Genomic DNA, 57,671 nt, shown 5'->3' with positions numbered 1-57,671 from the left:
TCTCGACCACCCGATCCTTGAAGGTGGAAGAGGCCTATCAGGCGGACAGAAGCAGGCATTGCTATTGGCACGCCTTCTCATTCGTGACCCATCCGTCGTCCTGCTTGATGAGCCCACCGCAGCAATGGATGAAGCGACCGAGCGTGAGTTCATAAAACGCTTGCGATCCTGGAGTGCGGAGCGAACGGTCGTCGTCGCAACGCACCGCATGCGCGTTCTTGAACTTGTTCAGCGCATCGTCGTTGTAGAGAGCGGGCAAATTGTTCTCGATAGTAGCAAGGAGGAGGTTCTCAACACCCTACGTGGTGTCAAAAAAACTGTGGCGCCGAACGGCGTGCGCCGAAAAATGTCGGAAGCGAAGCCCGCAGCGGCGGTCAACAGCTTTCCATTTAAGACGACACAGGAGGTGTAAATGGCGGCATTCAGCGAACGCGATTTCTCCAGGCACGGCGGTTGGGCATTCGGCGACGATGACGGTCGAAACCTCACCCGGTCCACACGCGTCGTGCAACTTTTCGTCGCTCTTCTGGTGGCTATGCTCGTCTGGGCCTATTTCGCAACGCTCGATGAGGTCTCAACCGGCGATGGCCGTGTTATCCCCACCAGCCGCGAACAGGTCATACAATCACTGGAGGGGGGTATTGTCGCAACGCTTCATGTGCGCGAGGACCAGGTGGTCGAGCCCGGCCAGATTCTCGCGCAGCTTGATCCCACAAGAAGCGAATCCGATGTTGAGGAAAGTGCCGCAAAATATCGTGCCACGCTCGCTGCCGCGGCGCGGCTTGAAGCTGAAGTCAATGGCACGCCACTGACTTTCCCCGCGGCGCTGAACGCTTATCCCGAACTGACTGGATCGGAGACTGAACTTTACACGGCGCGACGGCACGCGCTGGAGGAGTCGCTGCGCTGGATCGAGGAATCCCTTTCGCTTGTCGCAAGTGAACTGAAACTCAACGAAGAACTGAGGTCCATCGGGGCGGCCAGCAATGTCGAGGTCATCCGGCTACGAAGGCAGATCGTTGAACTCGAACTCAAGAAGGTCGAGATCAAGTCTGAATATCTCGTGAAGGCGCGCGAGGAACTGACGAAGGCGAATGCGGAGGTGAATTCGCTCTCCCCGGTGGTGACCGGCCGGGCGGATAGTCTTGCTCGCCTGACACACCGTTCACCGGTACGCGGCATCGTCAAGAACATAGAGGTGTCGACAATCGGCGGTGTTGTCCCGCCCAACGGCAAGCTCATGGACATCATCCCGCTGGGTGATGAGCTTCTCATCGAGGCACGCATATCGCCACGCGACATCGCCTATATCCATCCGGGCCAGCGCGCGAGCGTCAAGATCAGCGCTTACGACTACGCCGTCTATGGCAGTCTCGACGGCAAAGTCACGACAATTTCGCCCGACACGATACAGGATGAAGTCGACCGGGAGATTTACTACTATCGCGTATTCATCAAGACCGAGAAGGACGCGCTGGTCAACGCCGCCGGTCGTGAGTTTCCGATAGTGCCGGGCATGGTCGCGAACGTCGATATTCATACGGGTGAAAAGACCGTACTGGAATATCTCGTCAAGCCTTTCAACAAGGCCCGGGAGGCATTGCGTGAACGTTGAGGCAAGAGTGGACCTGGCAAGGAAACCACGGGACATAAAACAGCGGCTTTCGAGTATTCGGACCTTTCTGCGCGGCCGGGTCCGCCCACTGGCACAGCCGCTGCCATCCGTGACGTTGTTCTTTTCGGTATCCGATGGTGACAAGCGCGCCCGTGTCATTAATGCGTCAGGGCCATCGCTTGAGTCGGCATGGCAGCAGGGAGTAACCAGTCTGTTCGCCGCCATGGCCTCCGAAAACATTGAGGGGCGTTGGCTCCGTGTCGATTGGGTAGAGATTGCCGAACAGACGACATGGCCTCAGCTGCGCGCACTGCTCGGCAAAGTGAAGCGTAACTATTTTCGCTTTGGCATCGCGCTGGATCCGGCATTCCGCCATGCCTTCACGGAACAGGAGCTGAACGCAAATGCGATGCTCTATGGCGGCAACACCATCACCAATGCCGTGCTGAACGAGAAGAATTTCAACATTTATGCTCGCGCTCGCTATGAAGATCTGCCAGCTCTCAGCTTTTCGCAAGACAAAGCGATCTTTCTCTTTTCGACAAAAGGTGTCTTCTGCGATGAAGCCGATAGGCTCCACGCAATTGAGGGAATGGGCATTGAAGCCGGACGCCGGACAATCGACAGGCTGGACGGCGGGGTGGTACTGTCACTTATTCGTGACTCCTCTAGGTATCTTGCACGACAGGTCGAAGCAGACGGATTCTTTGTCTACGGTTACCATGCCTGTTTCGACCGACGCATAGAGGCCTATAACGCCTTGCGGCACGCGAGCACGACCTATGCCATGATCGAGGCCTGGGAAGTCACCCATGACGCGCAGCTGAAAAATGCGATCGAACGCGCGCTCGTCGCTCTCGAGGCCAGGCTGATCAAGCCCACCGTCCTTCCGGATGGCACGCAAGCTGCGTTCCTCGTTGAGGCCGACGGTGAAATCAAGCTTGGCGGCAACGCCGTTGCGCTACTCGCCCTGACGAAATACATGGCGGCCACCGGTAAAACAGAATGGAGGGGACTTGCAGACCAGCTCGCTCTCGGCATCCGCCACATGCAGAATCCGCAGACCGGCGCCTTCGTGCATGTCCTTCATTATCCCGGTCTTGCCATCAAACAAAAATATCGCACCATCTATTACGAAGGCGAGGCAGCCTTCGGTCTCATACGACTCTACGACCTGACCGGCGATGAGAGGTGGCTAGAAACCGTTGAGCGGGCATTCAATCACTTCATCGCCCGCGATCACTGGAAACATCACGATCACTGGCTCGGCTATTGCGTCAATGAACTGACGCGTCACAGGCCCGAGGAGCGCTACTTCCGTTTTGCCATCCGCAACATCGCTGACTATCTCGATTTCGTGGAGAACCGGATCACCACCTTCCCGACATTGCTCGAATTGATGATGGCCGCACGCCAGACGCTGTCGCGGATTGCTGCCGAACCCAAATTGCACGGCCTACTGAGTGACATCGATTTGGTGCATTTCGAAAGGGCGCTTGAGAAACGCGCCCACCATCTGCTTAACGGCCATTTCTGGCCGGAAATGGCGATGTATTATCGCAAGCCCGACCGTATCGCCGGCTCATTCTTCATCCGTCACCATGCGTTCCGGGTGCGGATAGACGATGTCGAGCACTACCTTTCCGGCCTCGTTGCTTATCGCAGCTATCTTAGAGAGCGGGCAGCTTTCCGCGAACTTGTACGCCAACATGCCGCATCTGACAGGCTCCGTGTCGCCAGATTATCGAAGTCAAAGGTCATTCCTGGTGGCAGGCAGTGGAATGCGGCGCATATCGCTGCCGCGACGGGCGGCACCTGGGTTCGTCAACCGCCCCACGGCTGGACTGCAAAGGGTCTTTGCACCTACGCACCTGCGATGCAACCTGAAGACATGGTCGTCTTGCGTGGCAATGAGGATGCAACAGGCGTGCCGCTGAATGCACTGATCAATCGGGCAAAACCGGCAGGTTTCATGACAACAGAACCGGATCTTGCCAGTGGCCAGCAGGGGCCGGTGCTGAAGGTTGCGGACAATATGCAAGCCGTTCTGGCGATGGGCGACTATGCGCGCAGCCGGATGACTGGCAGTGTGTTGGCCGTGACCGGTAGTGCCGGTAAGACGACAGTTGTCGCCATGCTTGCCCACGCGCTTTCGGCTTGGGGCAATGTCGCCAAAAGCAACCATAATGCGAACCTGCCCGCCGGCGTGGCGTGGAACCTTGCTTCCATCCCGTGGGAGACTCCACATGTGGTGCTGGAACTCGCCATCGGCAAAATGGCCATAAGTGCCCGTATGGCGCGTCCGAAAGTCGCTATTTTTACCAATGTTCTACCTGCCCACCTAGGCGAAAAAAGCACGGTTACCGACATCGCACGGACCAAAAGCGCAATATTTCTGGGCATGGAGCCGGGCGACACGGCTGTCCTCAACCGCGATATGCTTGAATGGGACACGGTGCATGATGCGGCTTCTCGGCGAAAGCTTGAGATTGTCACCTACGGCACCTCGGAGGAATGCATGTGCCAGCTGCTGCGCTATGACGCGGCAAGCCGGCACGCTCATGCGCGGATCAGGAACCGGGAGGTCAGCTTCTTGATCGGCGCGGCCGGGTCTCACATGGCGCTGAACGGCCTGGCCGTTCTCGCAGCGATCTCCGTACTCGGTCACCCACTCGAACCAGCGATCGCCCAACTGGAAAGTTTCGCGGCTCTGCCGGGACGCGGTGAAGAAATTCACCTCTTGCTTGACGGACGCCGGCTCACCGTGATCGACGATGCCTATAACGCCAATCCGGGTTCGATGCGCGCTGCTCTGGCCCGCCTGGGTGATCACATAGGTGGGCGGCGGATTGCTGTTTTGGGAGAGATGGCGGAACTTGGCCCCGGCGGGGCCGCCTACCATACCGAGCTCGCAGCCTTTATACAGGACCGGTCGATCGATGAGGTGTATGTTACGGGTGACCTTTATAGCGACTTCTGGAAAGCGCTTTCGCCGTCCTCGCGTGGTCTCTATGCCGAATCTCGTCAGGCACTGAAGGAAATTCTTCGTGAGCGTCTGGTAGACGGGGACACGGTTCTTTTCAAGGGCTCGCACAGCACAGGAATGCACGAACTGGTAGAATGGTTGAAGAATAACGCCGACCGCAGCACCCTCACATAGGCCAGTTTGCACGCGGCCAAAGCGAACCGCTATTTGAATTGTTCAAGTTCCATTTCATGCACGGCACGACGGATTTCGACCGGGGACTTGCCTCGAGCGATCAGGGCAGCAGCGAGGCGACCGTGATATGCCAGAATATGGCGTTGGCGGTCCGTCGCCTGAACGTAGACGTGGTGTGGCTCAAAGCCTGCGGCGCGCAGGCGCCTGACATAAAAGAGCTGACTGAAAAATGGTACGGTACGATCTTCCGGATCGGACAGAATATAGATCTCTGGCCGATGATCGGCCGGAATACGGTCGATTTCATCAACGGGATCGTAAAATTCTGATGAATTGTAAAGCAGTTTGCCAGGAACCCGCCGCCGCCGCTCCCAGAAGGCGGATACCTGCTTTACCGAAACCAGACCGGAGGTGATAACGGCTGCCGAGATGTCCCTGCGCCGGTTCATGAGGGCGGCAACAATCTGTCCGCCTGCGGAATGACCCGCAAGGATGAAAGTTGATACCTTATGCCTTTCTCTGATCAGGTCGAGCGCGCGATCCATCAGCGCAATTTCGCGCAGATGGCGACGTTTGTTATGGTCGCCAGAAGAACCATATATGCCCGGGCGGGCAATGAAGATTGCGGGATAGCCGGCTTGTAGCGCCCAATCCGCCATTTCTGCTGCTATCGTGGCAGGTGACTGGCGCAGATAGGAATCTGATATGAAACGCACGCCTTTGGAATTGCGCAACATCACGTCGCCACCGAAATAAACCAGGGTCGTCTGGTTTTGGCCATCTACCAGCGCCTGCGGATAATACCGAATGCAATCGCCCTTGCCGTCGACTTCGATCCACAGACCGTGAGGGACGGCGGAGCATGATCTTGCCGATGCGTAAGACCCGTTCAGAGCCTCAAAGGGGCTGAAGTTCTCGTCGTTCTTGAAAATGGTCAGTTCACGCGGCTTTGGGAGTTCGAAAGGACCAAGTCTTGGTGCATCGGCCAGCGCGGATTGCGATGCCCCGGGAATAGCGAGCGCGAGCAAAACCCAACGCGCGATCCACCAGGAAAGCCTGGGCTCTTGCCTGTTCATGGCTTCACTCCGTACGTCGTCGCGTTCGTATTATTAGGAACAGTCACCAATGTTAGAGCTCCGCCAGCAATCCTTGCATCATTTTGCCAAAAACATGCCGATACGTCACCTCCTTGATTACCGCGCACGCCGAGGCGCGATCGACGATCTGGATCGAGACAAGCTACCCTGCTTCATCTTCACAATGCTCACCATCGCGTGATGTCGATCGCGGCCCAGCAAAAGAAATTCCAACCGCACGAAGCGCCGTAAAATGCCATGCCTACTCGACTCAGCTTGGAGCGCGGATTCCGTGGAAGTCGGCGTGTGGATGACATTGATTGCCGACGCGATTTGAGGTTGCGCAGCGTAACGTTCTTCTCGAGGTGGGATAAGCTGTCTATAAATCCGGAGTAATTCGAAGCACCAGCCTCATGCAACGCTCAGGAAGGACAACCCTAAGGCGAATCCACAAAATATGAAAACTAATCGTTGACGCGACGACTTCTGTCCGTTATACATAAATCATCGATCTTTTGCTTGCCGAGCTTTGTCTACCGCGCGATTGGCACCGCGCTTTAAGCGAACTTCCATTTCAAAAATAGTCGGTTTCCTCGCTGCGCAGCATCAGCTTCGCGGTCCTACACTCTATGCTTTGAAAGGGTTCAACATGACCACTGGCACAGTAAAATGGTTTAATTCCACCAAAGGCTTCGGCTTCATCCAGCCCGACAATGGCGGCGCTGATGCGTTCGTTCATATCTCCGCTGTCGAGCGCGCCGGAATGCGCGAGCTCGTTGAAGGCCAGAAGATCGGCTTCGAACTCGAGCGCGACAACAAGTCGGGCAAGATGTCTGCTACCAATCTGCAGGCCGCATAAATCAAGATTTGCTTCCCTTTGACCACGGATGTACTGGCACTGTCGGAAGCTGCTTCATTAAGGTCAGGCGTTTTGCCTGGCCTTTTTCGTTTCGGTTTCAAGCCGAACCAATTGAGATTGCAAGAGCAGAAAAACAAAGTGGATCCGCCTTGCAGACGACGATCTGCTTCACCGGCATCCAGATGTTATTTTCTGTCAAAAGCAACCTTGCGGTAGTGTCGGAATACGGCGCCCACGCCCCGTAGACCGAATGGCTGCCAGCGGCACGTCTCGCCAAGAAGGCAGGGCACTGCTCCATCAGTCCGGTCATAAAACGCGCCAAAACGCGATGATCTCTCTTCCACTCATTATCAGGATATCCATGAAGAACGCCCGAAACAATGACGTCGCCGACCGTCGCGCCGCATCTACCGAAGCCAAAGCTGCTCTGCTCAATGCGTACCGCGCGGCAAAGACCGCTTTAGAACCTTCCAGGCTGGCAAGACAGGCAGAACGAGCAGCCATTGCCACAGCTCGAGAAGAGCGACGTCTTCAACGCGAGCGCACGAAGCTTGAGGAACAGCAGCGTATCGAGACCGACGCTTTGGAGCGCCAGGCAGCGATTGAGGCGGTCGCAGTCGCAGAAATCGAAGCGCGGGAGAGTGCCGAAAAGGCACGTATAGCCCGGGTCATTGAAGATGAGACGATGCGAAAGGCTGAACGCGACCGGCGCTACGCTAACCGCAAGGCAAGACAAGCCTAACCTTGCCCTTGCACGCCGACCCCACAACATGACGGCGTCATGCTGGTGACACTCTAACGAAAGCGGCCCCATGGCACCGGATAATAACGAGCTCCAGGCAATCAACACGTCGTGGCAAATCGCTATCCAGGAAATCCTGCGCATGGTCATTCGCGACATGTACCATGACGGTGGAGAAGCGAATTTCAAGGCCCATATAAAACGTATTGAAGAAGCTGCGGTCGACAGCATCCACTCCGATCTGCGACTTCGAGGAACCGACGAGTGGACTGAAGTGCTTGTAAAGGAACGGGCGAGCAACTTCGTGACGACATTGCTGACGTCCTTCACTTACGACCGTGCCTGACCCCTGGACATCGGTTTCAACGAGGAACCGAGCCGATTTCCAAGGAGAAGTGCGCAACCTCCGAGTACGATTATCTGATCAGGGTTTGGTTGAGTGATTGGCTTTTTCTCCTTTCTCTGTGCCAGGGTGGCCGAGCTTGCCTTAAAGCTGAAACTGATGTGCCCGGTATTCCATATCAGTGGATCGAGCTCTCGGCTCCGTGAGAGCTAACAGTTTATTCAATCACGGTCTGTTCGATCATTTTGCCCATGCGGATCTGAGCGCGACTGGTGGCCGGCCAACTCGCCGCACTATCAGCGAGCATTGAGGCAACGCAGCGAGCCACTTGCGTCGACCAGTAGACCAAGTGGAAAGACGTTGGCGTCGATTGACGCGTCAACGACCTGTTCAAGGCTACCTGCAAGGGCGCACGGACAAATCGCTGACAGCATGCGGACCTACCGGGTGTTTTAAAAGCAATGCTTGTCCCACGGTCGCGGCATGACGGTTATCTGCTAACCGCATTAGCCGCTATGCGACTAAGAACGCGGTTACTTCATCGGCCAAGCCAGCGAGAAAAGTGTGTCGATCTGGATGAGGTTCCGGGACATTTGGTGGCAATTCGTCCATGTATGTGAAATGGCCGGCATCGGGATCAACTTGGAGCGCCACAGATGCCTGGGCGGTTAGAACATCCATGAGAAAACGAGACTGGGCCGGGGGCGTGATTGTGTCCTTGGCTCCCACCCATATTTTCATCGGCATCTTGATACGGTCAAGCGCACCTGGTCGGCGGAAGAAGTCCGTTGGCGGAGCCAAGACGGCCAGTCGCTCGAGGCGTGGCGTGGAGCCTGTAATCAGTTGCTGCCCATCAAGGGTTTCGCCCTCGGCACCTTGAAGGGCGAGCATGGCCGTAGCTCCAATGGAATGCCCGATACCCACGATGGGGAGATTGCTGGAGGTGCAATCGTCTATAGATGCTTCGAGCCTGCGGATGCGCATGTCCAACTCGGCCTTGGTCGGGGCGATTGAGGTCAGCATTTCAAAGTGTGGTGCGATGACCGTGCAATTCCCGTTAGCTAAGGTCTGCAGCAAATGACGGTGGCGTGACGGATTACCGCCACGACCGACTGCGAACAAAGCAATGAACTTCGGGTTCTTGGCCTCGACCCGAGTAATGGTAAAGGATTCCAACTCATTGGATACGATGTCGATATTGGATTCAATTTCCATATTTTCTCTCAATCATCAGAATAAGTTTATCATCGTCTTCCGCGATAAACGAAACCAACGTATCTCATTCATTGAAGTCCTGACCAGTCAGCGATTCAACGTTGCTTTTTGGAGGCCGTTTGAACCAGAGCGACTTCATCGAAACAGATTGGTGCATTCTGATGGGTCTGTGAACGCTGGTGCCCCAGGAGAAAAAAGAGCGGGCGCGGCCCGCTCCCGTCCAAGGATTTAGACCTGGGCTTGGCCACCATCGGCAAACAGTTCGGCGCCGTTGACGAAGCTCGCATCGTCGGAGGCGAGGAAAAGGGTCGCCTTGGCGATTTCGTCGGGCTCACCGACGCGACCGAGCGGAATACGGGAAGCTAGGTAGTCGATCAGACCCTGCTGCTGCTCCTTGTCATCACCAGCAAGCTCCACGAGTCCGGGCGTGCGCGTTGCTCCGGGGGACACGACGTTGACGCGGATGCCAGTGCCCTTGAGATCGAGAGCCCAGGAGCGGGCGAGGTTGCGGACGGCCGCTTTGGAGGCTGAGTAGACCGAGAATGCGGCCGTGCCTTCTGTGCCGGCGGTCGAACCCGTTAGAACGATCGACGAACCCCGACCCATCAGTGGCAGAGCCTTTTGAACAGTGAAGATGACCGCCTTCACATTGCGAGTGAACGTGTTGTCAACCTGCTCTTCGGTGATTTCGCCGAGGGGAAGCATGCTGCCGCCGCCGGCGTTGACGACCAGGACATCAAGGCGTCCCTGTTGCGACTTCACCTGGGCGAAGACTTCGTCGAGTTCGTCGTTCTTTGCCGAGTCCGCCTGTATGCCGACGGCGCCGTGGCCGATCGCTGCGACGGCCTCGTCCAGAGCGTCCTTGCGGCGACCCGTAATGTAGACCCGGGCTCCTTCGGCTGCGAAAAGTCTGGCGGTCGACAGGCCGATGCCGCTCGTTGCACCGGTCACGATTGCAATCTTATTTGCTAGTCTCTTGGTCATTTTATTCTCCTAAGGCTGGGCGCGCGAAAGGGTCAGTCCGAATTCGCGGCCTGTTGACGGTCTAAAGCTATGCGGGAGGTGGCGCCGGCCTTGGGCCTGTCGTCGCAGTCCGATGTGCAGAACGTAATTCCTCAGCCTGGCAGGGAGAAGCCAGTTCGTATGGAGACATTATCCATCTGTATGGACAGTCTCCATCGCCGCGCCGCGCCTTGCGTCGACGCCTTCAAACACTTTCGCCGCCCAGTCCGAGAATGCCCGCAGCCGCGGGTTTGAAAATCTGTCCGCAGGATAGACCAGGTGCAAAACATGGTTTTCAGGCTTCCATTCAGGAAGCAGTTCGATCAGCAAACCCTTGTCGATATTAGGTCTTGCCAGGAAACCGAAACTTTGGCCGATACCCAACCCGGCTAGCAACGCATTCAAATGCGCCGTGCTTTCGTTGAGGGAAATGCCGCTTGACATCGGCATATACTCGGTCTGCTCGTTGCCGCGCTGGAAGCGCAGCGGGAACCGTTTACCGGATGACGCCGAAAAATAGCTGACGACACGATGCGCCTGAATGTCGTCTGGATGCATCGGCAGTTCTTTTCCGGCGAGATAAACTGGCGCTGCGCAGAGCACATAGTCGAGTTCGCACAGCTTCCTCGCCCTGAGGGATGAATCGCCAAGTGAACCACCACGAATGACGCAATCGATCCCTTCGCCAATAAGGTCGACAGATCGATCACTGACGCCGAGAAGCAGGTCTATCTGCGGATACTGGCGCTGGAAGTCCCAAAGGAACGGGATGAGGATCCGGTTCGCCAGGACAGAACCAATATCAATCCGAAGCCTTCCCTTGGGCGCGCTGCGGGCGCCAGCGACGGTGCCGTCCATGTCGTCCAGATCCGCAAGCAGGCGAAGGGCGCGCTGGTGATAGGCAATACCTTCCGTGGTCATTGTCACCGACCGGGTGGTTCGCTCAATGAGTTTTGTCCCGAGATGTGCTTCAAGATCCTGCACGAGCTTGCTAACTGACGACCGTGGGAGATTCATTGTGTCCGCTGCCTTGGTAAAAGATCCGGCTTCGGCGACGCGAACGAATGTTCGTATGGCGAGTATCTGGTCCATGCAACGCCCTGCAGATTAGGTCTACGATAACCGACTATATCGGAACCGCGACCAAGACCATTGAATTTCTTGCTCTCAATCGGTCGCGTGCCTCCAACAAGACCTCGAATGCTGATTGTCGCTAAAACACAGTCGACGCCATACATGCCGGAGGTTTGGCTTCTCTGTGCAGAGAGATCCGGTAAATGCTCCGTTTTCGGCTGGTTTCGTCGCCCAATCGGTTTGATAGTAAGGCGCGGCATGGCGGCGACACGCAAAATGCCATGCCGGAAAGACCGCACGCAGTCGATGACACCTATCCTTCGCACATGCGCTGACTTGGGCGCTACCAAAGTGTGCATTTTATCGACGTAGATCGCTCGTCAGACATTCATCAATCGATGCGGGGCGGTTCGATGGCTGGCATGCCATTAATACAGTGAAATGAGCCACCCCCTCATATTCAATTCTGGTGAGGGAGAACGCGACTGTTTTTGTATGTCGGTCACGACAAACGAGCGACGTGGCGCCTAAACGCTTCGCTGCTCACTGGCACTGCCTGCTTAGTCCTTTGCGCCAGAGGGCGAATGCACAAGATTGGTTTCCTCAAAACGCCCTCACTTTGGAATTTGCATCTTTGATTATCTATGAAAACTATAGAAATTAAAGGTAACAGGAGTGAGGCGAACGATGAACGTACTTGGAATAAGCGGCAGCGTTAAACAACCGTCACGCACGGCAAGCATTGTCTCGGACATCCTGAACTCGATCGAGAGACGGGCAAGCGTCTCTGTGGACACGGTCGATCTGGCTGTGGTGGCGCCGATCCTGTTCAGGGCTCTTCGCGCAGATCAACTGGATGAGGCCGGCCGCAGGATTATTGATGCTGTGGAAGGTGCCGACGTACTTGTCGTCGGTTCGCCTGTCTACCGCGCATCCTACACCGGCGCGTTAAAGCATCTGTTCGATCTCGTCGATTTCCGTGCGCTTCAAGGCAAGCGCGTGATCCTTGCGGCAACGGGCGGTACAGCACTGCATGGCCTCATGCTGGAGCATCAGTTCAGGCCGCTGTTCGGCTTCTTTGGCGCCGTTACAGTGCCAACGACGGTCTACGCCGTTGAGGCGGATTTCACCGGATACACGCTCTCGAACCCCGTGGTTGAGGCGCGCATCGAGCGTGCCGTTGCCGAATTGATCGATCTACTGCCGGCCAGAAACCTTGTCGCCGACGATCACCGCTCGGCCCTTCGCCTCGTTTCACACGACGCGGTCGCCAACTGACATCAGAAAAGAGGAGATTTCCATGACTGAACACCACGCCGAGCCCGTGAAATTTGCCTATTGGGTGCCGAATGTGTCCGGCGGCCTCGTCATCTCGAACATCGAGCAGCGCACCAGCTGGACAATTGACTACAACCGCAAGCTCGCGCAGATCGCTGAAGCGAGCGGCTTCGATTACGCGCTGAGCCAGATCCGCTTCACCGCCGGCTACGGTGCCGAATTCCAACATGAATCCGTGTCGTTCAGTCACGCTCTGCTGGAATCGACGACGACGCTCAAGGTCATCGCCGCCATTCTGCCTGGTCCGTGGAACCCCGCGCTTGCCGCCAAACAGATTGCCACGATCAATCACCTCACCAACGGTCGCGTTGCCGTTAACATCGTCAGCGGCTGGTTCCGCGGCGAGTTTCACGCCATCGGCGAGCCTTGGCTCGATCACGACGAACGCTACCGCCGTTCGGAAGAGTTCATCCGGGCTCTGCGCGGCATCTGGACGGAAGACAATTTCACCTTCCGCGGCGATTTCTACCGCTTCAACAACTACTCCCTCAAGCCGAAGCCGATTGATCCGCAGCCGGAAATCTTCCAGGGCGGTTCGTCGCGTGCGGCTCGCGATATGGCGGCCCGCGTATCCGACTGGTACTTCACCAACGGCAACACGCCGGAGGAAATCGCCAAACAGGTGAATGACATTCGCGTCAAGGCCAAGGAAAACAACCACGCGGTCAAAGTCGGCGTGAACGCCTTCGCCATCGTGCGTGAGACCGAGGAAGAGGCGAGAGCCGTGCTTGCCGAGATCATCGAAAAGGCCAATCCGGAAGCGGTCAATGCCTTCGGCCATGAGGTAAAAAATGCCGGCAAGTCTTCTCCCGAAGGCGAGGGCAACTGGGCGAAGTCCAGCTTCGAAGATCTCGTTCAGTATAATGACGGCTTCCGCTCAAACCTGATCGGCACGCCGCGGCAGGTTGCCGAACGCGTGGTGAACCTCAAACGCGCCGGTGCTGACCTCATCCTGCTGGGCTTCCTGCATTTTCAGGAAGAAGTCGAGTATTTCGGCAAGCATGTCATCCCGCTCGTGCGCGAACTGGAACAGGCGGAAATCAGCGCAGCAATCGCTGCGGAGTAATGTCGCAAATCGGACGGCAGCGGCCTTTGGCCGCCGCCTGGACCACGGGCGGGACCGCCTCCGTGATTGGAAACCTGTGCCCATTGGGCGGAGCATGGACTGAACGATGTCAGCATCGAGTTTTCTGGTTGCAAGTCTTGGCGCGGAGGTGGCGATCCCAACGGACATTCGCCAACACATTGCCTTGCCCAGCGAGCATGCCGGGCAAGAACGTCGCGCGCTGGACGCCGCCAAAGAACTTGTGCTGGAGCTTCGCGGTATTGACCTCTCCTTTGGAGGCGTCGTCGCTCTGGAGAATATCGACCTGGCCGTGCAGCAGGGTGAAATCCTGGGTATTATCGGGCCGAACGGCGCCGGCAAGAGTTCGCTGATTAATGTTATCTCAGGCGTCTACCGGCCGGATCGTGGCCATGTAGCGATTAATGGCAAAGCCTATCGTCCAGTGCCGACTGAGAAGCTTGCCAGTCTCGGCGTGGCGCGGACGTTCCAGAACCTCGCCTTGTTCAAGGGTCTCAGTGTTCTCGATAATGTTGCTACGGGGCGGGCTTACGCCGAGCGGGCAAATTTCCTGAGCCAGATAGCCGGTCTACCGAGCGCTCGTCGCGAGAAGGCCGATGCCCGCGAGCGGGCAGGGCGGATCATCGATTTTCTGCATCTGACGCCCCATGTTGACCGGCTTGCCGGCACGCTGCCCTATGGATTGCAGAAGCGGGTGGAACTCGCTCGTGCGCTTGCCGCCGAGCCACGCATTCTGCTGCTTGACGAGCCCATGGCTGGCATGACGGCGACGGAGAAGAACGAACTTGCCGATTATGTGCGTCTCGCGCGTGACGAATATGCGGTCACCGTCGTTCTGATCGAGCATGACATTGGCGTGGTGATGGGTCTTTCAGATCGCATCGCGGTGCTCGACTACGGGCGCAAGATCGCCGATGGCACGCCTGCGGAAATTGCCAGCGATCATCGTGTCACCGATGCCTATCTCGGCGCTGCGCCGGAAAACGAAGACGGGGAGGGTATCTGATGGCTGCGTTTGATTGGTTGTTCTTTACCGAGGTGCTGGTCGGCGGGTTGCTCTCCGGGGTCATGTATTCCCTCGTCGCCATCGGGTTCGTGCTGATCTACAAGACATCGGGTGTCCTAAACTTTTCGCAGGGCGCGCTTCTCCTGTTCGCGGCGCTGACCTTTGTCAGCCTTGTCGAGCGTGGCGTGCCTTTTGTGGCTGCCTTTGCCATTACCTTTGCCATCATGGTCGTCATCGGTGTTGCGATCGAGCGTACGGTGCTTCGACCGCTCACCAACAAGCCACCGATCACGCTGTTCATGGCGACGCTTGGCCTCTCCTACATCATCGAGGGAGCGGCCCAACTCCTCTGGGGTACGCAGGTTCATGGGCTTGATCTCGGTATCGAGGACATTCCCTTTGATGTTGGTGGCGTTTTCATCAGCCAGTTCGACATCTTTGCCGCAGTCGTCGCGGCTGGCATGGTGGCGGCTCTCTCGGCCTTCTTCCGCTACACCCGCATCGGCCTCGGCTTCCGCGCCGTCGCGGATGACCAGTTCGCGGCGCTTGCCGTCGGTCTCAAGCTGCCCTGGATATGGGCGAGCGTTTGGGCGGCGGCAGGCCTCGTTGCCCTGGTCGCCGGGCTGCTCTGGGGTGCGCGGCTCGGGGTGCAGTTCTCGCTGTCGCTGGTAGTGCTGAAGGCTCTGCCGGTGCTCGTTCTCGGCGGCTTCGATTCCATTCTAGGCGCGATCATCGGTGGTCTGATTGTCGGCGCGTCGGAAAAGCTCGCCGAGGTCTATATCGGTGAGTACTTCGGCGGCGGCATCGAGGGGTGGTTCGCCTATGTCGTGGCCCTTGCCTTCCTGCTGATCCGCCCGTCCGGGCTCTTCGGTCAAAAGCTTGTGGAAAGGGTCTAATATGTCCGCCGTTACAGCCGATCTTTCATCGTCGTTCTCCCTGCCGCGCCATGCCGGCACGGTCGCAGTGCTCGGCGTTGCTTATCTCGTCGTGCCGTTCGTCGGCACCAGTTACCTCTTCGAGGCAATCCTGCTGCCGTTTCTTGCGCTCAGCCTTGCCGGGGTTGGTCTCAACCTTTTGACTGGCTATGCGGGTCAGGTCTCGCTTGGTTCGGCCGCATTCATGGCCGTCGGTGCCTTTGCGGCATACAATTTCAATCTGCGTATCGATGCGCTGCCGCTTATTGTTTCGATTGTACTTGCCGGTCTTTCCGCCGCAGCAATCGGCTTAGTTTTTGGCCTGCCGAGCCTGCGCCTGCGCGGTTTCTACCTCGCCGTTTCAACTCTTGCGGCGCAGTTCTTCGTGCAATGGGCGTTGACGAAATTCAGCTGGTTCTCGAACGAATCCGCATCCGGCGTGATCGATGCGCCAGCACTGTCGCTTGCCGGGATTTCTTTCGAAGGGCCGATCGGGCGTTATCTCTTCGCGCTGACCATTGTCGCCGTCCTCACGTTCCTCGCCTACCGCCTGGTGTCGTCGCAGACCGGCCGCAACTTTATCGCCGTGCGCGACAACGAGGCCGCCGCACGCATCATCGGCATTCCGGTGCTTCGCACCAAGCTGCTCGCCTTTGCAATCTCGTCCTTCATCGTCGGGGTTGCCGGGGTAATCTGGGCTTTTGCCTATCTTCGCACGGTGGAGCCGGCCGGCTTCAATCTCGACCGCTCGTTCCAAATACTCTTCATCGTCATCATTGGCGGGCTTGCCTCGATCCGGGGTGCCTTCTTGGGCGCGGCTTTGATCGTCGTCTTTCCGCTCGTCCTCTCGCGGCTTGGCTCTTTGCTATTAGGCGATGTCTTTAATTCCGGAGTGCTCGATATGACGCAGCGCATCGTTCTCGGCGCCTTGATCATACTGTTTCTGATCCTGGAACCTGACGGCCTCGTGTCATTGTGGGATCGCTTGAAGTTACGCATTACGGCTGCCGTCATGCGGGCGTGGATTACTCGAAGCTGGCCCTGACAGGCAAAGGCTTCCAACAAGAAAAGCTCACCAGCAATGAATTCCTGAAACCAACACGGATGGCCGAGCGCCAGCCGACAGACGGAGTGTGTCCAGATATGGCCTTCTACACGAAAATCAAAGCAGCAGCCTTTGCTGCCGGCATCAGCCTCGCCGCCATCGCCTCCCCGGCCATGGCCGATGAACAGTACTTCCCCCTGCAGAGCTACCGCGTCGGGCCTTATGCAGCCGGTGGCACGGGCTTTTTCGGCGGATTCATCGATTATCTCAATCTCGTCAACATCAGGGACGGCGGTATCAACGGCGTCAAGCTGACATGGTCCGAAGCCGAAACCCAGTACGAAGTTGAGCGAGGGGTCGAAGCTTATGAACGCCTGAAGAGCAACCCCGGCGTTGCGGCCTGGAACCCGCTGTCGGTCGGCATAGCCTATGCCATGATCGACCGCATCACCCAGGACAAGGTGCCGCTCATTACCATCAACCACGGCCGCACGGATTCGACCGATGGCCGTGTTTTTCCCTATGTTTTCCCGCTGCTGCTCAATCCGTACAGCGAAACCTCCGGCATCGTGAACTACATTGCGTCCAAGGAAGGCGGGGTTGGAGGACTGAAGGGCAAGAAGATCGTCGTGCTCTACCACGGCTCTCCCTATGGCAAGGAAACGATCCCGATCTATGACCTGCTGGCCAAGAAGTATGGCTTCGACCTCCAGCAGATCGAAGTCCCGCATCCGGGCAACGAGCAGCAGTCGCAGTGGCTGACGATCCGCCGTGCCAAGCCGGATTATGTCGTGCTGCGCGGCTGGGGCGTCATGAACCCGGTGGCGTTGAAGACCGCGGCGAAGACCGGTTTCCCGGTGGATCACATCATCGGCAATGTCTGGTCCAACTCGGAAGAGGACGTTATTCCCGCCGGCGACGCTGCCAAAGGCTATACCGCCATCACCACCCAGGCATCCGGTGCCGAATATCCGGTGGTCAAGGAAATAGTGAAAACCGTCTACGACGCCGGCAAGGGCAACCTTGATGACACGAGCCGCATCGGCTCCGTCTATCACAATCTCGGTATCGTCAACGGTATCCTTAATGTCGAGGCGGTGCGGATCGCCCAGGAGAAATTCGGCAAGCGCACCCTGACCGGCGACGAAGTTCGCTGGGGCTTCGAGCATCTGCAGCTTGATCCAGCCCGTGTCGAGGCATTGGGTGCCAAGGATCTCTTCCACTCGATCAATGTCACCTGGGATAACCATGAGGGTAACGGCTACGTGACGTTCCAGCAGTGGGACGGCAAGAAGTGGAACGTGGTTTCCGATTGGATCGCACCGGACTGGGCCCTGCTGCGCCCGATCATCGAGAAGTCGTCCGAGGCCTATGCGGCTGAAAAGGGCATCAAGCTTCGCACGTCGGAAGATGCGAATTCCGTGACGAACTGATGTTTGCGTGGTCGGGCAAGGGTCTCCCCGTGTCCGGCCACAATATCCCGAAAAGCGCCAAGGAGATCGTGATGACCGATGGGAACAGGCTGCTTGCCGTGGAGGGGCTCCACGCAACCTACAATCATGCCATCACCGCATTGCATGGGGTCACTTTTTCGCTCGGACGGGGGGAGATCCTTGCCGTTCTCGGTGCGAACGGCGCTGGCAAGACGACGACGCTGAAGGCGGTTTCCAACCTCCTTCCGACCGAACGGGGGCAGGTGCTCGCCGGTCATGTCCTGTTTGACGGTCGTGATGTCACGCGCGAAACCCCGGCAAGCCTTGTCCGTCTCGGTCTCGTGCAGGTGCTCGAAGGTCGCCATTGCTTCAAGACACTGACGGTCGAGGAAAACCTGGTCTCCGGGGGCCTTGGCCGATCCGCCACGCGCACTGAAATCGCGACCGACCTTGAGAAAATTTACACGCATTTCCCAAGACTTAAGGAAAAGCGCCGGGTGCTTTCCGGCCTCACTTCGGGCGGCGAGCAGCAGATGACGGCCATCGGCCGGGCACTGATGTCGCGGCCGCGGCTGCTTGTCCTCGACGAACCGTCAATGGGGCTGGCGCCTCTCATCGTGCAGGATATTTTCCGCACGCTGAAGCGCCTTAATCGCGAAGAAGGGCTTTCGATCCTGGTCACTGAACAAAACTCAGCAGTCGCGCTGACCTATGCCGACCGGGCCATCATTCTGGAAAACGGCGTGAGCGTGCTGTCAGGCACGGCCGCCGAACTCAAGGCGCGCGATGACGTGAAAGCCTTCTATCTGGGCCAGAAGCCAGCCGCGCTCGTCACGCATATTCACTGAAAATCAAAGGAAAGAGGAGACATGGCATGACCATTTCCAACGTGAAGACGAAAGATGCGGCTCAAGGCGTTCCCGCCGTGCCGCGGCCGAGTGAGCCGGCACACATCATCAAGAGCGATGCCGAAGCGATCGAAGTCGCGAAGAAACTCGCCGCCGAAATTGCCCCCGGCGCAGCCATTCGCGATCGCGATCGCATCTGGCCGGTAAAGGAACTCGATGCCTTCTCGCAAAGCGGGCTCTGGTCGATCAACGTGCCGAAGAAGTTCGGCGGTCCTGAAGTCTCCTATGCGACGCTCGCCAAGGTGATCGAGATCGTCTCCGCGGCCGATTCCTCGATTGGCCAGATCGCGCAAAACCATCTCGGCGTCGTTGCCGCGATCCGGACGGTGTCCGATGAGGCTCAGCAGACGCTGCTTTTCGCAGAAGTGCTGCGCGGCACACGCTTCGGCAATGCCTTCTCCGAATTCGGTTCCAAGCGGGCGGCGGACTTCGAAACGAAGTTCGTCGATGCGGGCGACCATGTGATCGTCAACGGCCAGAAATTCTACTCCTCCGGCGCACTTCTCGCCCATCTCGTGCCCATCGTTGCGCTCGATGATGAAGGCCGCGCCTGGTATGCGATCGCCGAGCGGGATGCACCCGGATTGACCGTCATCGACGACTGGTCATCCTTCGGGCAGCGCACGACGCTGTCCGGTACGGTGATCCTGAACAATGTCAAAGTGCCGAAAACCCATCTGGTTCCCGGCTACAAGGGTTATGCGGAACCCACTGCGGATGGTGCGATTTTCCAGATTATCCAGGTCGCGGTGGATACGGGTATAGCGCAGGCGGCAATCGATGAAACCATCTCCTTCGTGCGCACCAAGAGCCGTGCATGGGTGGATAGCGGCGTTGAGCATGCCTGGGATGACCCCTACACGATCCAGGCTGTCGGCGATCTGACGCTGCGACTGCATGCGGCCCAGGCGCTGCTTGAAAAAGCCGGTTATGCCATCGATCGCGCCATCCGGAACCCGAATGCTGACACGGTCGCCGAAGCACAGATCGTGACGGCCGAGGCGAAAATTCTCTCGACAGAGATAGCCATTACGGCGACCAACAAGCTGTTCGAACTTGCAGGCACCCGCTCCACGCTTGCAGAGCATCACCTCGATCGCCATTGGCGCAATGCCCGTACCCACACGCTGCACGATCCGGTCCGGTGGAAATATTCCATCCTAGGGAAGTACTTCCTCAATGGCGAGAAGCCGCCACTTCACGCCTGGAGCTGAGTAAACTCTGGAGCCCGGGGCGCGCAAGGCGCCCCGGTTGGCAATTGATCTTGCTACATCCGCCAGCAGTAATGAGATATAGTGACGTGATGAGACGGTGCCCCTCAAGCGCGTTTCCAATCAAGCGCCCCGTAACGAGGAGCTTTGCCGGAAACCTCGGGAATATAGAATAGTGGTGACGATGAGCCTTAAGCGCAGGAAGCGGAAAACGCTTTTTAGGGCCTTCCAATCGTGCAGGGCACAGATCTCCTTGGGGAGAACGTAGAGGCAATGAATTCTCTTGTTCCCATAGCTTCTGCCCGCCTGACCGTGGCAGTTGTCGGCGGTGGCTTCACCGGCGCGGCAATGGCAATACATCTGGTAGCGGGTATCGGATACCCGACTGATACATCCGTTGTCGTCATCGAACCTCGATCGGAGTTGGGCCGTGGCTTGGCCTATAGCGCAACCGATCCGGCGCATCGGGTCAACGTTCCCGCTGCAAGAATGACGTTGTTTCCAGATATTCCCGATGATTTCGAGCGTTATGTTGGCGGTATTCCGACCCGTGACGATGCCGAGCTCATAGGACACGATGGCTTGCCTTATCCCAAGCGTTCTGTCTTCGGCGAATACGTCTCGGCACGGATTCAACCGTTTTTGGATGACGGCCGTATCAGACACTGGCGGACCAAAGCGATCTCGGTGTCACAAAAAGGAAACCGCTATGAGATTGCGGGGTCTGACGGTACAGCGCTCATTGCGGATATAGTCGTGCTGGCCGTCAGCCATCCACCACCTTCTTTGCCTCGGGTGCTTCAGCCCTTCAAAGATGATCCTAAGCTGATTGCGGATGTCACCGTGACCGATGCGATCGACGCCGTCGAGACTGGAGATCGTGTTCTCATCGTCGGAAATGGCTTGACCTCCGCCGATGTGGTTGCCTCGCTCAAGAGACGGGGCCATGTCGGCCAGATAACGTCGTTCTCTCGCAGGGGCTTGCGGTCTCGCGGCCATGGCCCCGTCGGGCAGGAGCCTTTCGGCGATTTCCTGTCTGAACCGTTCACCTCTGCAAGCAAGTTGCTCCATAAGGTTCGCCAAACGCTGCGAGAAGCAGAGGAACGGGGAATGACGTGGCATAGCGTCGCGGATGCGCTGAGGGCGCAGGGGAGGGACATATGGGGAAATCTGCCTGTCATTGAGAGACGGCGCGTTGCCCGACACTTGCGGCCGGTCTGGGATGTGCATCGCTTTCGCATCGCGCCGCAAGTCGAGGCTGCTGTGGAGCAGGCGATCGCGAGCGGCCAAATGGATGTCCGGGCTGCCTCGCTTTCTTCCGTGACACGGATAGACGCCGGCTACAGGGTGACGTTGCGACCCCAGCGCGCCAAGTCTCTCGAAACGCTTGACGTCGATGCGATCGTCGTCACCACGGGCCCGGCGCATGGCGGCATTCTTCAAAGCCAAGCCATGCTTCGAGAACTTGAGCAGGCGGGCCTGTTGCAACCCTGCCCGACCGGGCTTGGCATCTTGGTTGATGCCAAGTCTAATCCCGTATCGGCTTCAGGCGAAAGCACGCCTTCACTGTTTATTGCCGGGCCGCTTGCACGCGGCACTTTCGGAGAACTGATGGGGCTGCCGCAGGTTACCGAGCATGCAATCTTCGTCGCGCAGCGTATTCGCGACCTGATCGATGAATGTAGGATTTCGCATTGCACGGGCCAGGCGGTGGAAGGCTGACGGCCCGCTGTTTCTTGAATAGATTTCTTCCACTCTTTGAGAAAGCATTGGGACGATAATTCCATCAAATTCGCCACGCTTTGCGAGGCTCTCGGGACGGTATACGGTGAAAGCATACAAACGAGCTCCTGGCTCAGGGGGAGCTCGCCCCCTGCTGCCAGCGCGCTGCGTTACGGGAGATGAGACCATGTTCACGCACATCATGATCGGAAGTAATGATCTGGAGCGGTCAAGAAACTTCTACGACGCCACGTTCGCTGCATTGGGCGGCAGGCCCGGCGAGATGGATGCGAGAGGCAGACTGATTTACGTCCACGAAGGCGGACGACTGATGATCACGAAACCGATCGACGGCAAGGCGGCGACCGTTGCCAATGGCGGGACAATCGGAATCGCCGCCCTGAGCCGCGAGCATGTTCTGGCGTGGCACGACGCCGGTGTTATACACGGCGGCACATCGATCGAGAGCCCACCGAATGAGCGCCCGAACGGGGCCTTCGTCGCTTATCTTCGTGATCCGGACGGACATAAACTGAGCGCACGATCTCAGCCGACAACGTAACGCATCGCCAATAGCTGCTGGTATTCTCACAGCTGTTGTGGGTTGGTCTTTCTGCATGACTTTTGCGGCCGGATCTGCCACCACATTAATCGCAATATTACGCTCAACATCCACGCATCTTGGAACCTACCATCGGCGGATTAAGACGGGCAAAGCCCTCCTGACGATGATAGGGGAAATGCGGATATGGCGGCGTCAAGACGCTCGCATTGTCCAGGAGAGCAATCTGATCATCGGTGAGATGCCAGCCGACCGCTCCGAGGTTCTGCCGGAGCTGCTCTTCGTTTCGCGCTCCCATGATAATGGAAGACACCGTGGGCCGGCCTGTTAGCCAGTTGAGCGCCACCTGCGCAACTGTTTTGTCGAGTTGTCTTGCAACGTCTTCAAGGGCATCAACGACGCGGTAGAGATGCTCCTCATCGACCGGAGGACCAAAGCTTGCGGTTTCGTGAAGACGGCTGCTCTCCGGCAGGGGAGAGCCGCGCCTGATCTTTCCCGTCAGCCGCCCCCAGCCAAGCGGACTCCAGACGAGTGCTCCAAGGCCTTGATCCCTACCCAGTGGCATCAGATCCCACTCGTAGTCTCGGCCGAGAAGGGAATAGTACACCTGATTGGCAATGTAGCGAGGCCATCCGTACGCGTCGGCAATCGCCAGCGACTTCATGATTTCCCATCCCGAAAAGTTCGAAATGCCGACGTAGCGGACCTTTCCCGCCCGAACGAGCGTATCAAGGGTCGACAAGACTTCTTCGACGGGCGTCCGGGCGTCGTAGGCATGAAGTTGCAGGATGTCTATATAGTCCGTCCGAAGCCGGCGTAGTGCGTCTTCGACCGATCTGATCAAGCGAAACCTGGAGGAACCCGCATCGTTCGGCCCTTCTCCCATAGGCAGGCTGGTCTTCGTCGATATCAGCACGGTCTCGCGACGACCTTCCAGCGCTGCACCCAGCACCTCCTCCGATGCACCGTTCGAGTAGACATCTGCGGTATCGAACAGATTAACGCCTGCTTCAACGCAGATATCGATAAGTCGCCTTGCCTCGGAGACATCGGTCGTGCCCCAAGCACTAAAAAGGGGACCTGCCCCTCCAAACGTGCCTGCACCAAAGCTCAGGACCGAGACTTTGAGGCCTGATCGGCCAAGAGAACGATATTCCATCTGGTCTTCCTTTCTTGAGAAATGGAAGCGACTTGCGCCACCTGATGGGGAAGAGATAGGAGATCCGGCTTTCGTGATATAGATTGCGGGCGGGAACAACATTTGTGAAATCAGGGACCAGATGGCTCGAGCGGAAGTAAATCGATCCGGAGAAATGGAAGTCTTCGTGCAGGTTGTCGAGCGTGGTGGCTTCTCGTCAGCTGCTCGCAGCGTCGGAATGACGCCGTCGGCTGTGAGCAAACTGGTCGCGAGACTGGAGGCGCGGCTGGGTACCCGTCTCATCAATCGCTCGACGCGCGTGTTCAAGTTGACTTCGGAAGGCTGCGTCTTTTTCGAGCGCGCCACGCGTATCCTGACAGACATCGAAGATGCCGAGCGGATCGCCAGTGCGGGTGAGGTGCCCAGTGGCCGCCTCCGCCTGAGTACCAGCGCCTCCTATGCCACCCATGTCCTCGCCGGCATACTCCCGGAATTCCTGGAGCGATATCCTGCGATTACCGTCGATATCGTACAAAGCGACCTTGTTGTCGATCTGCTTGAGGAGCGAGTGGACGTTGCAGTTCGAGCAGGCCCGCTTAAAAGTTCGAGCCTCGTCGCGCGTAGGCTTGGCGATACTGCAATGACGATCGTCGCTGCTCCCTCCTATGTCGACCGGCGTGGCCTTCCCCGAACTATCGAGGAGCTTGAAAGGCATGACAGGCTGGGCCTTGGTTACACCCGCTCGATGGATGGCTGGCCGTTAATATCGGAAGGCGCGACGATTTTTGCCCCAGTCGTCGCCCGTGTCCAGGCCAATGACGGCGAGGCGCTGCGCCAGCTGGTACTCGCTGGAAATGGAATTGCCCGTCTCGCCAACTTCACGATACGCGATGATTTGAAGGCCGGCCGGCTGGTGCCGTTGCTCGACGAGTACAATCCTGGGGACCGGGAGGAGTTTCATGCCATTCATATCGGGCAGGGTGGCCCGCTGCCTTCCAGAGTGCGCGCTCTTCTTGATTTCCTGGCCAAGCAAGGCAAAGTTACATAGCAGAGAAAACCGCCAATCGGGGAGGATACCCTCACCCAAACTCGAGTCGACGTCTCGCGTTAGGTTTTAGGCACCGGCATGTCTGTCCCGCGCCATTGAGTTGTTCCTGCCGGGGATGGAAAGCTCCCTTGGCGTTCGCCGTGCAGTCTAGTAGAGCAAGTATCACGATATTGACGAGCCACACCGGGTCAAACATATACGCCAGAACTGGCGGATCGACCTCCAAAAGAAGGCGATTTAAACCGTATGAAACACAAGTCGCTCTATATTTGGCTGCTGATGCTAGCTGTCCCCGTGTCGGTTCTGATAGCAGCTCAAGTCGATACAAGTTCTGCACCATCAATTGGTGGGGGAGGCTACGACCTTGGTCCGTTTGTGTATTCCTGGTTATTGATTATTTTCACGGCACTCTGGTCTCTGTGCGCTTTTGTGGCAGCGCTGCTTAAGAAAGGCCGAGCTTCCTCTTTTCGCGCTTTCGGCCTGGCAGGCTTTGGTGTTCTCGTCTTCACTGTAATGATGCTTTTTTACGGAGAGAACCTTTCATAACTGCTCGTCCTGAAAGCGCTTCGATGGTCCGGATCGGAAGAATGCCCTAGGTGACGACTTATAGAACCACTCACCGGTTGCACCTGCGCGTATCGCTACCGTCCAATCAGGATTGAAAGAACATCGTCTTTTCGACAAATTAAGTTCCATAATATATGTTATGCGATTACCGCATGTGGCCGCAAAGTTAAAGTGTCCTGTTTCTGCAAAGTTGGAATGTCACACTCCCCGGGTCTGATTGGCATCTGGGAGATTGCGGATGGGATTGATTACGATGAGCGAGCGCGACCTGCAAAGAATCGAGGTGCTGTCCAAAGTCGTGGATGGCCGCATGAGCATTGTTGCAGCGGCCCATGTACTGGCGATCAGCACGCGCCACGTCCAAAGGTTGGTCGATCGAATTGAGCATACCGGCGCTGGCTCGATCAGACATAAAGCGATCGGTCGACCGTCCAACAATAAAATAGCCAGCGGCGTCCGTGATTACGTTTTGATGCTGGTGCGTGAACGCTACCTTGATTTCGGACCTACGTTCGCGGCCGAGAAGCTTCAGGAAGAGCATGGCGTCACAGTCTCGCGTGAGACGCTGCGCAAATGGATGCAGGATGCCGACATATGGCTTTCGAGAAAGCAGCGGCGAACGTTTCATCAGCCGCGGTTGCGGCGTGAGGCCTATGGCGAGTTGGTGCAGATCGACGGGTCGGAGCATCGCTGGTTCGAGGATCGTGGTCCGGCCTGCTCTCTACTGGTATTCGTTGACGACGCGACCGGTAAGCTGATGCAGCTCCGGTTTGTTCGATCTGAGAGCGCCTTTACCTACTTCGAGGCATTGGCGCTTTACCTCAAAGAGCATGGCGCACCGATTGCCTTCTATTCCGACAAGCATTCGGTCTTTCGGGTGGCAAAGAAAGACCCCAAGGGCGGCCAAGGCATGACGCAGTTCGGCCGAGCGTTATCAGAGCTGCACATCGAGATCCTCTGCGCCAATTCCAGCCAGGCCAAGGGCCGCGTCGAGCGCATGAACCGAACGCTTCAAGATCGACTCGTCAAAGAATTACGGCTGGCCAAGATCAGCGGCATGGAAGCCGGGAATGCCTTCCTGCCGACATTCATCTCCCAATATAATGATCGTTTTGCGGTGGCCCCTGCCCGTTCCGACAACCTTCATCGACCTGTCAACATGACAGCAAGCAGGTTGAAGGATGTTCTCTGCAAACGTGAGGAGAGATATGTCGGCGCGCAGCTGACATTCTCTTACGAACGTAAACGCATCATACTCGAAGATAACGACGTCACGCGCGGCTTAGTCGGAAAGTATGTCGAGACGTATGCCTACGCCGATGGTCGCCTGGATATCAGATGGAAAGGTCACTCATTACTTTACAGGACCTTCGACAAGGACCAGAGCGTGACGCATGCGGCGGTCGTAGAGAACAAGCGTCTCGGTGATGTGCTGGCGTACATAAAAGAGCAGCAGGATAGACACCACGTCGGGAAGCCGAAGACCAACAGCACCAAGAATAACTATAAGCCAACAGGTCGCAAACCCGGTCGGCGGACGGATTTCATGAACGATCCCGAAGTCATAGCGAGACGGCAAAACGCTCTCGCCAGAATGGACGCGGCTGAATAAGGGCCGCTATTGGCCCAAACCGGTCTTCGAGAGCACTAGATCATCTGAAAAACGCGGGTACGTTCAAATTCCTGAAAGGCCTCAATACTTCGACGCATGTTGGGAAGCATGACAGGCAAGTTGCTAGGGTCTATCCACTCTACCGCTTTGGATTCGTCGTCCGCTACGATAGGTGTGCCCTCATAGTGAGATGTGTAGAACATCATGGCAAAGAACTGGCAGACGTCGCCGTTAGGGAAGGTGACTGTCTCGAACGCAGGATCGCTACCAAAGCCGAAAGGAAGCAGATTCCAAATCCGAATGCCTGTTTCCTCTAACGTTTCTCTAATAGCGATAGACTCAAGGTCTTCGCCTTCTTCAGCGTTTCCACCTGGAATTCCCCAAACGTCAAAGTCACTTCTGTGCTGCATAAGCACGTGCCCGTCTTCACGTGTTACGACCACACGCGCTCCCGGAACAAGAATTGTCCCTGACCCAACCTTTGCTCGCAGTTTCCCTAGATAACTTTCCGAAAAAGTCACTGTCCAGCCTCCTCACGCTCATCGACCTCGTGATGGCGAGGACCAGCACAACGTTATCCTAAATCTTTCCAATGGAATACAATGTCCACTGTTGGCGCGAAGCAGCCGTGATGCTGAGAAAGCTAAAGCCGAAGGGGAGTATCATCACCCGCCCCCTCCCTGACCTTACAACCCGGCCCAGCCGGTCCGGTCGGGGGCTGACCGTCAGAGCAAGAACGCGGTCAGTGTCGCATTTCTAACGGGCTGCGAGAGCCGGCAGACGACATTTTAACTTTGCGCAATGCGCGACATTCCAACCTTGCTGCCACACCGCATGTAGCGGGGTACACTCTATTTTCAAGTGCGACATGCCAATGATTTCAATGGCTTCACTTTGGAGATTTTGGCATGTCCCGATGCTATACGCAGATCACCCTTGCCGATCGCCGCCGTCTTCATCATCTGGTGGCGGCAAAGGTTCCGGTCAACGAGATGGCGCGTTAGCTTGGATATCAGATCAACCGCGCAAATGCCTTGAATACAGGACGCCGGCCGAGGTGTTCATGACTCATTTGCAAGAAGGAGGGTGATCCCCTGCCCTAAAGCGCAGGCATGGTGCCCTTGGGTTAGCTTTTCCAGGGTAGATGCCAAATACCTGCGCGACATCCTCGATGCAGAAGAGGCGGAACCCAATGGGCGGAGACGGTTTGCGAATGAGAGCCATACCACATGCTCTTCTCTCATGTCAGCCATTGATCCGCATCAATGTGTTCCTTTGATCAATTTCACTACTTTAGAAACATCTTGAAAAATGGGATAGCTTTTTATGTCCAGAGCCTTCGACAAGCTCATCAAGAAGCTCGAAAAGCTAGAGGCACAAATGAGTATTGTGTGCGATCTGGAGATCCCTTCAGAAGCTCGACAGAAAATATTAAGTGACCTGCTCGAGCAGCACCGCTTGATTGGAAATGAGCTCATGGAAAATGGCTTTCAAGAAAAGCTGGACGGTAGCGAAGAACTTACTGCACGGATCTTTGGCAACGGCTCAGCCCTATCCAAGGGTGATCAGTGACCCTTACCGAAGCCGCACCGCCGGTGCTCTGCGCATCCCCGCTGGTCGGAATGACGTCTACGGCCGTCAAGGTTGTGCACTCGATTTCGCTGCCATTACTGCCAATGTGCTTCGGCGCCTGGCTCTCGCTTGCGACTGGACCCGTCCGCTTCTGGGCAACCTTGCTGCTGGCCACGGCTGGTACGAGCATATAGGGTGGTTTGCCAATCTTGCCGATTTCTTGCCTTGATCAGACCAATACGCGCCGCACCGTCCAACCTTGGAAACGAATGAAGCGGCTTAACGCTTCGGTCCCCCGCCTTTTCAGAACCGATCCTCATCCTGATCGAGGAGTTCGCGCAGGCTCACTGCCAGTTCGCGGGCAGTGTAGGGTTTTTTAAGCCAGCTTCCCTTCGCGGCCAAATGTCGCCCGGCAATGGCCGGCTCCGCATAACCCGACGTAAACAAGACCTTGATGTCCGGCCGCAAAGCACGGGCAAGTTCCGCAAGCTCGTCGCCCGCCATGCCACCTGGCATCACGATGTCTGAAAAAAGAAGTGCAATATCGGAATGATGCTCAAGCAGCTCGAGCGCCTCAACACCGTTGGCCGCTTCCACAACGCCGTAGCCCAGAGCGGCGAGCCTCATGACCGCGACGCGTCGGACGCGAGCATCGTCCTCCACAACGAGAATCCTCTCTCTGTCCCCGGATTCAATTGTGGCTGGGAAGTCCGTGATATCGTTCTCCGGCGGATTGGCGGTATCCAGAGCTGCTGGAAGAAAGATCCGGACAGTCGTCCCCTGCCCCGCCTCGCTGTAAATCTGAACGTTGCCACCCGACTGTTTGGCGAAGCCATAAACCATGCTCAATCCCAAACCTGTGCCGGCTCCAACTTCCTTGGTGGTAAAAAAAGGTTCGAATGCCTTCTGTTTAACCTCCGGCGTCATACCCGCTCCCGTATCTGTGACGGATATCTGCACGTAGTTGCCAGGTTTTATACTTGGGTACATCTCTGCATAGTCTATATCAAGTTTGACGCGCGCAACCTCTATTATCAGCATTCCACCCTTTGGCATGGCATCGCGCGCATTGATAGCGAGGTTTAAAAGAGCGCTCTGCAGCTGCGAACTGTCCACCAGAGCCTCGGTCTCTGAACCCGCTATAATCGTTTTGAATTCGATCGCCTCACCAAGTGTTCTCCGCATCAAATCGGAAAACGCGCCTATGAGTTCGGCAATGTCAGACTGTCGCGGGTTGAGCGGCTGCCGACGGCCAAAGGCCAGAAGCTGGCTCGTCAGTCTTGCACCGTCTTCAGCAGCACCCTGCGCTTCCCGAAGGAAATGCCGGATAGTTTTGTCGGTGAGCCTGCTTTCAGCCATTTCGAGGTTACCGCTTATGACGGTGAGAAGGTTGTTAAAGTCATGTGCCAGGCCGCCCGTCAGTTGACCGACCGCTTCCATTTTTTGCGCCTGGCGCAATTCCTCCTCGATTTTCTGTCGGCTGGTCAGATCGCGTATAAAGCCCGTAAAAATACGATCGCCGTTGGCGATTGCCTCCCCCACTGAAAGCTCCATGGGAAAACGTGAGCCATCCTTTCTTTGTCCGGTCACTACACGTCCATAGCCGATGACGCGTCTTTCCCCGGTCGACAAATAGCGTGCGATATATCCGTCATGCGCTGCCCGGTCAGGGTCCGGCATGAGCATCCTGACATTGTGGCCGACAACCTCATTTGTATCATAGCCGAAGAGCCGCTCAGCCGCAGCGCTGAAGGACGAAATGATACCTCCTTCGTCGATGACAACCATCGCGTCGGGAACAGTTTCCAAAATGGAAAGAAGGTGCGCCTCGCGCCGGGCCAGTTCGTCCTGCATTCTTTTCAAATCCGTCACATCATTGTTGGTCTGCACAATGACCGGTGGCTGCTCGCCACCAAACTCTACGAATACCCATCTCGTCGCGATCAGGAGCTTGTGACCGTCCTTATGGTAATGAACGACTTCGCCACTCCATGATCCCTGGTGGGAAACGCGTTGCCGAAGTTCAGGCAGCGGCAAAGGGAACTGGGTGGAAAGAAGATCGTGGACGATCTTCCCAATCGCCTCCATTCTATTCCATCCGTAAAGATGCTCGCAGCCTGTGGTCCAGCCCGTGATCTTTCCGTCCATTCCATGAACTACGATGCTGGCACCATCCAGCAGGGTGATAACGGACTGAAGCTGCAGCTTTCCTCCCTCTTCCGGTCGCAAAATTTCAGGCATCGTTATCTCGTTGAGCGACGCTTGCTAGTGGCGGTGCCGTCCACCATGAACGACCAGTTTCTGCCGCACGTCGGAATAATCATCACCGTCACCGGCTAATTGTGCAAGGAGAAGCGGCTTGTCGATCATGATTGTTTGACGCGCGCCAGCATTTTCAATCCGAAGGACGCCCCTGTTGATAAGCTTCGTGAAGGTGCGTGAAACGGTTTCGATCGTAAGCCCGAGATAATCGGCAACATCCTGACGACACATGGGGAGTTCGATCGTTTTTTCCCACTCTCCCCGCCGCGCTTTACGTTCCAGAAACGTCATAAGAAACGTGCACAGTCTTTCTTCAGCACTTTTGCATGACAGCAGCACCATCTGTTGTTGGGCGACAGCCATTTCGTCTGAAACCAGCGCAAACATTTCCAGTCGCAGGATTTGATTGTTGCCGACGGCTTTTTCGAAATGCCTGCAGGTAACCCTGCGCAGCGTTGCAGAGGACACTGCTTCCGCGCTGTAGATGTAACGGTTTCGGATAGATATGCCGAGAATATTGCCGGCAAAGAGAAAACCGGTGATGATACGGCGACCATCTGCTATAATTTTGAATATTCGCAATACGCCGTCCGTGACTTCGAAGACATGTTCGGCTTCGTCCCCTTCAATGAATAGCGACCGTCCGGCCGCCAGATGCTCTACAGGCTGATTGCGAAAAATATCCCGCAGGCAATGCACCTCATCTGCTGGTGTCAAAATCTGACGGGTAAGAGTGCGATATTCGCCTGTACTGTACATGATGACCTCCATCTCTTTGCGATGGAGTTAAACCAAGTAAAATAACTGGTTGATGCCGCAAGGATGACAAACAGTGTTAATTTGTGACAAATTGTAACGCGAGATCAGAGGATGGCACAGAAGAACGGCCATTTGCTTGTTGTCGATGATGATGCGCGGGTGCGCCAACTGCTTACGCGTTTTTTCGACGGAGAAGGATATCACGTCAGCGCAGCGGCTGACGGTGTCCAGATGAGGGCACATCTGAAACACAATGAAATCGATGCTATCCTCCTTGACCTCAATCTCCCGGGTGCTCAGGATGGTCTTGATCTCGCTCGAGAAGTCCGGCTGAATTCGGATGTGCCAATCATCATGCTCTCCGGCCGAGACGACGTGGTGGACCGCATCGTCGGTATTGAGATCGGCGCTGACGACTATATTGCCAAACCGTTCCATCTTCGCGAAGTGCATGCGAGGCTGAAGTCAATCCTGCGGCGCCGTCTGCCGCGCGGTTCGCCGCGCCGCAATGAAATTTTTTACTTCGATGGCTGGACGCTTGACGTGCCCTGCCGAAATCTCCTGTCGCGGGAAGGAACACAAATTGACCTGACGACAGGTGAATTTGACATGCTTGTCACCTTTGCCAAGAATCCTGGGCGTGTTCTGACCCGCGATTTTCTGTTGGAGGAGACGCGAGCACGCCGTCGGGAAGCATTCGACCGGTCCATCGACGCGCAGGTCGCGCGTCTGCGCCGGAAAATAGAAACAAACAGTAAGCATCCAAGCATCATCAAGTCTGTTCGCGGCGTCGGTTACGTCTTTTCCGCGTCGATGGAAGAGGCACCCTCATCGGCAGTACGAAGATCATAAATCAAGCCGTCACCCGAACCTGGTCGTTTGGATGGGTCGCTGACGAGCGACCAGCCTTTAGGTCCGGCAGGCCAGAAATGAATGCGCTGACATTTCAGCTCTCTGGCTTTTTCCTTGACCTCATCAAACAGCAGCCGCGAAACACCTTGTTCGTCAAACAGGCTGAAGGAAGCAAAGACCGGAACCTCCATTTGTGGGGATTGCCGGCGATCGGTGACAAATACAAAGCAGACGCCGCGTATCACTCCCGCCCTGTCGGTTACAGTGAGCCAATTGCGCCGTTTCTGATCAGTGTCGGTTTCAGCCTGCCATTCCTGAAACGAAACCGACGAGAAGAGATGCTGGATAACGGCATAAGCGCGAGCGACGTTGGAAAGGGTGAGCAAACCGACCTCGTAGTCTCCTGACATTTCTGATCTCCCAAGTAATCGTTCCGATCTTCCGGTACCGGGGATTTTTCACATTGATGGTGATCAACAGCCTTCGACGCATGCATGCATTTACTGGAACAACCACTTGGCGAAACCACCGTGGATTGCGCTATGTCAAGGCAAAGTGTGTGCGATCACCGATAGATTGGAATGGCTGAAGGATAACCGAGGAAGGCGCCTCGCCATTTTGACAATGCAATGGCTGGCAGAGCTGGCGATATGCCCACGGAGAGTCCGCATGAATGACCCCCTCCTTCTTACCTTCAATACCGGCTCCTCAACAGTGAAGATCGGTATTTTCAAACTGGAGCAGCAAACACCGAAACGTATCGGCAAGGCAGTGGTTGATATTTCCGATCGACCATTGACGCTCGATCTGGCGAAAGGACCGGCGCGTCTTAATCTACCCTTGAAGACCGGCGCTGATGACGATCTTGCCGCGATGATGAAGGAGGTGTTTTGCACGCTGGCAGCCCACTTCGATCTCGACAATGTGGTTGCCGCCGGTCACCGTATCGTGCACGGCGGCAACCTTTTCGACGGTCCGGCCCGGATCAACGATCAAACCATGGAACGGATGCGATCACTCGTGGACATGGCGCCGCTGCATCAGCCGCAGGCGTTGCGACTGGTTCGGGCAGTGACGCACCTGCGACCGAAACTCTTGCAGACGGCCTCCTTCGACACGACTTTTCATTCAACGCAGACCGACCTTGTACGACGCTTCGCCATTCCCCGCGCCTTTCACGACCAGGGCATAAAGCGCTACGGCTTTCACGGGCTTTCCTTCCGTTACGTGGCGCGAGCTCTGACCGAAAGGGCGCCCGAGATCGCCGACGGAAAGGTAATAATCGCCCATCTCGGGAGCGGCGCAAGTCTTTGCGCCATCGAGCGCGGCAAAAGCTGTGATACGAGTATGGGCTTTTCCACCCTCGACGGCATTCCCATGGCGAAGCGTCCCGGTGCAATCGATCCAGGGGTGCTGCTTCATTTAATCGGGCCGCTGGGGAAAACGCGAGCAGAACTCGAAGATATACTTTACCACAGGTCCGGTCTTCTCGGCGTTTCGGGCCTTAGCGGCGACACCCGTGAGCTTCTCAAGGACAATAGTAGGCAAGCTCGCGAAGCGATCGAGCTTTTCATACTCAGGGTCGCCGGCGAGATCGGTCGTCTGACTTCAACACTTGGCGGGCTGAACGGGCTGGTCTTCACCGCCGGCATTGGCGAGAACCAGCCGGATATCCGCGCCGGGATCGCAAGCCGGCTGCTCTGGCTGGGCGCCGAGCTTGACGAGCACGCCAATCGGCGCAACGCGCTGGCGATCAGCACTCAGGCAAGCCGCATTGCCATCCATGTCATCCCCACAGACGAAGAGCAGATGATTGCCGAGGAGTGCCTGTCCATTTTCTCACCGGGCGGATGACGTCCTCCGCACGTCGCAAACTGAACTGAATTTCAAGGAGCAGTACCATGCAGCCCGAAAATGTTTCGCTGACAACTTGCGAGATCACCTCTCAGGAACTCGCGCTTGTGGATCGCTACTGGCGCGCTGCCAATTACCTCTCAATCGGCCAGATATACCTGCTCGACAATCCGCTTCTGCGCGAACCGCTGCGGGCAGAGCACATCAAGCCGCGCCTGCTCGGCCACTGGGGCACGACGCCTGGTCTAAATTTCATTTACACCCATCTCAACCGTGTCATCCGCAACCGCGATCTCGATATGATCTATGTCTGCGGTCCCGGTCATGGGGGCCCTGGCATGGTGGCAAGCACCTATCTCGAAGGAAGCTACAGCGAAATCTACCCGCAGATTTCCGAGGACGCTGCGGGCATGAGGAAACTTTTCAGGCAGTTCTCGTTTCCAGGCGGCATACCAAGCCATGCCGCTCCGGAAACACCCGGCTCCATTCACGAGGGCGGCGAGCTCGGTTATGCTATGGTGCATGCCTATGGCGCGGCCTTTGACAATCCGGAGCTGATCGTCACCTGTGTTGTGGGTGATGGAGAGGCCGAGACCGGAGCGCTCGCGGCAAGCTGGCATTCCAGCAAATTCCTGAACCCCTCGCGCGACGGGGCGGTGCTGCCCATTCTGCATCTTAACGGCTACAAGATCGCCAGTCCAACCCTGCTCGCCCGCATGAGCGATACGGAACTCGACCATCTCTTCCGGGGTTACGGCTATGAGCCATTCTTTGTCGAAGGACATGAACCGGAAAAGATGCACCGGCAAATGGCGGCCGCTCTCGATCAGGCCATCGACCGCATCCGCGCCATTCAGGCTGATGCCCGTGGCGGGGGACTGGATGACCTGCCGCGCTGGCCGATGATCTTATTGCGCAGTCCCAAGGGCTGGACAGGACCCAAGGAAGTAGACGGTAAGAAGGTCGAAGACTTCTGGCGTGCCCATCAGGTGCCGGTCGCCAATTGCCGCGAGAATGAAGGCCACCGCAGGATCCTCGAAGATTGGATGCGCAGTTACCATCCCGATGATCTTTTCGACGCGAACGGCCGGCTGAAAGAGGAGCTGCGCGCCCTTTCTCCGGTGGGCACACGGCGCATGGGTGCCAATCCGCATGCAAATGGTGGCATTTTGCGCAAGGAGCTTCGCGTACCGGATATCCGCGATTATGCGGTCCCGGTGGAAAAACGTGGCGCGCTTATGATCCAGACGACAGAAATCCTCGGCAGATATCTGCGCGATATTCTCAAGCTTAACCGTACTGACGCCAACTTCCGCATCTTCGGACCGGATGAAACGGAATCGAACCGCCTCGGAGCTGTCTTCGACGCCACAAGCCGGGTCTGGATGCAGGAAATCAAGCCTTACGATGTCCACCTGTCACGCGACGGACGGGTGATGGAGGTGCTTTCCGAACATCTGTGCCAGGGCTGGCTGGAAGGTTATCTCCTCACCGGCCGGCATGGCTTCTTTTCCTGTTACGAAGCCTTTATCCACATTGTCGATTCAATGTTCAACCAGCATGCCAAGTGGCTGAAGGTCGCTCGTGAACTGCCTTGGCGCAAGCCGATCTCCTCTCTAAACTATCTGCTCACCTCGCATGTCTGGCGGCAGGACCACAATGGCTTTTCCCATCAAGACCCTGGCTTCATCGACCTCGTCGCCAACAAGAAAGCCGATATCGTCCGCATCTATTTGCCGCCGGACGCCAACACCCTGCTCTGGGTCGGCGACCATTGTCTGAGGACATGGAACCGCATCAACGTCATCGTAGCCGGCAAGCAACCGGAACCACAATGGCTGACCATCGATGAGGCGGTGAAGCATTGCGAGGCCGGTATCGGCATATGGGACTGGGCTGGTAATGAGGATGGTGTCATAGCACCCGACGTCGTGATGGCCTGCGCCGGCGACGTGCCGACGATGGAAACGCTGGCCGCCGTGACCCTGCTACGACAGGCGATACCCGAACTGAAGATCCGCGTGGTCAATGTCGTTGACCTGATGACGCTTCAATCGCAGGAACAACACCCGCACGGGCTGTCGGATGAGGAATTTGACCGCCTTTTCACCACAGATCGGCCGGTCATCTTCGCCTATCACGGCTATCCATATCTGATCCATCGGCTCACGTACAAGCGTACCAACCACCAAAATATCCATGTCCGCGGTTTCATCGAAGAGGGGACAACCACGACGCCCTTCGATATGACGGTTCTGAACGAACTCGACCGGTTCCACCTCGCCCTTTCGGCAATCGATCGTGTGCCAGGCCTCAGGAATAAGGCTGCAGGCGTTGTGGGAATGCTCGAGGCAAAACTTGCGGAACATACACGTTACGTCCGGGAATATGGCGAAGACATGCCAGAAATCCGCAACTGGACCTGGCAAGGCTGAGGTTGCGGGCAAGACAACGCCGCCCGCGCGACAGTCGGTATCATAGACAATTCCGTGACATCCATCGTGGAGGGCCATAATGCGCAATCACTCCCTTGCCGATATATTGAAGCGACTACGTCCAGCGCTAGTCGTCACCTCGCTCGGGGGACTTGCAACTGCCCTCATCGGGATGCTTGGTGGTTTCAATGTTGTCTACGATACCGCGCTGATAGCTACGACCATTCTTGTGATCCTTGCGCTTACGGGACAGATTTTCGTCAGCCTTCGGCGAAAGGAATTCGGACTCGATACGATCGCGCTGTTATCAATGAGCTCGGCATTGATTTTCGGCGAACATCTGGCTGCCGCCGTCGTCGCTCTGATGTATTCCGGCGGCCAATATCTGGAAAGCGTTGCCGAAGGTCGTGCGCGGCGGGAGATGACTGCGCTTCTCCAGCGGGCACCGCGATTGGCAACACGGCGTCGGGGCGAAAATCTGGATGAAGTCACCATCGAGGCGGTCGAAACCGGCGATCGGCTTGTGGTGCGACAGGGTGACATTGTGCCTGCTGACGGCACGCTTGCAGAAGATGCCGTCCTGGACGAGGCGGCACTCACCGGCGAAGCATTACCCGTCAACAGAAAACGCGGACAGCCTGTCATGAGCGGGTCTGCCAATGCCGGCAACCTATTCGAAATGATTGTCACCAAACCGGCAAGCGAAAGCACCTACGCCGGAATCATCCGGCTGGTCGAGGCTGCTCACAACAGCAAGGCACATATGTCGCGTCTGGCTGACCGCTACGCCCTTGCCTTTCTCCTGACGACGCTTTCGATAGCGGGTCTTGCATGGCTACTGACTGGTGATCCGGTTCGTGCGGTCGCCGTGCTGGTCGTGGCGACCCCATGCCCTCTCATCCTGGCCGTACCTATTGCCTGGACGGCAGGCATGTCGCGCTCAGCGAGTGTTGGGCTCATCGTAAAAGGGGCCGATATTCTTGAAAAGCTTGGGCAAGTGCGAACACTCATTCTTGACAAGACTGGAACTCTGACCGACGGTCGGCCGCATCTTGCAGTCATTAATGCATTAGCGGATGAAAACGATCTGCTCCGGCTGACTGCCTCTCTCGATCAGGGCTCCAACCATGCGGCGGCGCGCGCGGTGGTTGCGGTCGCCCTTGACCGCGGCCTTGCATTGACGCCGCCCACGCACGTGTCGGAAAAACCGGGCGAAGGGATTTCAGGCACGATTGGATGCACGCAGGTTTCCATAGGAGGGCTGAACTATATTGCTTCGAAGGTAGCCGATGTGCCAACTCTCGGTCAGGCCGAAGTGATGACCGCCGCGATTGCTGTCGATGGAAAATTTGCCGGCACACTGCTTTTTAGCGACGCGCTACGCGAGGGCGCTGGAGAAGCCCTGGTCGAACTTAAGCGGCTCGGGGTGAACCGAATGATTCTTGCGACCGGCGATCGTGCCGATGTGGCGCGCAGCGTAGCCAAGGATTTACCACTCGATGAAATCCGGGCCGAACTTACGCCACTGCAAAAGATCGAGCTGGTGCAAAAGGAAGTCCGCCAAGCGCCTACCATGATGGTTGGCGACGGGGTAAACGATGCGCCGGCACTCGCTGCGGCGGATATCGGACTGGCCATGGGCCTCCACGGCTCGGCAGCAGCAGTGGAAGCAGCCGATGCGGTTCTGCTTGCCGAACGGCTGGAACCCATCGGTGACGGCGTAAGGATCGCCAGGGAATGCCGGCGCATAGCGATGCAGAGCGTCGTGGCCGGAATCGGACTATCCGTAGTCGCCATGATCGTTGCATCGTTCGGGTATCTCAGACCAGTCGAGGGCGCGCTTGTTCAGGAAGCGATTGACGTTGCGGTCGTCCTTAATGCGTTGCGCGCCCTTCGAATAAAAAGCTGGTTAACCCGAGCAAGGGCGCCCGTAGTCGCTTTATAGTATTACCTGAAAGCGCAACTCTCCGGCAGATACGATAGTTCTATCGGGCGAAAAAGACCGGCAAGTGGCACTCTTCCAATATCGATGCCGTGACGCCCCCGAAAATCCGCTCCCGCAGTCGTGAATGGCCATATGACCCCATGACGATGACGTCGCAACCGATCTCACGTGCGCGCTGCTGTATAACTGCTTCGGTACTTCTGTCAGCACTCGCCAGTTGTTCGATGACGGTCTTGACATTGTGGCGAGAAAGAAAGGTCGCGATATCTGCTCCCGGTTCTCCGCCATTGAAGAGATAGGATGCGTCCGGATCAACAAGAACGATATGAACCGCATCCGCACGCACCAGCATCGGCAAAGCCTCCTTGGCCGCGCGTGCTGCCTCGGGCCGGGAATTCCAGGCCAGGAGCACTCTTTTCGGCTTCAGGCTTGTTCTGCCTTGGGCTGCCAAAAACACTAGCGGGCTGCGAGCGGCGAATATCGTTGCCGCCATGACCGTTTTGCGAAGCTCGATATCTCTACGTATACCATTCCCGGCGATGACGATATCGGCACACATGGCCCGCATGCAGAGATTGCTTTCAAGGATAAAACGGTCTTCATAAAGTTGATTGACGTCGTAGGTGACACCATTTTTATTACAAAGATTCTCCGCTTCCTTCCTGATCTTCATCAGTTCGTCAATTTCGTTTTGCCGCTCCTCCAGCCAGACCGTTGTAACGGGATAGTCGGCGGTAACAGGCGAGAGCGCCGCGCCGAGGGCCAGAATGGAAAGATGGCTGTCTAGCTCGCGGGCAAGTTCGATCGCCTGACTGATATCTGCCGCGGCATCATGTGCACCGATGACAGAAAGTATTGTTTTGACGGACATGGACATGGCTCCTTCCCATTGATGATCAACTCAATGAGCAGAGTGTGTGTAAAGCATTGCAGACCCGCGATGATCTTCGTCAATCACGAGTGAGAAATTCCAAATCCCCTATCGATCTTCACAACGTGCCTACCGTAACGATCTAGAGCCTGGAGAGGGTGAATAGTTCCGTTGATCCCTGTCAATGCGGATCTGATTGCAGTGCGGTTCAATCGAGACGCTCAATGAAGCGCCGCAAAATGTTGAAACGACGTCACGTCGCCGTTTCAACCGTCACTTTCTTCAACTTGAGGAGAAATATCATGGCTGTGGCCCAAACCAAACTTCCGGCGAAGACCGACGAAGCGCCGGTGAAACCGGCGGGAACTTTCTGGCCCCCGCTCGAAACGCTTCGCTCCGAGATCGATCGCCTTTTCGACGGTTTCGTACCCACATCAAGGCATGCGCCCGACAGCTCCTTATTCGGCGGGGTTTTTCCAAGCCTGAAAGGATGGAGCGCCTCGCCGGCGGTCGACCTCGTCGAAAAAGATGAGGCCTACGAGGTCATTGCCGAATGCCCCGGCCTCGATCCAAAGAACATTGAGGTCAAGCTTTCAAACGGACTGTTGACGATCCGTGGTGAAAAGCAGGAAGAAAAAGAAGACAAACAAAAAGAATATCATCTTTCAGAACGTCGCTACGGCTCCTTCCAGCGAAGCTTTTCCGTGCCGGTAAACGTCGATGTCGACAAGGTGGCGGCGACGTTTGAAAACGGCCTTCTCAAGATCAAGCTGCCGAAAAGTGCAGAAGTAAAGAAGAACGAAAAGACGATCGAGATCAAGGCTGCCTGATTTCGACAAGGACAGCAAGATGACTAAAGGCGCGTACCGAGCGCGCCATTTTTCCAGTTCCGATTGTCCGTCACGACAAGAGGCTTTTCTCAATCTAGCTAATCGGGATTGAGGATATCTTTGTCGTGCGCGGCAGAGACGAGCTTTCTAAGCGTCTCCCGGCATCGCGCGCCGCCAAGGAACCGTTGGCTTCGATGCGGCGAGCAATTGCTACGTCGACCCGCTGTAGGAGGCATTGTCGATCCGACCAAGGTCGTGGAGGTCGCACTGGAAAGTGGGGTATAGGTCACCAGTATCCTTTTGCTGACCAATGCACAATGACGGAAACTCCCGAAGCGCTGGCGCCACAACTGCCCGCCCCGGTCGTTTAGGCGCGAGTGTTTGTGAGGTGGTCACATGTCATACAGTCCCCGAATTACCTTCCATGGCGCAGCTGGCACGGTAACAGGCTCCTGCTTTCTTCTTGAAAGCGGCGACGAACGTGTGCTGATCGATTGCGGGCTGTTTCAGGGATCCAAAACGGAAAAAGAACTCAACTACCGACCCTTCCCGTTCGCGCCTGTGGAATTAACGGCCGTCATTCTCACCCACGCCCACATAGACCATACAGGGCTCGTGCCGAAGCTCGTGAAGGAAGGGTACGGTGGTCCAATCTATAGTACCGCTGCGACACTTGATCTGTGTGCGGTTATGCTGCTGGATTCAGGCCATATCCAGGAAATGGAAGTCGATCAGCTCAATCGGCGGAACGAACGCCGTGGTCGAAAACCGGTTGAGCCGATCTATACAGCAACGGACGCGGCCGCTGCCCTCATCCAGATGCGTGCACACCCAATGGAACAGTGGATGGTGCTTTCGCCAGGATGTCGGTTCCGTTTCTGGAAGGCCGGACATCTTCTCGGCTCCGCCTCTGTTGAAATCGAAGTCGGAGACGGTCAGGATCGTCAGCGCATCCTATTCTCCGGCGATATCGGGCCGCAGCACAAACTTTTCCATACCGCTCCAGAGGGTCCGTCAGGGCTGGACTATCTGGTGTGCGAGAGCACTTATGGCGATGTTGACAGACATGATCCCTCCATAGCGCAAAGGCGGATAATGCTGCGCGACGAAGTTTGCCTTGCCGCGCGTCATCACAATGGCGCACTTCTCATTCCTTCGTTTGCCGTCGAACGCACGCAGGAGCTCCTGGCAGATCTTGTCAGTCTGCTGGACAGGGGCGCTATCGCCAAATGCCCGATAATTATAGATTCACCACTGGCAACGCGCGCTACCGAAGTGTTTATTCGTCATGCCCGTGAGCTTGAAAATGGCGATCTTCTCGTGCGTGCGCTCAGCTCGCGGCAAATTCACTTCACGGAAACCGCAGAGCAATCCAAATCCATAGACAACTTGAAAGGTTTCCACATCGTGATTGCTGCAAGCGGCATGTGCGAGGCAGGGCGCATTCGCCATCGTCTGAAGAACTGGTTGTGGCGTGAGGAAGCGACGGTTCTGCTGGTCGGCTATCAGGCGTCAGGCACGTTGGGCCGGATTTTGGAGGAAAGAGCACCCAGGGTCCGTATCCAGGGTGAGGAGATCGTCGTGCGAGCGAGCATACGCAAACTCGACGTCTATAGCGGTCACGCTGACGGGCCGGAGCTGGCGGCTTGGGTGGCTGCCCGGTTGCCTGTGAAACAGGGCGTTTTCCTCGTCCACGGCGAGCGCCCTGCCATTGCCGGTCTCAATACGCGTCTCGCGACAATGGACCCGTCGCTCAAAATCATCGAACCCGAGCTGAACGCAACCTACCACCTCACATCCGATGGCACCCTTGCCACCTACACGCGGCAAGGATTGCCGCGGATTAAACCGGTACGGGTTGGATGCCGGGACTGGCGCAATGAGTTTCAATCTCTGATTCTGGACCTGCAGGACCAGCTGGAAAAGGCAGCCGACGAAAAACGAAGGGGCGTCATCCTCCGCAAGATAAGACGCACTCTTGATGAAGCTGGCCCGCAGAGTGCATCGGACTAAAAGGAAATCGTCCAGCGCGATCTATTCTGGTTTCTGACTTAATTCCAGAGGCACGCCACTCACCATTTTACCGGAAATGCGCCACAAAAAGAGCTTCCCGATAGGTGCGTTACGTGAGATTCGTTTCGATCAAAACCAGCGTTGCATCTCCTTCAAAAGGTTTGGCCACAAACCCTGCTCCTGCTCAAGCCGAACCGCATCATGATGCTCGCGACGTTCGATTGACTGCAATGTGCGGACGCCTTTTGCTCTGGCCTCATCGGCAACATACCGAAGCAACGCCCCCTGTTCTTGTATTGCGCATTCACTGCGATGGCGACCTCCGCTTTCAACCACGACGCATCACAGGCCATCATCGCCGACGCAATGAGGATATTTGTATCGCCAGCGAAAACCAGATAATTCTCTGTCGAACGATGGTCGAAGCGGGTCGTCGCGACAAGACGTTCGTGACTTACTTTACCGATGCCGCCGAAAAAGCGGAAGCGCAAATCCTGCGGTGTTACAAGGGAGAACAATTCCCGCAGACGCTCCTCATCATTATGTGGCACAGAGCGATATGAAGGGACAGACCCGTCCAGGTGACCAGATCAACACCGTCCTCGACCAGGCCTTCTGCGCTGGACTGGCCAGATCTGCGTACATTTTCCTCTTCCGTTTGCATCTCGATAATGACCTTGAGCGCGTGGGTGCTGGCCGCACGGCTGAACGTGTCATAGGCACCAAGAATATCGTCAAGCCTGAAATGATGAGTAATCAATTTCTTCGCGTCGACCTTTCCGGACGCCAAGGTCCACAGCAGCATTGGGGTGGCAACGGTAACGACCAGCCGCGTGGTGCGGTGATCTCCTGGCAAAACTCGAATGTGGCGGGCACGCCAACGGCCTCGATCACAGGATCGACGCCCTTGCCGTCGGTCAGGTCAAGAATACGTGCTGCTGCGTCGGGATCATCGGCACTGATGGTCCGGGTCGCACCGACTTGTCTGGCCGTCTCAAGCCGGTGATCGTCCAGATCAAAATAACAATCTCGGCAGGTGTATAGAATTGTGCCGTCAAGAGCGCTGCCAATCCGATCGGCCCAACGCCGACGATCGCCATCGTATTGTCGGGTTGAACCTTGCCGTTGAGGACGCCGCATTCAAATTCCGTTGGCAGGATGTCACTTAACATGACAAGGGCGTCTTCATCTGCACCTGGTGAGTTGGGATAAAGACCGCTCTCGGCATGCGGAATACGCACGTATTCTGCCTGCGTGCCATCGATCGTATTGCCCAATATCCAGCCGCCGGTGGCACAATGCGAATACGTTCCCCGCCGGCAACAGTTCACACTTGCCACACTACAAAATGCAGGAAATAAGCACCCTGTCGCACTTTTTGAATTGCGATACAGCAGAGCCCACATCCACGATGATACCGACACCCTCATGCTCAGGGATGTGGCCCAGTGCACACCTTGGAACGTCACCTTTGAGGATATGCAGGTCCGTGCCGCAATCGTCGTTGTAGTCATTCTCACCAGCGCATCGGTTGCGGCGCGAACGGCGGGAATCGGCCTTTCGATGAGCGCCTTCTGACCTGGTCCTTGAGAAACGAGCGCTTTCATCTTCTTTTCCTCTTGATAAGAAGCTGCGCTGGTCGTCTGTCGGCCCCCGAATGCGCCAAGTCCCTTTTTTTAGGTATTATCGCGCCAGAAAGAGGGGCCGCCTGGTGTTTTCGATCATAGTGCGCGTGACGCCGCCGAAAATACGTTCGCGCAGCCGGGAGTGGCCGTATGCGCCCATGACGATGAGACTTGACTGCAAGCGCTCCGCATAGGTTTCGATCGTCTCGGCTATCGTCCGGCCTTCGCTCTTTATGCTTTCAATCGAAGCACTAATCTGCTGATGAGATAGATACGATCGCAATCCTGGCGCCAGCTCCCGATCGTCGTCAGGATCGACAACAATGATCTCGACAGACCGCGCCCTTTTCAAAAAGGGAGCGCTCGCCCTAACGGCCGCAGCTGTTTCCGGCGCATCAGACCAGGCAATCAGAACGGAGTTCTTGTCCCAAGAAAGGCTGCGCAAGGGATCGACCAAAATCGGTACACCGGCGTGAAAAAGAGCTCCGTCAAGGATGGCATCACGCACGCCAGGATCGTTTAGAATATCCGGGCCGATCGCAACAGCGTCGGCGAATTGCGCTCGATACCCGACAACATTGTCCAAATTGAATATTTCGGTATAGGCTTCCTCAATATCAAACGAAGAAATCTTGCCTTTCAGATAATTTTCGAGAGCAAATACTTGCCGTGCCAGCCTGTCTTGGTCGGCCTGCCGCTCGTCTAACCACGCTGCTGACACGCTCTCCATATGGGCACCGACGGGGGGTGGTGGAGCAATGCCGATCAACAGCACGGAAAGATGGCTTTCCATCGCATCGGCCAAATTTAAATCCATGTTTGACTCGGGCGAGGCAGGCTCACCTGTCGTGATCTGCAATAGCGTAGCGAAGCTCATTTTGTTCCTCCTGAACTTTCACTTCAGGATGAAGCAGTTGCGGTGAGATAGCCTTGATCCTCGTCAATGGACCATTCGATGAAATTCCGGTGGGAAAGGGTAACATTTGAGCGACACCGCTAGCCAGCACGCGAAAATTCTGCCGTGCCCGCAGTCCTGCGGTGCAGGTGTGGCCTAGTGCAAGTCACCCGTACATTTTGGAAACGGTGCGACATGGAAAAGAAGCGCCGAAGTGCACACGGGTTAAAAAGTCACGCAATCATTCGCGATAAAATAAACGCCTGACGCCGCCAAAGCTGGACTTCCTGCAGCCTAAACCCTGTTCAGGCATCGACGTATCACTACAGCATTACCTGCCGATCGGATACACCACGCAAGGCTTGCACTCGATCGACAGCCGCTTCTTTTTTATCTTTCCATTTGATCTCATGCCTGAGATTATCCAGCCCTTCTCGACGTGGACTTCCGCCGCATCTTGAGAAATATCTGTGTTCCAGTTGATCGTGATGAACTTAAGCTTGGCAGGCTCATCATCAGCCGTCAGCTTCGCACTGACCCTCGTTTCGGCAAAGGCCGCTAAGTATCAGCGGTCGCTTTACGCATTCTGCTTTAACTACCCAAATCGATCCGGCACGTTGATGTTTGTCTCACGATGGAATGGTCTAGTTCGTCTATTGGTTCACTGAGCCTTCAACGTCCCTTACCGCATCGGCAAAGCATTTTTGCATTTTGTGCCGTATCAAATTACGTGTATCCGAAAGCCCGAGGATCGCCAGATCGCTTTCCAGTTTTTTCAAGACACCCTCGTCGCCCCGTGCAAAATCAGCTTCAATAATGTCCTCAAGACAACGCGCAATATCGCGACCGAGCAGCGTGGCCACCCAACTCGCCAGCATTTTGTCACGCCTGGCGCGAATTCTGAACGGTTTCTCAGCCATCAGGACATATTGCCTCTCTGCAGCTCTCTCGCGTTCATCGTAGATCGTCATGGTACGCTTCTCCCCAAATCGCGGCCTTCGGGATCACCCGAATCTGGCCGATTGCGTAGAAAGTGCGGCAGAAATCTCGACCCGTCGGCGCCCAAAGCAACAAACGCCCCATGTACACGCCGACAAAACTGCTGCGGACAGGTCAGTGCACAAGAGTCCAGCGCCGCCTATTGCGACAAAACACGCTCCGGCTGGCCCTCTCTCGCCTCTCTACCACTCAAAGTCACGATATCCAGTGCGAAAAAGACGTGTGGAGAGGTCCCTCGACGAGGTTCAGATCGAGGTTTCAGGGCGCCGGGTTCCCACCAGTCAAAGTGTTCCGCAAGCAGCTCCCAAGCATGTAAGCGTTCCCGAACTGGAGGGTCTTCGTCTGGCAACTCCCGAAAAGAAGAGTCGATTATGACGCTCGCCCATTGATGCGCACCTTCCGGAGTGTCGATCTGCAAACAGGCACGAGGGTTTGACCGAAGGAATTCAAGTTTCTTTCCCGGCATTGTAAACGCGTAAAGGCTGTTTCCCGAATATGCGTAATATATTGGAACAACATAAGGGATATTATCCCTCGCGCACGCCATTCGCGCCAGCCTCTGGACTGCGATGACGGCGAGACACTCGTTGTGCGTCATTTCTCGGACCAGCACCGCTTACCTCCCGTACTCAGAAATGGAGCTTGCATCTGGAGATGTACAAACGTCGCTCCGCCACGCGGGAAATCCCGCGTCCGAAGTACTTTTTCCGTTTCTACATTTTCATCTCGGTGCAGCGTATCCATTAGTAAATAGAAATATCAGCCATCCGCCATTGACCTTTATCAATCGCAGAACCTTATGACGACGCAGAGCCCGTAAATCAGCACGGAACATTGACCCCTTTTTCTATCCGATTTTCGCCTCCTGTGGGCGATGAGGTTTGATCGCCGAGCGCTGGACGGGTTCCATAGTTGTGCCAGGTGCGTGCTGGCCACCCCAATCCAGCAGGATCAATTTGCGATATCGATTTGAGTTGTCCTTTGGCCACGATTGACCGGAGGAAGAACGCGCCACGCTCAGGTTAAACAGGGAGCCGAGTCTGCTGCCCTTTGGAGAAGCAACACTATTCACCGTGAAGCAGACCATCTGTTCAGCAAACAATTCCGAAATGCGTCGCGAATAACTGGGGTTTTATCGCAAACGCGGGTTCAGTTGATGTCGTCAGGAATAAATCCACCCGTCTGCCGCTGCCACAGCCGCGCGAAAAGACCATTGGTTTCAATTAACTCCCCCGGCGGGCCTTCCTCTATTATGCGGCCGTTTTCGAGCACGACGATGCGGTCCATGCTGGAGATGGTCGATAGGCGGTGGGCAATGGCGATAACCGTCTTGCCTTGCATCACAAGATCAAGTTTCTCCTGAATCGCGGCTTCGGATTCACTGTCGAGGGCCGAAGTTGCTTCATCGAGGATCAGGATCGGAGCGTTTTTCAGGAGAACGCGGGCGATCGCGACACGCTGGCGTTGGCCGCCGGACAGCTTGATGCCGCGGTCACCGACGTAGGCGTCGTAGCCCTTGCGGCCATCGCTATCGGAGAGTTCTGTTATGAAGGTGTCGGCAGCAGCCATTCTGGCGACATCTTCCACCTCCTGCGCGCTCGCCTCCGGCCGCCCATAGCGGATATTATCGCCGACCGAACGATGCAGCAGCGACACATCCTGGGCTATAACGCCAATCACGCGGCGCAGACTTGATTGGGTGACCGAGCGAATATCCTTGTCGTCGATCAGGATCGCGCCGTCCTGGATATCGTAGAAGCGCAGCAGGAGATTGGCGAGTGTGGTCTTGCCAGCCCCCGATAGCCCGACGAGTCCAACCTTTTCACCGGGACGGATCGTCAGCGAGAGATCATCGATAACCGGCTTGCCAGTCTTGTAGGCGAAACGGACGTTCTCGAAACGGATTTCGCCATGGCGAATGGTAAGATCCGCTGCGTCTGGACGATCGGTGATGGTGGGCGGTGTCGTCATGACGGGCATGGCGTCCTTGATCGTACCGACTGCCTGGAAGATCTGTTGGCCCATCTGTAGGAACGTGAAGGTGTGAGCAGACAGCCGGCTGAGGACGTAAACGGCAGCCGTGAATTCGCCGATCGTGACGAAACCATCGACAAGCCCGGTAAATCCGATCGAGAGTATCGCCAGCCAGTGCATCATGTTGAGGACAACGACAATGACCTCCGAGGTGCGGTAGATCCGCTGTTCACTTTGTTGGGCACTGATGGCCTTGGCAATAATGCCGCGGATAGCGCCCGCCTCGCTGTCTTCGGCGGCAAACTGCTTCACCATCTGCATATTGCCGTAGAGATCGGTGATCGCGCCAGAAATCAGGCTGCGCCGCTTGGCGGAACGGCGCGAGCGCTCGGTAAATACAGGTGCCAGCCTGATAGCGAGCAGAACGTTAAGCGTGATCCAGACGATGGTCGGCAAGGCGAGCTGCCAGGAGAGAGCGCTCAAGAGAATGACCGACCCAGCCATTTGCATCACGAAGCGCGGGATGGACTGGAAGGCCGATATGATCTGCTGCTGCACGGCAGAGGCCACCTGCTGCAGACGTGAGGCGACCTGACCAGCATAGAGATCATGGAAAAAGGCCAGATCCTGCCGCTCCACCGCCTTGTGGCCCTGCCACTGAATGGCGGCAGGCATATCAATGCCAAGCGTATGCGAGTTCAGCGTGTTGACGAAAAAGGAGCCAATCGGGATTGCGGGAAAGAGCATCAGGCCAAGCAAGGTCAGAAGCAACCATTCATTGTGCAGGAAGGCGCTTGCGCCCTGTTTCGTCACGCCATCAACGATGACCGATAGTCCCCAAATAATCGTCAGATTCATGGCCTCGATTGCCATTGTGGAAAGGGCGAGCACGAGCAGGATGCCGCGGAACATCCGGATGAAGTGCAGGAGAACAGCCACCGGGCCTTTCGCGGGCAACGGCTGATAGGGGATGTCGAGGGGTTGGATCAGCGTTTCAAAGGGTCGATAGATCGTATCGGAAATCGACATCAGAGCTCGAACTCCAATTGAGGAAAGATCAGAGGGTCTCGGCATAATTTAGCATTTCTGCGACGGCATCAATCGTGACCTCGTTCCCTAAGCCGACACCCGGCACGAGCCAACGCCACGAATCCAACACATCTCGGCCAGCAACTCCATCATACTGAAACATAAGTGACCGCTTTGGGATGCACCTCTGCCGGATCGAATGGGCAACCCGACGGTCCAAAACGGAAGTTATTTTCGCCTTGGGCCGGGACCGGACTGTCTGATTTATGGCGGCGAGAGTGAAATAGCTGCCGTCAAACGCGGTTAACACTTTGATTACTTCTGAACTTAAGTCCAATCGTTTAGGCGTGCCGCACTCTGCGTTTAGGCGCGCGATGACAACCTCTACGACCAAGATAACGGCGCTTTGCCGGCTTGCAATATCCGACCATTTCAGACGTTGTAGCCCTCCAAAAGATCGCCAATGGCAGACAGTACCTTTCCGTTTTAAGCGCCCTTCGGCGGCGTATCGACAGCGACTTGATTTCAACATAGCAATGACGCCTGATCCAATTTCGAGATAGCTTGTTCAATGCGTGACAGCGACAAAACACTACGGCGGCGTCTCGTTGATGCCCTTCGCCCGCTGGCCGAGCGCGACACGCGCTTGATGCTCGAAAACGAAGATCCACCCTTCATCTCGGCCTTCGTCGCCCGTCACAGGGAAACCATTTCCGAGCTCCGCATGCCCGCAGCCGGCCTCGTCATCGTCATCGAAGGCCGCAAAGAAGTGCTGTGGGGCGCGAAACGCGATATCTACCACGCCGGCGACGCCTTCGTGCTGCCGGCCGGTGCGGAGGTTGATGTTGTCAATGAACCAGATGCCGACACTGGCGTCTATCGCGCCCTCTTCGTCCGCTTCTCTCGCACCCTGGTCATTGAGGCGGCACGCCTTTGGCCGCAACTCACCAAGCGCGACATACCCCTCGGCTCGCCCATCACGATCAGTCCAACGCTCTGCTCGGCAATCATCCATAGTGGCGAGGCGCTGGCGGGTGCGCTCGACCTTTCCCGGCGCGTCGTAGATCACCGTGTTCTCGAGGTTCTCCTTATCCTGGCCGAACAGGGTGCGCTGCCATTGATGCCCAAATATGTCGACCGCTCAGTCACAGAGGCAGTGCGCCTCCTGATCCGCCACCGGCTCGATCACGCGTGGTCAACCGCCGCGGTCGCCGCTTCCCTGTCGATGTCAGAGGCCACCCTGCGGCGGCGACTACGGGACGAAAACCACTCACTACGCGCGCTGCTGCTCACCGAAAGAATGCATGCCGCTTACCTCATACTCTCGGATCGGGATGCCGATGTCGCCGACGCAATAGCCGCTACCGGCTACGCATCGCGTTCACACTTCTCGCGGCACTTCCAGGATGCCTTCGGACAGGCTCCTTCGACCGTTCGCAGGACACGTAAAAAACCATTAGCCTGACCGCTTCAGGCTCATTGCTGATCAGATCGGGCCCACCCGCACTGGCATCGTTCCCTATGCTCGACTGAAATCAACCAGGCGAGACGAGATGAACAGGAATAAAAGAAGCATATGCGCTGCCATTGTGGCCGCCGCATTTTCGGCGACAGCGCCCATGGCCGCGGACTCCACGCTGTCCGTAAAGATCGAAGGGCTTGACGGTTCTGGCCGGTTTTCAGATTCCGCCGCCTTCTGCCCGCCCGGAAAAGGGGCGAAGGACGTGAGCCCGGGGGTCTCATGGTCGGCAGGCCCAGAGGGCACCAGATCTTATGTGTTACTGATGACCGATCCGGACGTACCACTCGATTTTAGCCTCATCAATAAACCTGGCACCACGATTCCAGACGACGCGCCGCGGATCAACGTTTTCCACTGGGTTTTGGCCGATATTCCCGCCGGCATCATATCCATCGGCGAAGGTACGGAAAGCGATGGTCTCGTGCTGGGCGGCAAGCCGGTCGGATTGACACCACACGGACTGCGCGGCGCCAATGTCTATACGAGTTTTCTGGCCAAAACTGATGGCATGGCAGGCACCTATGGTGGTTACGACGGCCCCTGCCCGCCCATAAACGATCAGCGCGTTCACCGCTACATCCTTGAAGTGGTCGCGCTCGACGTTGTGACACTGGGCCTTTCCGGGCCGTTCACTGGCGAAGACGTGGAAAAAGCCATGGCTGGCCACATCCTTGCAAGCGGCAAGGCGACAGCGACATATTCATTGAACCCGAGCCTGATCCCCGCCGCCACGGCGAAGTAGATTACAATCCCAAAAGGTTCAGACACACCATGGCACCGATAAATGTTTCGTCCTTACCCGTCTTCAATCGGGATGCATCCGGCTACGACGCCCTTCGGCGCGGCCTTATTCCCTGTTTCGATACGTTTTACGGGACAGCGCTCGACTTGATCGACGACTGGCGGGACGCCGAGAGACTGCGTGTGCTCGATCTTGGCGCTGGCACTGGCCTTTTCACGGCAATGCTGCTGGCCCGCCACCCCGATGCCCAGATCCACCTCGTCGATGCCTCCGAAAAGATGCTCGAGCAGGCCCGGCAACGCTTCGATGGCAATCCGGCCATTACCTATGCCGTGGCCGACATGTCCGATACCGAACTCGGCGGTCCGTGGGATCTCATCATCTCAGCGCTGGCGATCCATCATCTGGAAGACGCCGCGAAAAAGCATCTCTTCGGTGAAATTCGGAGCGCCTTGTCGGAGGGTGGCCTGTTCGTCAACGCCGAGCAGGTCCTCGGCCATGATTGCGAGGTAGAGGCCCGTTACGCCCGTATCTGGCTGCAACAGGTCAGGAGGCTGGGCGTACCCGAAGAGGAAATCACCAAAGCGCTCGAGCGGATGTCCCACGATCGTTGCTCCCCTATCGAGAACCAGTTGCAATGGATGCACGATACGGGATTTTCCGAGGTGGATTGCAGCTTCAAAGCATGGCGTTTCGCGGTGCTCAGTGGCCGACGTCAGGGCGAGCCGCCAGCCACTACGAACCTTTGAGATAGCAGCAAGACCTGGCATCAGCGGTTTATGAAATCTGCAGGGGTTCTATAACGGGCCCCTGGCAGTTTACAGTTCCAATGATGACTTATGGTGGGCTCTGCAGTGCAGTTGCATCTTCCAGAGGGTAAAGCGGCACTGAAGGGGCTGTGCCGGGCGCAATTGGCGCTGTCATGATGCATCATCTGAGAAAACGCAGTCACACTCATTGATAACCTGCGCACCATCGGCAACCACCGATCGTCCTCTTCGGCCGAGTGTTGGCAAGGCAGCCAAAGGCCGCCTTGCAAAGGCTTGTCAATTACCGGATCTCATCGCAAGGGCAAATAACCTGGCCTGCCGATCGGCGAACGCGCGCGGGTTGGCTGGTTTGTCCCCGTCAAGGATGCGGGCTTCGTCAAGCAAAAGCCACGCAGCATCCTCGCGAAACGCCTGATCGTCCATTGAAGCAATGTTTTTCACAAGTTCGCTCTGCCCATTGATCTCCAGGATCGGCTTCGACGTTGTTTGCAACCGCCCGGCGCCTTTCAGGAGTTTTTCGAGTTGGCGGTCGGGGCCATAATCCGACGCTACAAGGCAGACCGCACTTTCGGTCAACCGATCAGAAATACGCACGTCAGCAACCTCCTCACCGAGGGCGCTTCGCGCGAAATCGATGAAGGCTCCAACCTCGGGAGAAGCTTGCCGACCAGCCTCATCAGCGCCTCCCTCCCCGGCAACAGTGTTCAGATCGGCAAGACCTTGGGTGACAGATTTAAATGGCTTGCCTTCAAAATCTGGCACATTGGTCGGCCAAAAGTTATCGACGCCATCTGTAAGCAGGAGGACTTCGATCCCTTTGGCCCGGAAACCCTCAAGGTGCGGCGACGATTTCAGCTGGTCCAAAGTGGAGCCGCTAATATAATAGATCGCCGATTGTCCTTCCCTCATCGTGGCCAGGTAGTCAGCCAGGCTGCGTGTCGCCTCGCCCGATGCGGTGCTGCGGAAGCGTGCCAGCTTCAGCAACTGTGAGCGCCGTTCGAAGTCCTCGTAGATGCCTTCCTTGAGAATAGCCCCGAACATATCCCAGAACTTGGCAAAGGTCTCGCCGTCGTGCTCGGCCATCTTCTCCAGCGCGGAAAGGATCCGGCTCGTCACGCCCTTTTTGATGGCCGCGAGGACCGGACTTTCCTGGATCATCTCGCGGGAGATGTTGAGCGGCAGATCCGAAGTATCAACGATGCCACGGACGAAGCGCAGATAGCGCGGTAGCAGTTCGGCATCATCGGTTATGAAGACGCGCTTCACATAGAGCTTCATCCGACCGTGTCGGTCCGGATCAAACACATCGAATGGCTGAGAACCGGGTATGAAGGCAAGAGTCGTATATTCGTGTCGGCCCTCAGCGCGGAAATGGACGTTACTCAGCGGCTCGTCGTACTGGCCTGAAACGCTCCGATAGAAATCGACATAATCCTGCTTGGATATTTCGTTCTTCTGCTTGATCCATAGCGCTGCCCCATCTGATACCTGTGAGGGCTCGGCACCCTCCTTCTCGACCAGACGGATAGGTACGGGGACGTGGCCGGACTGGTTTCGAATGATCTCCTCCACCGTCCATTTGCTCGTATATTTCTTTGCATCTTCCAAGAGATGTAACACGACGCGAGTACCGCGTGTCGGTGCTTGTCCCGGATCGACCGCAGCAATGTCATAGCTTCCTTTGCCGTCGGATGACCATTTCCAGGCCTCGTCCTTGCCGGCGCGGCGCGAGATTACTTCGACCCGGTGAGCGACCATGAACGATGAATAGAAGCCGACGCCGAACTGGCCGATCAGTTGCGCTTTCTCTCCAGCTTTGGCCGCCTCAAGCCGATCCATGAATGCTTTTGTCCCCGAGCGCGCGATCGTACCGAGCGCGTCGATCATCTCGTCGCGGTCCATGCCGATGCCGCTGTCTTCGACAACGAGTGTCTGCGCCTCTTCATTGAGCGTCACGAGAATTCCCGGCTGGATCCCATCGGCCGAGAGTTGCGGCTTGGAAATCGACTCATACCGCAGCTTTTCGCAGGCATCCGCCGCGTTCGAGATCAATTCGCGCAGGAATACATCTTTGTCCGAGTAGACCGAATGCACCATCATGTGCAGAAGTCGGCTGACATCGGCTTCGAATACGTGTTGCTCGGGCTGGCGCTCTTGTACGGTCGTCATTGATACCTCCATTGCACATAAATCGCCGGTCAAATGGTTTTTCCAGAGTCATATTTCAAGCGCTATCTACCGCTTGCGCCAGCGTTCCTGGATCGTCTTTCGACTAGATTGTTTCCGATTGTCAGTTTTCGTGAGCCTTTAAGATTGCGCCAACAACCTCCGCGCAAATAGTGCTGCGAAAAAGATGACATTCGGTAGCTTTTTACCGGTAAGTCAGCAGAGATATAACCGTTACCGACCGAAACTCCGGCGCAATGATGACTGGACACTCACGCGGTCCATAAATTCCCCCCTCAACTTCTGAGGTCTTGACCGCTTCATCGCCCAGCAACTCGATACAACGTTGTTTGCTGTTGTCCTCGTTGAAATGGCGAACAGCACCGATAACCTCGCCGTCCCGGAGAACGGGCGTCTGCCCCATCCTATCGTTCCACATTGCAGATGGGGTAAAGTTGGGCCGCAAATTCGTTTTTAAGCCCTGCCCGGCCATTGTCCGACAGGGTCAGAAATCGAAGCGCGGGAGATGTGCAAGACAGACATTCACACACGGCGGCTTCCAGACACTCGATGCCTGACGCATTGCCGACATGTCACCAACCGCGATCTTTCCACCACTGCGAGCCTTAGAAATATCGAAACTGCCGCTGCTCCTTCAGCGCCCGCGCCCAGAACGCGCGCGCCCTCCCGATAAGCCCGCTGTTCCGCAGCCATGGAGATTGAAGGCACCATAGCAGGTCAGACCGGTCATTGCGCTGACCTGGCGGCACGTGGCGGGAGTAAATATCCCCGCCACATGCCGCCCTGATGATCCATCAGAAAACTTTCGTCAATGAAACGGCGAATGTGCGTCCGCGTCCCTTGTAGTCAAACACGGCTTCATTGGCCAAAGCACCATAAAGCGCGTTGGCGCGCGCGCCCCATATGGTTGTGTAATCCTTGTCGAACAGGTTCATCACGCCGAAGCGAAGCGTTGTGTCCTGCGCTTCGAAGCGATAGGCACCCGTTAGATCGAACAGGGTGTAACCATCAATCTTCCGGCTGTCGTCGTCGCTGAGATTGAAGGCATGTTGCCCGGCCAGCTTGATGTTGAAGTTATCTTTCGTCCAGCCAATATAACTGCCGAGCTTGGAAACACTGGCGGTACCGATGCTTTCCTTCTCCCAGTTACCGTCAGACTTGATTTCCGACTTCACCCAGTGACCGGATGCGCCAACATCAAACCCGTAATCCAGTGTCGCGCTGGCGCTGGCCTCCAGACCATAGACACGTCGCTCACGATCAACGACATCAACAGCCAGGGTCGTGCGGTTCAACTCGATGGATCGGTTGGAGAGCGAGTAATATGCCGCGGTCTGGAAGCTGAAGCTATCGTCATTGAAACGATAACCGACTTCAAAAGAGTTGGTCTTGATCGCCTGGAGTGCGGAGTCGGCAACATTGACGCTGTCCAGGAGGACGTAACGGCCCCCGACAAGCCTATAGCTACCGATCCCGTAGTATTTTGCCGGGTCAGGAAGCTCGAAACCCTGGCCGAAATTGGCATAGATTTGCTGCGTATCGGTCAGCTCATAGGTCGCGCCGGCGTTAAACAGAGCCGCATCGTAGCTGACTTCCCCGCCGGGAATGGGATCCACAGAGGAGCCGACCCGGTTGAGAACGGCGACCTGCTGTGCCGCGCCGGCGAAGCTCGATACGTCGGTGGTGACATATTGATAACGCACACCACCGTTGACCGTCAGCCGGTCCGTCGCCTCATAAGATCCCTGGATGAAACCGGCCAGGGTCGAGACATCGATATCGGGATAAAGCCCGGTAATGCCGCGTGTCCTGAAGTCCATCGCACCGGTCGTCGCGACTGTCAGGAAATCGAAGACGTTCTGTTTGGAACTCAGCGAATCCCGGTCGGCGTCGATGCCATATGTCACCTTAAGCCCGTCCAGCGGCTCCGAGATCATCGCTGCCTTCAGGCTATAGTAATCGGTATCCTGCGAGCTACCGCCGAAATAGACGAAGGGGGAGAAAATCGCACTACCGGGAAACGGGTGGAACCGGATTTCTTCCCGCCGGAAACTGCCCTGCAGAAGCAGTTCCTGCCCCAGGAAATCATTGTCGGTGTAAGTCGCGTTTACCATGGTACGGCGCGTGCGGGGGTCGAAATCCGATCGGTATCCGTCCCGCGTTTCAACCAGGTTGGAATTGCGGATCCCGGCAAGGCCTGCGCCAAGATAAAGCCCGAATGGCGAATCCTGGGCGCTGTCATAAAACTGGCCGGACACCTCGAGGCGCCTGTCGTCATCGATCTGCAAACCGACACTACCCATGAAATCGATGCGCTTGTTGAATGCTGTGGAAGTCTGGGTAATATCGGGGGTGAGCATCGTGCCGGAGCCGTCGTAAAAGCCTCCCGTCTGGTTGCCGGCGATGGAGAAACGCGCATCCCAGTTTTCGCTGTTATAGGTCACGGCACCTGCACCGTTGCGGTCAAGGTCACGGGTACGGCCAAAGCCACTGCCAAGGCCCGCCGTCACTTCACCGCGCAAACCGTCCGGCGCATCTTTCCCCTTCTTCGTGATGATGTTGATGACACCACCTGTTGCATTGCCGCCGTAGATTGCCGTCGCGCCAGACAGAACCTCGACACGCTCGACATTGAAAGGATCGATTGAATCGAATTGGCGGCTCAGGGAGCGCGCCGAGTTCATCGAAACACCATCGATGAGAATGAGGGCCGTGCGTCCCCGCAGGTTCTGGCCATAGGCTGTGCGCGCACCTTCGCTGGCGGGGTCGAAACTTGGAACTCTCTCAGCAAGAATCTGCTGAAGCGACTTGCCTGAACGGGCTTCGGCCTCGATGGCCTGTGCATCAACGACATAAATCGTTCGCGCCGTCCGCGAGACTTGCTGGGGTATACGGTTGCCACTTACAACGATCGCCTCCAGCACCGTAGAACCATTGTCTGATTGCGCGTTCTGAGACGTATCCTGCGCCTGAACGGCGTTGTTGCCGCCCCCGATTGCGACGACGATAGCCACAAGACTAACGCCGACATTCCACTTTCCGATCATGTCGCCCCCAATGCGCAAAAAATATCTTCCAAGTCGTGCCCCGGAAAATACAAGACTGTTTTGATCATGTTTTATGCGCTATGAAACCGCCGGGCTTGGATGGGAACGAACCCGATTTGGATAGATGCGAACATCAACAGCAAAGACAGGTTTGATTTTTCATGGAAGTTGTCCGCCCCCTGAAACTTGGAACCTTCTCGCTACCTGATCCAGAAAGCAGACTGGTCTGCCGCACAATCCTTCTGGACATGTTGGGAGAAGCAACAATCACCGTTGAAGACGGTGATCTGGCGGGCGTCACCGGCCTTGTCTGGAAACACGAAAACCTTTCTCTCGCAACCGTTTACCTGCCCAAAACACCCTTGCGGCTGACAGCTCATGGGATCGGCAGGCCCGATATCGCGATGTTGCGTGCAACTGACGGAACCTTGATTGTCCATCATCGCAAGCACACTTTCGAACTGGAACCCCGTGATGTCATCATCCTTCCTACGGATATGGCATCGGAAATTATTTTGCCGGAAGGCGGGCGACTCGACTGCGCCCATCTTCCCCATGCCGCCCTCACCCTTGCACGAAAGTCGATCGACCGGATCTTGTTGCGGCCCTTTTCAGCAGAATGCCTGCCATTGCAGTTGTTGACCCACTATGCAGGATATCTTCTTCAACAGGACCATCAGGACAAAGAGCATGCCACCATGATGGTGGCGCACTTCTACTCCCTGCTTCCCGTTCTCGCCCGATATGGGAACGAGGTTGCGCCTTCGGCAGTTCCGCAAAACCGCATTGAAGCGATCAAGGCGATGGTTGAGGA

General features: G+C 56.5%; 52 protein-coding genes (2 of these 52 only partly in view). 31 read left to right on the top strand and 21 right to left on the bottom strand.

From position 1 onward, the window contains the following. From QE432_RS26050 to QE432_RS26040, 3 genes are all read left to right on the top strand, one after another. Positions 1-412 carry the 3' portion of a type I secretion system permease/ATPase gene (locus QE432_RS26050; protein ID WP_306627411.1) on the top strand. Its footprint begins 1,841 nt before the window's first position, so 412 of the gene's 2,253 nt are visible here — the last part of the coding sequence; its start codon lies off the left edge, out of view; the stop codon is at positions 410-412. Then, positions 413-1,615, top strand: coding sequence for an HlyD family efflux transporter periplasmic adaptor subunit (locus tag QE432_RS26045; RefSeq protein WP_080802228.1), 1,203 nt, complete (start codon positions 413-415; stop codon positions 1,613-1,615). A gap of 223 nt (positions 1,616-1,838) precedes the next feature. Further along, positions 1,839-4,775, top strand: a complete 2,937-nt coding sequence (locus QE432_RS26040) for a Mur ligase family protein (protein ID WP_306627409.1) — start codon at positions 1,839-1,841, stop codon at positions 4,773-4,775. A 29-nt stretch (positions 4,776-4,804) separates the two neighbouring features. Here QE432_RS26040 and QE432_RS26035 read toward each other — a convergent pair whose 3' ends face one another. After that, positions 4,805-5,851: an alpha/beta hydrolase family protein gene (locus QE432_RS26035; protein ID WP_306627407.1), complete on the bottom strand. Its 1,047-nt coding sequence runs from the start codon at positions 5,849-5,851 to the stop codon at positions 4,805-4,807. 649 nt (positions 5,852-6,500) lie between these two features. On the opposite strand from QE432_RS26035, the gene QE432_RS26030 reads away from it, so the two are divergent. The 3 genes from QE432_RS26030 to QE432_RS26020 all read left to right on the top strand — a co-directional run bounded on the left by QE432_RS26030 (position 6,501) and on the right by QE432_RS26020 (position 7,798). Next, positions 6,501-6,710, top strand: coding sequence for a cold-shock protein (locus QE432_RS26030; protein ID WP_003519318.1), 210 nt, complete (start codon positions 6,501-6,503; stop codon positions 6,708-6,710). A gap of 361 nt (positions 6,711-7,071) precedes the next feature. Continuing rightward, positions 7,072-7,452 carry a DUF6481 family protein gene (locus tag QE432_RS26025; RefSeq protein WP_003519316.1) on the top strand — a complete coding sequence of 127 codons (381 nt, stop codon included), beginning with the start codon at positions 7,072-7,074 and terminating at the stop codon, positions 7,450-7,452. A 70-nt stretch (positions 7,453-7,522) separates the two neighbouring features. After that, positions 7,523-7,798 carry a hypothetical protein gene (locus tag QE432_RS26020; protein WP_003519315.1) on the top strand — a complete coding sequence of 92 codons (276 nt, stop codon included), beginning with the start codon at positions 7,523-7,525 and terminating at the stop codon, positions 7,796-7,798. A 510-nt stretch (positions 7,799-8,308) separates the two neighbouring features. On the opposite strand, the gene QE432_RS26015 is transcribed toward QE432_RS26020, so the two are convergent. The 3 genes from QE432_RS26015 to QE432_RS26005 form a co-directional block, all read right to left on the bottom strand. Continuing rightward, positions 8,309-9,010 carry an alpha/beta hydrolase gene (locus QE432_RS26015; RefSeq protein WP_112154682.1) on the bottom strand — a complete coding sequence of 234 codons (702 nt, stop codon included), beginning with the start codon at positions 9,008-9,010 and terminating at the stop codon, positions 8,309-8,311. A gap of 228 nt (positions 9,011-9,238) precedes the next feature. Continuing rightward, positions 9,239-9,994 carry an SDR family NAD(P)-dependent oxidoreductase gene (locus QE432_RS26010; RefSeq protein ID WP_306627404.1) on the bottom strand — a complete coding sequence of 252 codons (756 nt, stop codon included), beginning with the start codon at positions 9,992-9,994 and terminating at the stop codon, positions 9,239-9,241. Between the two features lie 168 nt (positions 9,995-10,162). Further along, positions 10,163-11,104 (bottom strand): LysR family transcriptional regulator, encoded by a 942-nt coding sequence (locus tag QE432_RS26005; RefSeq protein ID WP_112154684.1) that lies wholly within the window; start codon positions 11,102-11,104, stop codon positions 10,163-10,165. A gap of 669 nt (positions 11,105-11,773) precedes the next feature. On the opposite strand from QE432_RS26005, the gene msuE reads away from it, so the two are divergent. From msuE to QE432_RS25955, 10 genes are all read left to right on the top strand, one after another. Further along, on the top strand, positions 11,774-12,364 hold the full coding sequence (gene msuE, locus QE432_RS26000) for an FMN reductase (RefSeq protein ID WP_162647855.1): 591 nt from the start codon (positions 11,774-11,776) through the stop codon (positions 12,362-12,364). A 22-nt stretch (positions 12,365-12,386) separates the two neighbouring features. Next, the gene (sfnG, locus tag QE432_RS25995; protein WP_019567191.1) at positions 12,387-13,490 is read left to right on the top strand and encodes a dimethylsulfone monooxygenase SfnG; all 1,104 of its coding nucleotides are present in this window, start codon (positions 12,387-12,389) and stop codon (positions 13,488-13,490) included. Positions 13,491-13,596: 106 nt separating this feature from the next. Beyond that, positions 13,597-14,514 (top strand): ABC transporter ATP-binding protein, encoded by a 918-nt coding sequence (locus tag QE432_RS25990; RefSeq protein WP_112154686.1) that lies wholly within the window; start codon positions 13,597-13,599, stop codon positions 14,512-14,514. Further along, entirely contained in the window at positions 14,514-15,410 is an 897-nt protein-coding gene (locus QE432_RS25985; protein WP_065662859.1) for a branched-chain amino acid ABC transporter permease, read from the top strand. The genes QE432_RS25990 and QE432_RS25985 overlap by 1 nt, the downstream gene beginning before the upstream one ends. Before the next feature lies 1 nt (position 15,411). After that, positions 15,412-16,473, top strand: a complete 1,062-nt coding sequence (locus tag QE432_RS25980) for a branched-chain amino acid ABC transporter permease (protein ID WP_112154687.1) — start codon at positions 15,412-15,414, stop codon at positions 16,471-16,473. A gap of 98 nt (positions 16,474-16,571) precedes the next feature. Further along, complete coding sequence (locus QE432_RS25975) at positions 16,572-17,906, top strand: ABC transporter substrate-binding protein (protein WP_162647856.1); 1,335 nt, start codon at positions 16,572-16,574, stop codon at positions 17,904-17,906. A gap of 71 nt (positions 17,907-17,977) precedes the next feature. Then, on the top strand, positions 17,978-18,754 hold the full coding sequence (locus QE432_RS25970; RefSeq protein WP_112154731.1) for an ABC transporter ATP-binding protein: 777 nt from the start codon (positions 17,978-17,980) through the stop codon (positions 18,752-18,754). A 26-nt stretch (positions 18,755-18,780) separates the two neighbouring features. Further along, complete coding sequence (locus QE432_RS25965; RefSeq protein ID WP_112154688.1) at positions 18,781-20,028, top strand: SfnB family sulfur acquisition oxidoreductase; 1,248 nt, start codon at positions 18,781-18,783, stop codon at positions 20,026-20,028. 270 nt (positions 20,029-20,298) lie between these two features. Continuing rightward, positions 20,299-21,747, top strand: a complete 1,449-nt coding sequence (locus QE432_RS25960) for an FAD/NAD(P)-binding protein (RefSeq protein ID WP_112154689.1) — start codon at positions 20,299-20,301, stop codon at positions 21,745-21,747. A gap of 187 nt (positions 21,748-21,934) precedes the next feature. Beyond that, positions 21,935-22,309, top strand: coding sequence for a VOC family protein (locus QE432_RS25955; RefSeq protein WP_112154690.1), 375 nt, complete (start codon positions 21,935-21,937; stop codon positions 22,307-22,309). Positions 22,310-22,412: 103 nt separating this feature from the next. On the opposite strand, the gene QE432_RS25950 is transcribed toward QE432_RS25955, so the two are convergent. Further along, positions 22,413-23,468, bottom strand: a complete 1,056-nt coding sequence (locus QE432_RS25950) for an aldo/keto reductase (protein WP_112154691.1) — start codon at positions 23,466-23,468, stop codon at positions 22,413-22,415. A 121-nt stretch (positions 23,469-23,589) separates the two neighbouring features. On the opposite strand from QE432_RS25950, the gene QE432_RS25945 reads away from it, so the two are divergent. The 3 genes from QE432_RS25945 to QE432_RS25935 all read left to right on the top strand — a co-directional run bounded on the left by QE432_RS25945 (position 23,590) and on the right by QE432_RS25935 (position 26,674). Continuing rightward, positions 23,590-24,495, top strand: a complete 906-nt coding sequence (locus QE432_RS25945; RefSeq protein WP_112154692.1) for a LysR family transcriptional regulator — start codon at positions 23,590-23,592, stop codon at positions 24,493-24,495. Between the two features lie 246 nt (positions 24,496-24,741). Next, positions 24,742-25,041, top strand: a complete 300-nt coding sequence (locus QE432_RS25940; RefSeq protein WP_035200743.1) for a hypothetical protein — start codon at positions 24,742-24,744, stop codon at positions 25,039-25,041. 259 nt (positions 25,042-25,300) lie between these two features. Continuing rightward, on the top strand, positions 25,301-26,674 hold the full coding sequence (locus QE432_RS25935) for an ISNCY family transposase (protein ID WP_112291143.1): 1,374 nt from the start codon (positions 25,301-25,303) through the stop codon (positions 26,672-26,674). Positions 26,675-26,709: 35 nt separating this feature from the next. Here QE432_RS25935 and QE432_RS25930 read toward each other — a convergent pair whose 3' ends face one another. After that, a complete protein-coding gene (locus QE432_RS25930) occupies positions 26,710-27,195 on the bottom strand; it encodes an NUDIX domain-containing protein (protein WP_112291140.1) in 486 nt (161 codons plus the stop codon). Between the two features lie 805 nt (positions 27,196-28,000). On the opposite strand from QE432_RS25930, the gene QE432_RS25925 reads away from it, so the two are divergent. Beyond that, positions 28,001-28,246, top strand: a complete 246-nt coding sequence (locus QE432_RS25925; protein ID WP_113049347.1) for a hypothetical protein — start codon at positions 28,001-28,003, stop codon at positions 28,244-28,246. Between the two features lie 303 nt (positions 28,247-28,549). Here QE432_RS25925 and QE432_RS25920 read toward each other — a convergent pair whose 3' ends face one another. Further along, positions 28,550-30,487, bottom strand: a complete 1,938-nt coding sequence (locus tag QE432_RS25920; RefSeq protein ID WP_113049346.1) for a hybrid sensor histidine kinase/response regulator — start codon at positions 30,485-30,487, stop codon at positions 28,550-28,552. 24 nt (positions 30,488-30,511) lie between these two features. Next, positions 30,512-31,267 (bottom strand): helix-turn-helix domain-containing protein, encoded by a 756-nt coding sequence (locus tag QE432_RS25915; RefSeq protein ID WP_051093869.1) that lies wholly within the window; start codon positions 31,265-31,267, stop codon positions 30,512-30,514. Positions 31,268-31,378: 111 nt separating this feature from the next. On the opposite strand from QE432_RS25915, the gene QE432_RS25910 reads away from it, so the two are divergent. Beyond that, positions 31,379-32,119 carry a response regulator gene (locus tag QE432_RS25910; RefSeq protein ID WP_019565908.1) on the top strand — a complete coding sequence of 247 codons (741 nt, stop codon included), beginning with the start codon at positions 31,379-31,381 and terminating at the stop codon, positions 32,117-32,119. On the opposite strand, the gene QE432_RS25905 is transcribed toward QE432_RS25910, so the two are convergent. After that, a complete protein-coding gene (locus QE432_RS25905) occupies positions 32,062-32,505 on the bottom strand; it encodes a hypothetical protein (RefSeq protein ID WP_155846271.1) in 444 nt (147 codons plus the stop codon). The genes QE432_RS25910 and QE432_RS25905 overlap by 58 nt on opposite strands. Before the next feature lie 283 nt (positions 32,506-32,788). Between QE432_RS25905 and QE432_RS25900 the strand changes: the two genes are divergently transcribed. The 3 genes from QE432_RS25900 (at position 32,789) to QE432_RS25890 (ending at position 38,353) form a co-directional block, all read left to right on the top strand. Further along, positions 32,789-33,973: an acetate/propionate family kinase gene (locus QE432_RS25900; protein WP_113049345.1), complete on the top strand. Its 1,185-nt coding sequence runs from the start codon at positions 32,789-32,791 to the stop codon at positions 33,971-33,973. A 47-nt stretch (positions 33,974-34,020) separates the two neighbouring features. Then, on the top strand, positions 34,021-36,408 hold the full coding sequence (locus tag QE432_RS25895; RefSeq protein WP_306627398.1) for a phosphoketolase family protein: 2,388 nt from the start codon (positions 34,021-34,023) through the stop codon (positions 36,406-36,408). 172 nt (positions 36,409-36,580) lie between these two features. Further along, a complete protein-coding gene (locus QE432_RS25890; RefSeq protein ID WP_113049343.1) occupies positions 36,581-38,353 on the top strand; it encodes a heavy metal translocating P-type ATPase in 1,773 nt (590 codons plus the stop codon). Between the two features lie 40 nt (positions 38,354-38,393). On the opposite strand, the gene QE432_RS25885 is transcribed toward QE432_RS25890, so the two are convergent. After that, positions 38,394-39,230 carry a universal stress protein gene (locus QE432_RS25885; RefSeq protein WP_306627394.1) on the bottom strand — a complete coding sequence of 279 codons (837 nt, stop codon included), beginning with the start codon at positions 39,228-39,230 and terminating at the stop codon, positions 38,394-38,396. 296 nt (positions 39,231-39,526) lie between these two features. On the opposite strand from QE432_RS25885, the gene QE432_RS25880 reads away from it, so the two are divergent. Both QE432_RS25880 and QE432_RS25875 read left to right on the top strand, forming a co-directional pair. Continuing rightward, positions 39,527-40,054, top strand: a complete 528-nt coding sequence (locus tag QE432_RS25880) for an Hsp20/alpha crystallin family protein (RefSeq protein ID WP_113049342.1) — start codon at positions 39,527-39,529, stop codon at positions 40,052-40,054. 396 nt (positions 40,055-40,450) lie between these two features. Further along, positions 40,451-42,067 carry an MBL fold metallo-hydrolase gene (locus QE432_RS25875; RefSeq protein ID WP_113049341.1) on the top strand — a complete coding sequence of 539 codons (1,617 nt, stop codon included), beginning with the start codon at positions 40,451-40,453 and terminating at the stop codon, positions 42,065-42,067. 152 nt (positions 42,068-42,219) lie between these two features. Here the strand turns inward: QE432_RS25875 and QE432_RS25870 are convergent, their stop codons facing one another. The 4 genes from QE432_RS25870 to QE432_RS25855 all read right to left on the bottom strand — a co-directional run bounded on the left by QE432_RS25870 (position 42,220) and on the right by QE432_RS25855 (position 43,507). Next, positions 42,220-42,585, bottom strand: a complete 366-nt coding sequence (locus tag QE432_RS25870) for a hypothetical protein (RefSeq protein ID WP_113049340.1) — start codon at positions 42,583-42,585, stop codon at positions 42,220-42,222. Beyond that, positions 42,570-42,872 (bottom strand): hypothetical protein, encoded by a 303-nt coding sequence (locus tag QE432_RS25865; RefSeq protein ID WP_306627506.1) that lies wholly within the window; start codon positions 42,870-42,872, stop codon positions 42,570-42,572. Before QE432_RS25865 ends, QE432_RS25870 begins: the two co-directional genes overlap by 16 nt. Beyond that, on the bottom strand, positions 42,824-43,207 hold the full coding sequence (locus QE432_RS25860) for a zinc-binding dehydrogenase (protein WP_306627392.1): 384 nt from the start codon (positions 43,205-43,207) through the stop codon (positions 42,824-42,826). Before QE432_RS25860 ends, QE432_RS25865 begins: the two co-directional genes overlap by 49 nt. 201 nt (positions 43,208-43,408) lie before the next feature. Continuing rightward, positions 43,409-43,507, bottom strand: coding sequence for an alcohol dehydrogenase catalytic domain-containing protein (locus QE432_RS25855; RefSeq protein WP_306627495.1), 99 nt, complete (start codon positions 43,505-43,507; stop codon positions 43,409-43,411). Between QE432_RS25855 and QE432_RS25850 the strand changes: the two genes are divergently transcribed. Continuing rightward, positions 43,496-43,645, top strand: coding sequence for a hypothetical protein (locus QE432_RS25850; protein WP_306627390.1), 150 nt, complete (start codon positions 43,496-43,498; stop codon positions 43,643-43,645). The two genes, QE432_RS25855 and QE432_RS25850, sit on opposite strands and share 12 nt — an antisense overlap. 105 nt (positions 43,646-43,750) lie before the next feature. On the opposite strand, the gene QE432_RS25845 is transcribed toward QE432_RS25850, so the two are convergent. From QE432_RS25845 to QE432_RS25830, 4 genes are all read right to left on the bottom strand, one after another. Beyond that, positions 43,751-44,569: a universal stress protein gene (locus QE432_RS25845; RefSeq protein WP_113049339.1), complete on the bottom strand. Its 819-nt coding sequence runs from the start codon at positions 44,567-44,569 to the stop codon at positions 43,751-43,753. A gap of 671 nt (positions 44,570-45,240) precedes the next feature. Further along, positions 45,241-45,558 (bottom strand): ATPase inhibitor subunit zeta, encoded by a 318-nt coding sequence (locus QE432_RS25840; RefSeq protein WP_019565897.1) that lies wholly within the window; start codon positions 45,556-45,558, stop codon positions 45,241-45,243. Between the two features lie 167 nt (positions 45,559-45,725). Beyond that, on the bottom strand, positions 45,726-46,184 hold the full coding sequence (locus QE432_RS25835) for a pyridoxamine 5'-phosphate oxidase family protein (RefSeq protein WP_272870263.1): 459 nt from the start codon (positions 46,182-46,184) through the stop codon (positions 45,726-45,728). 551 nt (positions 46,185-46,735) lie between these two features. Then, on the bottom strand, positions 46,736-48,589 hold the full coding sequence (locus tag QE432_RS25830) for an ABC transporter ATP-binding protein (protein WP_113049338.1): 1,854 nt from the start codon (positions 48,587-48,589) through the stop codon (positions 46,736-46,738). Positions 48,590-49,160: 571 nt separating this feature from the next. Between QE432_RS25830 and QE432_RS25825 the strand changes: the two genes are divergently transcribed. From QE432_RS25825 to QE432_RS25815, 3 genes are all read left to right on the top strand, one after another. Further along, complete coding sequence (locus QE432_RS25825; protein WP_113049336.1) at positions 49,161-50,054, top strand: helix-turn-helix domain-containing protein; 894 nt, start codon at positions 49,161-49,163, stop codon at positions 50,052-50,054. Positions 50,055-50,142: 88 nt separating this feature from the next. Then, positions 50,143-50,853 (top strand): YbhB/YbcL family Raf kinase inhibitor-like protein, encoded by a 711-nt coding sequence (locus tag QE432_RS25820; RefSeq protein ID WP_113049335.1) that lies wholly within the window; start codon positions 50,143-50,145, stop codon positions 50,851-50,853. 29 nt (positions 50,854-50,882) lie between these two features. After that, on the top strand, positions 50,883-51,602 hold the full coding sequence (locus tag QE432_RS25815) for a class I SAM-dependent methyltransferase (RefSeq protein ID WP_113049334.1): 720 nt from the start codon (positions 50,883-50,885) through the stop codon (positions 51,600-51,602). A 297-nt stretch (positions 51,603-51,899) separates the two neighbouring features. On the opposite strand, the gene htpG is transcribed toward QE432_RS25815, so the two are convergent. The 3 genes from htpG to QE432_RS25800 form a co-directional block, all read right to left on the bottom strand. After that, positions 51,900-53,792: a molecular chaperone HtpG gene (htpG, locus tag QE432_RS25810; protein WP_113049351.1), complete on the bottom strand. Its 1,893-nt coding sequence runs from the start codon at positions 53,790-53,792 to the stop codon at positions 51,900-51,902. A 202-nt stretch (positions 53,793-53,994) separates the two neighbouring features. Continuing rightward, entirely contained in the window at positions 53,995-54,213 is a 219-nt protein-coding gene (locus QE432_RS25805) for a DUF4172 domain-containing protein (protein ID WP_025591705.1), read from the bottom strand. 391 nt (positions 54,214-54,604) lie between these two features. Then, a complete protein-coding gene (locus QE432_RS25800) occupies positions 54,605-56,857 on the bottom strand; it encodes a TonB-dependent receptor (RefSeq protein WP_113049333.1) in 2,253 nt (750 codons plus the stop codon). Positions 56,858-57,018: 161 nt separating this feature from the next. Between QE432_RS25800 and QE432_RS25795 the strand changes: the two genes are divergently transcribed. Beyond that, on the top strand, positions 57,019-57,671 hold the 5' portion of the coding sequence (locus tag QE432_RS25795; RefSeq protein WP_306627386.1) for a helix-turn-helix transcriptional regulator. 307 nt of this gene lie beyond the right edge of the window; the window shows 653 of its 960 coding nt (coding positions 1-653); it begins with the start codon at positions 57,019-57,021; its stop codon lies beyond the right edge, outside the window.

This window comes from Agrobacterium sp. SORGH_AS_0745 (assembly GCF_030818995.1).
Lineage (GTDB): Bacteria > Pseudomonadota > Alphaproteobacteria > Rhizobiales > Rhizobiaceae > Agrobacterium > Agrobacterium tumefaciens.
Note: the sequence above shows the minus strand (reverse complement) of the source record. Positions and strands in the feature narration are given on the sequence as shown.

Bases quoted from the DNA above. Each gene is read 5' to 3' on its own strand.
- QE432_RS26045 (WP_080802228.1), top strand. From the start codon at position 413: ATGGCGGCATTCAGCGAACGCGATTTCTCCAGGCACGGCGGTTGGGCA.
- QE432_RS26040 (WP_306627409.1), top strand. From the start codon at position 1,839: ATGGCCTCCGAAAACATTGAGGGGCGTTGGCTCCGTGTCGATTGGGTA.
- QE432_RS26035 (WP_306627407.1), bottom strand. From the start codon at position 5,851: ATGAACAGGCAAGAGCCCAGGCTTTCCTGGTGGATCGCGCGTTGGGTT.
- QE432_RS26030 (WP_003519318.1), top strand. From the start codon at position 6,501: ATGACCACTGGCACAGTAAAATGGTTTAATTCCACCAAAGGCTTCGGC.
- QE432_RS26025 (WP_003519316.1), top strand. From the start codon at position 7,072: ATGAAGAACGCCCGAAACAATGACGTCGCCGACCGTCGCGCCGCATCT.
- QE432_RS26020 (WP_003519315.1), top strand. From the start codon at position 7,523: ATGGCACCGGATAATAACGAGCTCCAGGCAATCAACACGTCGTGGCAA.
- QE432_RS26015 (WP_112154682.1), bottom strand. From the start codon at position 9,010: ATGGAAATTGAATCCAATATCGACATCGTATCCAATGAGTTGGAATCC.
- QE432_RS26010 (WP_306627404.1), bottom strand. From the start codon at position 9,994: ATGACCAAGAGACTAGCAAATAAGATTGCAATCGTGACCGGTGCAACG.
- QE432_RS26005 (WP_112154684.1), bottom strand. From the start codon at position 11,104: ATGGACCAGATACTCGCCATACGAACATTCGTTCGCGTCGCCGAAGCC.
- msuE (WP_162647855.1), top strand. From the start codon at position 11,774: ATGAACGTACTTGGAATAAGCGGCAGCGTTAAACAACCGTCACGCACG.
- sfnG (WP_019567191.1), top strand. From the start codon at position 12,387: ATGACTGAACACCACGCCGAGCCCGTGAAATTTGCCTATTGGGTGCCG.
- QE432_RS25990 (WP_112154686.1), top strand. From the start codon at position 13,597: ATGTCAGCATCGAGTTTTCTGGTTGCAAGTCTTGGCGCGGAGGTGGCG.
- QE432_RS25985 (WP_065662859.1), top strand. From the start codon at position 14,514: ATGGCTGCGTTTGATTGGTTGTTCTTTACCGAGGTGCTGGTCGGCGGG.
- QE432_RS25980 (WP_112154687.1), top strand. From the start codon at position 15,412: ATGTCCGCCGTTACAGCCGATCTTTCATCGTCGTTCTCCCTGCCGCGC.
- QE432_RS25975 (WP_162647856.1), top strand. From the start codon at position 16,572: ATGGCCTTCTACACGAAAATCAAAGCAGCAGCCTTTGCTGCCGGCATC.
- QE432_RS25970 (WP_112154731.1), top strand. From the start codon at position 17,978: ATGACCGATGGGAACAGGCTGCTTGCCGTGGAGGGGCTCCACGCAACC.
- QE432_RS25965 (WP_112154688.1), top strand. From the start codon at position 18,781: ATGACCATTTCCAACGTGAAGACGAAAGATGCGGCTCAAGGCGTTCCC.
- QE432_RS25960 (WP_112154689.1), top strand. From the start codon at position 20,299: ATGAATTCTCTTGTTCCCATAGCTTCTGCCCGCCTGACCGTGGCAGTT.
- QE432_RS25955 (WP_112154690.1), top strand. From the start codon at position 21,935: ATGTTCACGCACATCATGATCGGAAGTAATGATCTGGAGCGGTCAAGA.
- QE432_RS25950 (WP_112154691.1), bottom strand. From the start codon at position 23,468: ATGGAATATCGTTCTCTTGGCCGATCAGGCCTCAAAGTCTCGGTCCTG.
- QE432_RS25945 (WP_112154692.1), top strand. From the start codon at position 23,590: ATGGCTCGAGCGGAAGTAAATCGATCCGGAGAAATGGAAGTCTTCGTG.
- QE432_RS25940 (WP_035200743.1), top strand. From the start codon at position 24,742: ATGAAACACAAGTCGCTCTATATTTGGCTGCTGATGCTAGCTGTCCCC.
- QE432_RS25935 (WP_112291143.1), top strand. From the start codon at position 25,301: ATGGGATTGATTACGATGAGCGAGCGCGACCTGCAAAGAATCGAGGTG.
- QE432_RS25925 (WP_113049347.1), top strand. From the start codon at position 28,001: ATGTCCAGAGCCTTCGACAAGCTCATCAAGAAGCTCGAAAAGCTAGAG.
- QE432_RS25920 (WP_113049346.1), bottom strand. From the start codon at position 30,487: ATGCCTGAAATTTTGCGACCGGAAGAGGGAGGAAAGCTGCAGCTTCAG.
- QE432_RS25915 (WP_051093869.1), bottom strand. From the start codon at position 31,267: ATGTACAGTACAGGCGAATATCGCACTCTTACCCGTCAGATTTTGACA.
- QE432_RS25910 (WP_019565908.1), top strand. From the start codon at position 31,379: ATGGCACAGAAGAACGGCCATTTGCTTGTTGTCGATGATGATGCGCGG.
- QE432_RS25900 (WP_113049345.1), top strand. From the start codon at position 32,789: ATGAATGACCCCCTCCTTCTTACCTTCAATACCGGCTCCTCAACAGTG.
- QE432_RS25895 (WP_306627398.1), top strand. From the start codon at position 34,021: ATGCAGCCCGAAAATGTTTCGCTGACAACTTGCGAGATCACCTCTCAG.
- QE432_RS25890 (WP_113049343.1), top strand. From the start codon at position 36,581: ATGCTTGGTGGTTTCAATGTTGTCTACGATACCGCGCTGATAGCTACG.
- QE432_RS25885 (WP_306627394.1), bottom strand. From the start codon at position 39,230: ATGTCCATGTCCGTCAAAACAATACTTTCTGTCATCGGTGCACATGAT.
- QE432_RS25880 (WP_113049342.1), top strand. From the start codon at position 39,527: ATGGCTGTGGCCCAAACCAAACTTCCGGCGAAGACCGACGAAGCGCCG.
- QE432_RS25875 (WP_113049341.1), top strand. From the start codon at position 40,451: ATGTCATACAGTCCCCGAATTACCTTCCATGGCGCAGCTGGCACGGTA.
- QE432_RS25865 (WP_306627506.1), bottom strand. From the start codon at position 42,872: ATGCTGCTGTGGACCTTGGCGTCCGGAAAGGTCGACGCGAAGAAATTG.
- QE432_RS25860 (WP_306627392.1), bottom strand. From the start codon at position 43,207: ATGCGGCGTCCTCAACGGCAAGGTTCAACCCGACAATACGATGGCGAT.
- QE432_RS25850 (WP_306627390.1), top strand. From the start codon at position 43,496: ATGCTCAGGGATGTGGCCCAGTGCACACCTTGGAACGTCACCTTTGAG.
- QE432_RS25845 (WP_113049339.1), bottom strand. From the start codon at position 44,569: ATGAGCTTCGCTACGCTATTGCAGATCACGACAGGTGAGCCTGCCTCG.
- QE432_RS25840 (WP_019565897.1), bottom strand. From the start codon at position 45,558: ATGACGATCTACGATGAACGCGAGAGAGCTGCAGAGAGGCAATATGTC.
- QE432_RS25835 (WP_272870263.1), bottom strand. From the start codon at position 46,184: ATGACGCACAACGAGTGTCTCGCCGTCATCGCAGTCCAGAGGCTGGCG.
- QE432_RS25830 (WP_113049338.1), bottom strand. From the start codon at position 48,589: ATGTCGATTTCCGATACGATCTATCGACCCTTTGAAACGCTGATCCAA.
- QE432_RS25825 (WP_113049336.1), top strand. From the start codon at position 49,161: ATGCGTGACAGCGACAAAACACTACGGCGGCGTCTCGTTGATGCCCTT.
- QE432_RS25820 (WP_113049335.1), top strand. From the start codon at position 50,143: ATGAACAGGAATAAAAGAAGCATATGCGCTGCCATTGTGGCCGCCGCA.
- QE432_RS25815 (WP_113049334.1), top strand. From the start codon at position 50,883: ATGGCACCGATAAATGTTTCGTCCTTACCCGTCTTCAATCGGGATGCA.
- htpG (WP_113049351.1), bottom strand. From the start codon at position 53,792: ATGACGACCGTACAAGAGCGCCAGCCCGAGCAACACGTATTCGAAGCC.
- QE432_RS25805 (WP_025591705.1), bottom strand. From the start codon at position 54,213: ATGGGGCAGACGCCCGTTCTCCGGGACGGCGAGGTTATCGGTGCTGTT.
- QE432_RS25800 (WP_113049333.1), bottom strand. From the start codon at position 56,857: ATGATCGGAAAGTGGAATGTCGGCGTTAGTCTTGTGGCTATCGTCGTC.